Below are 45106 nucleotides of genomic sequence, written 5' to 3' on the forward strand. Positions count from 1 at the left end.
CTGGCGTCCCGACGCCACCTCGGCCTGGGAAAAGGTGGGACACGCGACCACGGACGCCGCGGGCGCCTTCGTCGCGACGGTGCCGGGCAGGACCGGCGGCTACTGGCGCGCCCGCTACCCCGGAACCAGCCACTACGCAACAGACGCCTCGAAATCCCGACAAATCGTGCAATAAGGCATTAAAGCGCACTAACTTAATCGCTACGCTAAACCGGCGTTGCAAAATCGTGATCAACCTATTCGCAACTTTTCCTTACTCTTACGCGTCATTGGCGTTGACGTGCCCCGGTCCCGGGGTGCGTTTGAGACGGGGAAGGAATTCCGATTTTGATGATGCGACGTCTAGCCGCCGGCCTGGCGGCCGCTGCCCTGGGCACCACGCTGGTGGCCACCGCCGCCTCGCCTGCGTTCGCGGACGACCCGAACTGGGACCCGGATGTCGCGGGTGGCCGCACCAGCCTCCAGTTCGACGCGAACCCTGAGCCCGCGTGGAAGGGCCGCCCCATCACCCTTGAGGGCAAGCTCTCCGTCGCGTGCGACGAGGACTACATCAGCGGTTTCGTCTCGGTGCACCACGCCGACTACTGCAAGAAGCAGGAGAACTGGCACCGCCTGGCCTACAAGCGGATCGTGATCCTGTTCCAGCCGGCCCACAGCGGCCGGTGGGAGCACGTGGACACCATCCGCACCAGCGGCAAGGGCTACTTCGGCACCAAGGTCGAGGCTCGCACGTCCGGTACGTGGCGCGCGGTCTTCGAGGGTGCCAGGTGGCTCGGCCCGTCCGAGGGTACGGACTGGGTCAAGGTCATCGGCCGCCGCTGAGCACCATCACGAACGCCCGGTCGTCCAGGCCGGGCGTTCGCCATGTCCGGGGTCAATTTCTCGGGCAGGCTGCCCGCACACATCTGCTGAAATTTCGGGCACAGGGTGAAATCCGGCTCCGAACACTCCAGCGCGTGCCCGATCAGCGTCCTGGACGCCTCCGCCTGCCGGATCCGCCACTCCAGTTCCGCCTGATGCCGCCGCAGCAGCTCCCGCCTGTCATCGCGGGTGCCGGCGTCGAACATCTCCCGCAACTGCTCCAGCCCGAGCCCGGCCGCCTTGCCCCGCACGATCATCGTCACCCGCGACACCTGGTCCTCGGTGTAGCGCCGCCGCCCGCTGCTCCGCCGCGCCGGCCGGATCAGCCCCATGGCCTCCCAATGCCGCAGCACGTGCGTGGCGAGACCGAACCGCGCCGCCAGTTCGCCGATGCTCATCTCCGCGCTTGACTTCATGTTCACATTAACTTGCAGAGTTGATCCCGCTGTCAACGAACCACCTTTGGAGTGAACGGACATGCGGGACGTGATCATCATCGGCGGCGGCCCCGCCGGACTGGCCGCGGCGCTCACACTGGGCCGGGCGCACCGGCGGGTGCTGCTGCTGGACGCGGACGAGGGCCGCAACGCCACGGCGCACGCGGTGCACAACTTCTTCGGGCACGACGGGACACCGCCCGCCGAAGTACGCCGGATCGGCAGATCGCAACTGAAGGCGTACGAGAGCGTCGAACTCCGGGCCGTTCCCGTCACGGAGGCGCGCCGCACCGGGGCGGGCACGTTCGCGGTGGGGGAGGAGGAGTGCCGCAGGCTGCTGCTGGCCACCGGCCTCAAGGACGACCTGCCCGGGATCTCCGGGCTGGCCGGCCTCTGGGGACGCGCGGCGTTCCACTGCCCGTACTGCCACGGTCACGAGATCACCGGCACGCGGGTCTCCGTCATCGGCGCCACCCCCGACCGCGTACGACTGGCGCTCCACCTCACCCGCTTCACCCCCTTTCTCACCCTCTCCACCCACGGCGGCCCGCTCGCCCCGGACACCCGCGCCCTCCTGGCCCGGCACGGCGTCGCCCTCCGCTGCGAGCCGATCACCCGCCTGGAGGGCGAACCCGGCCGCCTCGGCCAGATCGTCTACGAATCCGGCCCTCCGGCGCCCGCCGACGCCGTCTTCGTCAAGTCCGCCCTCACCCAGCGCTCCACCCTGCCCGGCGCCCTCGGCTGCGCCACGTTCCCGGACGCGACCGTGCGGGTGGACGAGTTCGGCCGGACGAGCGTGGCGGGCGTGTACGCGGCGGGGGACATGGCGCGGCGCGCGAGCATGCCGATGCCCTTCACGGCCGTGATCGCCGCGGCCGCCGCCGGCACACTCGCCGCCGGCGCCCTCGACCAGGACCTCCTCAGCGAAGACTTCGCCCTCCCCAACCCCTTCACCACATGACCACCCCCGGCCCCCAGAACCCACCCGGCACCCCGCCCGACGGTGGCCGTCCCCACAGCGGCCCGCCCACCACCCCGTCCGATCGGCGGGCCGGGGCGGCCGGGGTGCGGTCGAACGTGCCTCTCGCCGTCGTAGGTCTCGTACTCGGTGTCCTCATGTCCGTGCTCGACCAGACCATCGTCACCATCGCCCTGCGTGACATCACCACCGACCTCGGCGGCACGGGCTCGGCCGGTTGGGTCGTGACCGCGTACGTGCTCGCCTCCACCGCCACCGCCACCCTCTACGGCCGCCTCAGCGACCGCTACGGCAGGCGCGCCGTCTACCTGGCCGCCGTCGCCGCCTTCACCGCCGCCTCCGCCCTGTGCGGCCTCGCCCAGGACATGCCGCAGCTCGTCACGGCCCGCGCGATCCAGGGCGCCGGGGCGGGCGCGCTGTTCGCGGTGCCGGCCATCGCGCTGGCCGAGCTGTTCCCCGGCCGGCTGCGCGCCAGGGTCCAGGGCGCCGTCGGAGCGGTGTTCGCCCTGGCGGCCGTGGGCGGCCCGCTCGTCGGCGGCGCCCTCACCGAGGCCGCCGGCTGGCGCTGGATCTTCTACGTGAACGTCCCGATCGGCCTGCTGTCCATCCTCCTGGTGGCCACCTCCCTGCGGCTCCCCAGACCCCAGGCCGACCCCCGCCTCGACGTTCCGGGTGCGATCCTGCTGGCCGGGGCCGCCGTGAGCCTGGTGCTGCTGACCGGACGCCCGGACCGCTACGGGCTGATCGCCCTCACGGCGGCCCTGTTCGCCGCGTTCTGGTGGCGCGAACGCCGGGCCGAGAGCCCGATCATCCCGCCCAGGCTGTTCGAGGAGCGGGCGCTGCGGGTGGTGTTCCCGGCCACGGCGCTGCTGGGGGTCCTGCTGTACGGGTCCATCGTGTTCCTGCCCACGTACCTCCAGGTGGCCTTCGGCCTGAACGCGACCGAGGCCGGCCTGGCGGGCAACCCGTAATTCATCCCCTTCATCGCCGCCTCCGCCCTCGCGGGCGGCCTGCGGCCGCGCACGTCCGTCCTGATCGGCGCGCTGCTGATCATCCCCGGCCTGCTCCTGCTCGGCCGGGCCGACCTGACCAGCCCGTACGCCTACGTCGCCGCCGGCATGGCGGTGCTCGGCGCCGGCTTCGGCCTCGTCATGCAGAACCTCGTCACCCTCGCCCAGAACGCCGCCCGCCCCGCCGACCTCGGCGCGGTCACCTCGGCCGTGCTGTCGGTACGCGGCTTCGGCATGGCCGCCGGCGTGGCGCTCACCGGCGGCCTCCTGGGCGACGGACCACCCCGATCGCTCGCCGCGGCGGTCCCCGGAGCCCTCCTGTGGGGCCTCGTCCCGGCGACCGCCCTGCTGGTCCTCCTGGCCACACTCCCCAGAAAGGACTAGTACGACACCGCCACCTGAACCCGGTGGCGCTCAGGATCGACCGCCTCGTCCACGAGCGCCACCGCCAGGTCCGCGTACGAGAACACCGGATCCCCCTCGGCGGCCTCCGGCACCCGCCCGTCGCCGAACCGGTACCGCCCGGTCCGGCCCGCCTCGTCGTCCAGGAACACCGGCGGCGGCGCGACCACCACCCAGTCGAGCGCCGACTTCCCGAGAATCTCCAGCTCCACGGCATGTCCCAGCGAGAACGTCCGGGCGTCCTCAGGGAACCCGGGCGTGTCCACCAGCCGCACCCCGGGGGAGACCTCCAGCAGGCTGCCGATCCCCAGCGCCACCAGCCGGCCGACGCCCGCCCGCGCCAGCCCGTCCACGAGCGCGCGCGACGCCGCCCCGAAGAACTCCGCCGACGCCACGTCCAGCCGCGCCGCCACCTGCACCGCCACGTCCTGTCCCGCCGCGGCCTCCGCCACTCGGCCGGCGTCGGTGACGTCCCCGGCCACGACCCGCTCCCCGGCCAGCACCGCGTACTTCGCCGGATCCCGCACCACGGCCGTCACCTCATGGCCGCGCGCGGCCGCCTCCGCGACGACCCGCCTCCCGGCCCGCCCGCCGGCCCCGAACACCACGATCGCGCTCATTCCGTACCCCCATCTGTCCGAACGGCCGGACGGCCCGGCCGCTCCGCAGACGGTAGAGGGGAGGATGTCGCTTTCCGCAACGATAGTTACCTACGATGGCCAGATGCCCGAGCCTCTCGATCCGGACATGTTCACCCACTGCCCGCCGGTCGCCGCGCCGATCCGCATCGGCGACAAGTGGACCGCCAAGCTCATCCGCTGCCTGGAGCAGGGCCCGCGCCGCTTCACCGAGCTCCAGCGGCCCCTGCGCGGCATCACGCCCAAGGTCCTCACCGCGTCGCTGCGCGCCATGGAACGCGACGGGCTTCTCACGCGCACCGCGTACGACGAGATCCCGCCGCGCGTCGAATACGAGCTCACCGACCTCGGCCGCAGCCTCCTGGAACCGATGAACGCCGGCTGCGAGTGGTCCAGGAGACATCTGCCCGAGCTGATCCACGCCCGCACCACCTGGCACGGCCTCTCCTGACCGGGACAGGAATCGATCTCCCGGGATATGCGTTGTCGTGCGGTGAAGGGGCGATTTTGAGCGTAGCCCGACGGGCGTCGTAGTCTGGCCCTCTGGCGAACGAACAGGAGGTGACGCCGCATGTTGCGAGACTCGTTCGGACGGGTGGCGACGGATCTGCGGGTGTCCCTCACGGACAAATGCAACCTGCGCTGTACGTACTGCATGCCCCCCGAGGGCCTCGACTGGCTGCCGAACGCCCAGCTCCTGACCGCCGACGAGATCGTCCGCCTGGTGACGATCGGCGTCGAGCGGCTGGGCGTCACCGAGGTGCGCTACACCGGGGGTGAGCCCCTGCTCAGGCGTGAGCTCGTCGACATCGTCACCCGCACCACGGCGCTCGACCCCAGGCCGCAGGTGTCGCTGACCACCAACGGCATCGGCCTGGCCCGCCTGGCCGAGTCCCTGGCCGGCGCCGGGCTCGACCGGGTCAACGTCTCCCTCGACACGCTCGACCCGGCCACGTTCAAGCAGCTCGCGCACCGCGACCGGCACGCCGACGTGATCGCCGGCCTCGCCGCCGCCGACCAGGCCGGGCTGCGCCCGGTCAAGGTGAACGCGGTGCTGATGCGCGGGGTCAACGACCACGAGGCCGTGCCACTGCTGCGCTGGTGCCTCGAGCAGGGCTACGAGCTGCGCTTCATCGAGCAGATGCCGCTCGACGCCCAGCACGGCTGGAGCCGCGACGACATGGTCACCGCCGACGAGATCCTCGCGCTGCTGACCGGCTCGTTCGATCTCACGGCCGACGACCTGGAGGAGCGCGGCAGCGCCCCGGCCGAACGGTTCCTGGTGGACGGCGGACCGGCCAGGGTCGGCGTGATCGGCTCGGTGACGCGGCCGTTCTGCGGAGCGTGCGACCGCGTCAGGCTCACGGCCGACGGGCAGGTACGCAACTGCCTGTTCGCCACCGAGGAGTCCGACCTGAAGACGGCGATGCGCGACGGCGCCTCCGACGACGAACTGGCCGCCCGGTGGGTGGCCGCGGTGTCACGCAAGCGCGCGGGCCACGGCATCGACGACCCCTCCTTCCTCCAGCCCTCCCGCCCCATGTCCGCCATCGGCGGCTGACACCCCCACCCGGGCACGCGCGGGGACCTCACGAAGGCCTGCCGGCATGGGCGCCCCGCATCCTGCGGGCGCCCATGGGCCGGCTGCGACACAGCTGCGACACAATGGACGCCCTGAAGGGTGAAGGAGGCTCGCATGAACGTGCTGCACGAGTGGACCATCCTGGCCTGCGAGGAGCTGGGCATCGACCCGGCCCGCGTGGACCGCGACCAGATCCTCGACCTGACGAAGGAGGTCGCCCACGGGGTCGCCAGGCCGGCCGCGCCGCTGACGGCGTACCTGCTGGGGCTGGCCCAGGGAGCGGGCACCGCACCCGAGGACGCGGTGGCAAAACTGACCACACTGGCGAAGAACTGGGGAGATCAGCGCACCCAGACGCTGACAGACGGCTGACACTCGAACGAACTCTTGAAGTCAAGCCCGCTCCCGCCTGAAGATTTCCTGTGAATAACGAGGCGGGAGCGCATGTAAACGATTTCGGGAAAGCAGCCCTATCAGAGTCTGGGGCTGATCAAAAAAGGGCGACGCCGGGTGGTTACGGGGGCAAACCACCCGGCGTCGCTTCATCGGCGTTCCGACGGGGGCCCGGAACGCCGGCACCAGCACTCCGACGGGGGACCGGAGCGCTTGCCTAAAGCGTACACCTACAACCCATGGGATGCGTCAAGACTTAGTCACGACCCGATCTCGCGTCGATGCAGCGGTATCTCGGTTTGGTTAGCCTCAGGGGACTGAAAGGTAGGTGGCGGGCCTGCCTCGCCCCTCTCATTGGCCCCGATTACCGCTATGTACGGCAAAAAGACGGCCGCGGCGATGAACAGCAGCCGGTACGGCCACGGCAGCGGCACCACCACCGCCAGGATCAGGCAGATCGTCCGGATCCCCATCTTGATGAGGTAACTGATCTCCCGCTTGCGGATGTCCGCGGTCAGCGACGGTTTCGCGTCCGTGACCTGGTGAACGTCCGCCTTTCTGCGCCACCCCTTCATAGCTTCCAAGGTAGACCCAGGATGTGCCGGGGGCGACGGCAGCCCGGCCGGGAGCGGGGGGTCATGCGATCATGGCCCTGGAGTAAGGAGGATGTGGAGATGACGGATCGCACCTACCGGGTCACCGAGATCGTCGGCACGTCGGGGGAGAGCGTCGACCAGGCCATCCGCAACGGCATCAGGCGGGCCTCCGAGACGCTCAGGCACCTCGACTGGTTCGAGGTGACGGAGATCCGCGGGCACATCGACGCGGGAGAGGTCGCGCACTTCCAGGTCGGCATGAAGGTGGGCTTCCGCCTCGAGGACGCCTGACCGCGCTTCTGAGACCGCACGGACGGCACTTCCGGCCGTGCGGCGCCTGACCACACGCATGGGTGACGCGCCCCTGAGTGGCCCGGGAAGCGCCTCAGAGGCCGCCTCAGCGCCCCGGGCCCTCGCGGGCACACCCGCGACGGGCCCGCCAGAGCTACGGCCGGCCTGCGCCCGATGAATGCCCCGCGCCCCCTTCCCACGGCGCCCGCCCCAGCACCCCGCCCCCCGAGCCCCCGCCCTCGCTCCCGGGCCTCCGCCCTCGGCCTCGCCCCTCGGGTGGACCCGCGACGGGGTGGTCCGAGCGGCGGCCGGGCTGCGCTGGATGGCGGCCATCGCCTCCCGGCCCGCCGCTCCCGAGTAGGCCCACGACGGCGCCACGCCTCACCTCTGACGCCCCAACGCCCGGTGGAGCGGTGCCCCGTTGGAGGGGCGGAGTGGCCGCGCTCGCGTCCCAAGGAAGCGGTTGTGCTCGTGCGCGTCCCAAGGAAGCGGTTGTGCTCGTGCCCAGGGGAAGCGTCGTGCTCGCGTCCCGGGGGAGTGGCCATGTTCGTGTGCCAGGGGAGTGGGCGTGGTCGGCCTGAGGGGACGGGCGCGCCCGGGGGTGGCCTGGACGAAGGCGTCAACGGGCCCGCGACCGGACAGCCCGGCGCCCGCGACCGGAAAGCCCCGGGTCCCGAGGCCGGAAAGGGCCGGGGCCGGGGCCGTGCAGGGGGCCGGCGCGGTGTCCGTGCGATCCGCCGCACCCAGGCGGTCCCGAGCGGTTAGATTGGCGGGCGTGAGTGGTGAGTTCCGCATCCTCCTGGTGTGCACGGCGAACATCTGCCGTTCCGCCATGGCAGAGGTGATCGCCAAGGCGATGCTCCATTCCGCGGCCTTCCCCGTCACCACGGGAAGCGCGGGAGTGCGCGCGCTGGTCGGCCATCCGATGGCCCCGCACGCGGTCGCCGCACTCGACAAGCTCGGCCTCGACGGCCGCGCGCACCGGGCCAGGCCGCTGGACCCCGTCCTGATCGGCTCGGCCGACCTGCTGCTGACCATGGAGGCCGGGCACCGCGCCGTGGCCGTCGGGCTCGACCCCCGGGCCGAGCACAAGACGTTCACACTGCCCGAGTTCGCCTTCCTGGCCTCGGGCGCGGGCCATCGCCGCTACCGCTCCGACACGGCCGAGCGGGCGCGCGCCATCGTCGCCTCGTCCGCCGAGCGCCGCGACCACCGGCGGGCCCTGGAGGTCTACGACCCCTACGGCGGCCCGCCGGCCGGCTACGAGACGTGCGCCAAGACGCTCGGCGATGCCCTCAGCCACGCCCTGGGAGCCCTCCTGGGCCCCCGCTGAGGTCCGCGCGCTGAGGTCACCGCTGAGGTCCGCGCTGAGGTCACCGCCAAACCAAAGCCGCAGGCCGCGGGTCAGCTCGCCTGGCTCACCGTCGACATGTTGAAGTCCGGCACGCGCACGGCCGGCATGATCGTACGCTGGAAGTAGTCGTTCCACTCGCGCGGCAGCGTGCGCTCGCTGGACCCCACCTCCGTCAGCCGTCCGAGCAGATCCACCGGGCTCTCGTTGAAGCGGAAGTTGTTCACCTCGCCCACAACCTCACCATGCTCGACCAGATAGACGCCGTCCCTGGTCAGCCCGGTCACGAGCAGGGTCTGCGGGTCGACCTCGCGGATGTACCACAGGCAGGTGACGAGCAGGCCGCGCCGCGTCGAGGCGATCATCTCCTCGAGCGACCGCCCACCCTCAGGGCCCGACATGATCAGGTTGTCGATGCCCGGCGTCACCGGCAGCCCGCTCAGCTCCGCCGAGTAGCGGGTCTGCAGCAGCGCCTCCAGCCGCCCGTCCTTGATCCAGTCGGTCGGCCCGAGCGGCAGCCCGTTGTCGAACACCGAGCTCTGCCTGCTGGAGCTGTGCGCCGTCACGAACGGCGCGCACGCGATGCCCGCCACCCCCGGGTCGCTCGACAGCGAGACGGGCAGCGTGGCAAGCTGCTCGCCCACGCGGGTGCCCCCGCCGGGCTTGGCGAACACCGAACGTCCGTCGAGCGCGTCTCTCGCCCCCGCCGACCAGAACATGTAGATCATCAGGTCGGCCACCGCGCTCGGCGGCAGCAGCGTCTCGTAGCGGCCCGCGGGCAGGTCGACCCGGGTCTTGGCCCACTCAAGACGCTGGGCCAGCGAGGCGTCGAGCGCGGCCACGTCGACGTCGGTGAAGTCGGGCGTGGACACGCCGGTCCACGCCGAGCGCTTCAGGTCGGCGGACTTGGCGTTGAGCTCAAGGCGCCCGGTCGGCTGGTCGTGCCGCAGCCGCAGGCCCGTGGACGTGCCCAGGAACGTCGAGGTCAGCGAGTGCTCCGCGAACCCGTACAGTCTCCTGCCGGCCGCCTGCGCCGTCGCGAACGCGTCGCCCAGCGCGGGCGCGAACCGCTCGAACACCTCGATGTCGGTCGGCCGCACCTCCTCGCCCCAGTGCGGCGACTCCGCCACGCCCTCCACGAGCGCCCGCGCGTCCTCGGCGGGCCGCGCGTCCCGCGCCGCGGCGTCGGCCGCCGCCACCACGTCTTCGAGCTGCTCATCGCGTACGGCGGCGCGCGAGACGACCCCCACGCCCTGCCCCGCGATCGAGATCACCGTCAGCCGGGCCGAGCGGGCGACCCCGTTCGTGGTCAGCGTGTTGCCCGCGAACCGCAGGTTGGCCGTGGACTCCTCGTCCACGAGCACCACGCAGCCGTCGTTCCGGGAGAGCCCGAGCGCCCGGTCCACCATCTCCTGGGGAGTCACTTCCCGGCCTCCTGCACCGTGTTGAGGATCCGCACGCCCTTGAACAACGCCGACGGGCACCCGTGGCTGACCGGCGCGATCTGCCCCGGCTGGCCCTTGCCGCAGTTGAACGCGCCACCGAGCACGTACGTCTCCGGCCCGCCCACCGCCTCCATCGACTGCCAGAAGTCCGTCGTCGTCGCCTGGTAGGCGAAGTCTCTGACCTGCCCGTCCAGCTTCCCGTGCGAGATCCGGTACGCCCGCTGCCCGGTGAACTGGAAATTGTAACGCTGCATGTCGATCGACCAGCTCTTGTCGCCGACGATGTAGAGGCCCCGCTCGACCCCCGCGATCAGCTCCGCGGTCGAGGGCCCGCCGGGCGCCGGCACCAGCGACACGTTGGCCATGCGCTGGATCGGCGTGTGGCCGGGCGAGTCGGCGAACGCGCACCCGTTGGACCGGCCGAGCCCTTTCAGCAGCGCCATCCCCCGGTCGAGCTGGTAGCCCACCAGGATGCCGTCCCTGACGATGTCGAAGCTCTGCCCCTGCACGCCCTCGTCGTCGTAGCCGATCGTGGCCAGGCCGTGCGTGACGGTCCTGTCGCCGGTCACGTTCATCAGCGGCGACCCGTACACCAGCTCGCCGAGCTGGTCGAACGTGGCGAAGCTGGTGCCCGCGTAGGCGGCCTCGTAGCCCAGCGCGCGGTCCAGCTCCGTGGCGTGGCCGATCGACTCGTGGATCGTCAGCCACAGGTTGGACGGGTCGACCACCAGGTCGTAGTCGCCCGCCTCGACCGAGGGCGCCGCCAGCTTCTCGGCCAGCAGCTCGGGCAGCCGGGCCAGCTCGCCCTGCCAGTCCCAGCCGGTGCCCGTCAGGTATTCGTACCCGCGCCCGGCCGGCGGCGCGATCGTCGACATGTCGTCGAAGCCGCTTCCGGCCGCCTTCATCGCGTTGAGCTTCGGATGCACCCGCACCCGCTGCTGCGTGGTCACCGTGCCCGCCGTGTCGGCGTAGAACTTCTGCTCCTTGACCTGCAGCAGCCGCGCCGACACGTGGTCGGCGCCCTTCAGCAGCCCGGCCGACCAGTCGGCCAGCAGGCTCACCTTGTCGGCCGTCGCCACCTCGAACGGGTCCACGTCGTACGCCGACACCCACACCGCCCCGGCGTGCACCGGCTCGGGCGCCAGCTCGACGGGCTCCCTGTTGATCGGGGCGCTCACCTCCGCCACCCGGACGGCCTGCTCGGCCACCACGGCGGCGGCCTCGGGCGTCAGGTGGACGCCGGCGGCGAACCCCCACGTGCCGCCCTTGACCACACGCACGGCGTAGCCGAGGTCGTCGGCGTCCATGGAGCCTTCGAGGCGCGCGTCGTAGAGGCTGAGGGTCTCGGCTCTGACGCGCTCCAGCCGGAAGTCGGCATGCTCGGCGCCGAGGTCACGAGCGCGTTGCAAGGCGGCGTCCGCGAGCTGCCGCAGCGGCAGCTCCAGGAAATCGGGATCGATCTGGCGCATGTCCACGATCCTAACCCCGTGATCTTGTCCCACCCGGACAAGGGGATACCGGCGGGTAGGGGATAGCGTCAGGTGCCATGGCACGCTCTGTACTCGTCACCGGGGGCAATCGCGGCATTGGCCTCGCGATCGCCCGTGAACTCGCCGCGGCCGGCGACGCCGTCGCGGTCACCTACCGATCCGGGGAGCCGCCCGAGGGCCTGTTCGGCGTGCGCTGCGACGTCACCAGCATGGCCGACGTCGAGGCCGCCTTCGACAAGGTCGAGGCCGAGCACGGCCCGGTCGAGGTCCTGGTCTCCAACGCGGGCATCACCAAGGACACGCTGCTGGCGATGATGAAGGAAGAGACCTTCACCGACGTCATCGACGCCAACCTGACCGGCGCCTACCGCGTCGCCAAGCGGGCCATCAGGCCCATGATGAAGCTCAAGCGCGGCCGGATCATCCTCATCTCCTCCGTCGTCGGCCTGTCCGGCCAGGCGGGCCAGGCCAACTACGCCGCCTCCAAGGCCGGCCTGGTCGGGTTCGCCCGCTCGATGGCCCGCGAATACGGCTCCCGCAACATCACGGTCAACGTGGTCTCTCCCGGCTTCGTCGCCACCGACATGACGGCCGAGCTCGACACCGCGGCGATCGTGGCCAACATCCCCCTCGGGCGGCAGGCGGCTCCCGAGGAGGTCGCGCGCGTCGTACGGTTCCTGGCCGGCGACGACGCCTCCTACATCACCGGGGCCGTGATCCCCGTCGACGGCGGACTTGGAATGGGGCACTGACGTGGGACTTCTCGAAGGTAAGCGGATCCTCGTGACGGGCGTCCTGACCGACGCCTCGATCGCGTTCTCGGTCGCCAAGCTGGCCCAGGAAGAGGGCGCCACGGTCGTCCTGACCGGGTTCGGCCGACTCAGCCTGGTCGAGCGCATCGCCAAGCGCCTGCCCGCGCCCGCGCCGGTGCTGGAGCTCGACGTCCAGAACACCGAGCACCTCGACTCGCTGGCCGCCCGGGTGGGCGAGCACGTCGACGGCCTCGACGGCGTGGTCCACTCGATCGGCTTCGCCCCGCAGACGGCGCTCGGCGGCAACTTCCTCAACACCTCCTGGGAGGACGTCGCCACCGCCCTGCACGTGTCGACGTACTCGTTCAAGTCCCTGGCGGTGGCCTGCCTGCCGCTCATGAAGGACGGCGGCGCGGTCGTCGGCCTCGACTTCGACGCCTCGAAGGCGTGGCCCGTCTACGACTGGATGGGCGTGGCCAAGGCCGGCCTGGAGTCCGCCAACCGCTACCTGGCCCGCGACCTGGGCAAGCAGAACATCCGCGTCAACCTGGTGGCGGCCGGCCCGCTGCGCACGATGGCGGCCAAGTCGATCCCGGGCTTCAAGGAGTTCGAGGACAGCTGGCCCGAGAAGGCCCCGCTGGGCTGGGATCTTTCGGACACGGTGCCGGCGGCGAAGGCGTGCGTGGCCCTGATGTCCGACTGGTTCCCGGCGACGACGGGCGAGATCGTCCACGTCGACGGCGGCGTCCACGCGATCGGCGCCTGACGGCCAAAGCCTGACCGGCCGCATCGCATCCGACCGGTTGCGTCCGACCGGTCAGGGTCGCCGGGCGGCCGCCACAGCCGGCCGCCCGGCGACCTGATCGGCGCCCCCGTACTTCAAGGCCTGGTCCACGACCCCCCCGTCGTCTGGGCCAGGCCACTGCGTACGAGGCTAGAAAAAGGGTGCGCGCCGTGCCACGGTGCACACTGCCCGATCACGCCGGGAAAGCGTGCACACCGCACCGCTCACAAGCTCACGCGAGCCGGTGCCGCCCATTACCGGCCCTGGCCGGCTCGAACGGGATCGACTCCGTCGGCTCAGTACGGTGGCGGCGCTGCTGCACGATCCGGGTGGCGAGGACCGCCGAGCCCAGGAGCGCGATCGTCAGAACGGTCCCCAGCACGTCGGAGGCCGGCGGGCTGGGCCGGACCACGCGCTGGTCCTGCATCGGGACCGTCAGTTCATGGGCGAACGGGTTGGGCCACAGCAGGTCGACCCGCGGCTCCTCGGCGTCCACCGTCTTCCGCTCGGGGACCGGCCGCCCCGTGTCCACCTGCTGCGGCCGGCTCTCCGGCCGGGAGGTGGTCGGCACAGGCGCCGCCGAGGCCTTCGAGCGGCCCTCGACCAGCCGTCCCTTGCGCGTGCCCGAGGGGCTGGGCGACGGGCCGGGGGTCACCGTGCCGACGCCTTCCTGGTCTTTGCAGGCCAGCACCGGCAGGCACACGTCGTTGAGGGTCTCCGGCACCAGGCCGGTCTTCGAGGGGTCCGGCGTCGTGCCGGGCTTGGCGGTCGATCGGCCGGAGTCGGACTTGGTCGTCGGCACCGCTTCACCGACCCGCCCGAGCACCTCGTCCGTGGTGTCGTCGACCCCGCTCGTCACCCGGTCGGTCGTGCCCCCCGTGAGGGTGTCGACCGTGCCCGTCACCGCCTTCACCACGTCGCACAGGGTGTTGGTCACCCCCGAGAGCAGGCCCCCGTCGTGCGCGCAATCCTGTACGGCCGCCGAGGCGGCAGGGGCCCCCACGGGGACGGCCGCCAGTGCCACCGCGAGAACTCCAGCCGAGATCGCGGTCCTGCTCCCCATCCGTCCCCTCCTGCGTCGCTTCCGGGGGAAATCTTTATGGACATCGCTCGCCAGACGCAGGCGTTTGCCGGGTAAAGTTGCGATTCGGTATCGACTAGTGATACGCGAGAGAGTCTCTCTTTCCGTATCAGTCGAGTGACGACACGTCATCGAGGGCCTCTCGGATCTCTCTGGGCAGCACCACGTCTTCTGCGGGCAGGACGCCCTTGAGCTGCGCGTGTGTACGGGCCCCGACGATGGCCGAGGCGACGCCGGGCTGGTCGCGCACCCAGGATAGGGCGACGGCGAGCGGCGACACACCAAGACCGTCGGCGGCCGTCATGACGGATTCGACGACCCGGCGGCTGCGCTCGTCGAGATAGGGCCGGACGAAGTCGGCGAAGTGGGGCGTCGCGGCGCGCGAGTCGCCCGGGATCCCGGTGCGATATTTGCCGGTCAGCACCCCGCGCCCGAGCGGCGACCAGGCCAGCACGCCCACGCCCAGGTGCGCCGCGGCGGGCAGCAGCTCGCGCTCCGGCTCACGGGCCAGCAGGGAGTATTCGACCTGGGCCGCGGTGACCGGGATGCGGCCGGGCACCATCCGCTGGGTGACGGCGGCCGCGGCCAGTTGCCAGCCGGCGTAGTCGCAGACGCCCGCGTAGACGGCCCGGCCGGAGGAGACGATCGCGTCGAGCGCGGCCAGGGTCTCCTCCAGGGGCACCTCGGCGTCGTAGGTGTGGAGCTGCCACAGGTCGACGTAGTCGAGCCCGAGACGGTTGAGCGAGTCGTCGACCGCGGCGATCAGGTGACGCCTGGAGGCGTCGCGGGGACGGCGGCCCGACGGCGTCACCACGGCCTTGGTCGAGATCACCAGCTCCGAGCGCGGCACCGAGTCGCGCAGCATCCGGCCCAGCAGCCGTTCGGAGTCGCCGCCGGTGTAGACGTCGGCCGTGTCGACGAGATTGCCCCCCGCGTCGAGGAACGTGCGGAGCTGGGCGGCCGCCTCGTCCGCGTCGGTGTCACGCCCCCAGGTCATCGTGCCGAGCCCCAGCCGGGACACCGACAGGCCGCTGTGGCCGACATAGCGCTGCTCCATGATCCCGCCAGGTTACCGTCCACGTCGATGAAACGTTGTGATCGACGCCTGCGACACTTGCTGTGTGACCACGCTTCTTCTGGCCCGGCACGGGCTGACCGACCTCACCGGGCCGGTGCTCGCCGGGCGTACCCCGGGAGTGCATCTGAGCGAGGCGGGCAGGGCGCAGGCCGCCGCGCTCGCCGGGCGCGTCGCGGGCGTCAGGCTCGATGTCATTGTCTCCAGCCCGCTCGAACGCTGCCGGGAAACGGCGCAAGCGGTTGCGGAAGGCCGCGAAACGGACGTCCAGATCGACGATCGCTTCATCGAGTGCGGCTACGGCGCGTGGACCGGCCGGCCGCTCGCCGAACTCGCCAAGGAACCGTTGTGGCAGGTCGTGCAGGCGCACCCGAGCGCGGCGACATTTCCGGAAGGGGAGTCGCTGACCGCGATGCAGCATCGGGCCGTCTCGGCGGTCCGGGAGTGGAATCAACGCCTCGGGGGGAAGGGTGTCTACCTGGTCTGCAGCCACGGCGACGTGATCAAGGCGATCGTCGCCGACGCTCTGGGCCTCCACCTCGATCAGTTTCAGCGCATAACCGCCGATCCGGCGGCTCTCACCGTCATTCGCTATGCCCCCCTGCGTCCCTTTGTTCTCAGGGTTAACGATATGGGGGAATTGAGGCTTCCCGAGGATTCGGAGGAGAAAGACGGGGGAGAAAACATCACCGGGAGCGATGCCGCCGTCGGCGGCGGGCCCGGAACCACGTAAGGTCAGGCTATGCCGGTCTTCGACTACGACCCACCAGAGAGATTCGTCGCCGGTGCCTTGGGGCAGCCGGGCGCACGGGTCTTTTTTCTGCAGGCCAGGGCCGAGGGCAGACTGACCACGGTGGCGCTGGAGAAATTGCAGGTCGCGGCGCTCGCGGGCAGGCTCGACGAGCTGCTCGACGAGGTGCTGCGCCTGAGCGGGGGCGTCGCCCAGGTGCCCGCGCTCGCTCCCGCCGACCTGGCCGACGACGCGCCCCTCGACGTGCCGCTCGCGGAGGACTTCCGCGTCGGCACCATGGCACTGGCCTGGGACGCCGAGAACTCGCAGGTGGTGATCGAGGCGCAGGAGGTCGTCGACGAAGACGATCTCGACAGCCCCGAGCCCGCGGTGCTGCGCGTGCGCATCAGCGCGGGCGCCGCGCGCGCCTTCACCCAGCGGGCCCTCCAGATCGTCTCGGCGGGCCGGCCGCCGTGCCCCCTGTGCGGACAGCCGCTCGACGCCGCCGGACACGTCTGCGTCCGTCTCAACGGCTACCGCGGGGGTGAGCAGGCTTCATGACCGCTCCGGAGAGCGAACCGGCCATCAAGCCCTCCCCAACGCCGTCCATGCATGACGAGGAGGCCCTCGCGCTGCTGCGCGACGGCACCGTGGAGGTCGCCGGCCGCCTCGTCGAGGCGACCAACATGACGCTCTACTGCTCGGTCAAGCTCGGCTCGCGCTCGGCCGCCTGCGTCTACAAGCCCGTACGCGGCGAGCGCCCCCTGTGGGACTTCCCCGACGGCACCCTCGCCGCCCGCGAGGTGGCCGCGTTCGAGGTGTCGCAGGCGACCGGCTGGCGCATCGTGCCGCCCACGGTCTACCGCGACGGGCCCTTCGGCCCCGGCATGTGCCAGCTCTGGATCGACACCGAGCGCGAGATCGACCTCATGCGGCTGGTCAAGAGCCGCAACCCGGTCGTGCGCCGGATGGCGGTGTTCGACGCGGTGGTCAACAACGCCGACCGCAAGGGCGGTCACCTGCTGCCGCTGCCCACCGGGCACGTCTATGGAGTCGATCACGGCGTCTGCTTCTCCGCCGAAGACAAGCTCCGCACGGTCCTGTGGCAGTGGCGCGGCAAGCCGCTGGCCCGCGAGGCGGTGGCGGTGCTGGCCAAGCTGGAGCGCGACCTGGAGTCCGGCTCGCTGGGGCGCCGGTTGCGCGAGCTGCTCACGCAGGCCGAGGTGGAGGCCACCTGGCAGCGGGTCAGGCGGCTGCTGGACACCGGGGTGCATCCGTACCCGTCAGAGGGCTGGCCCGCCATACCCTGGCCCCCCATCTGAAATACCCCAAACCCGTTTAATACCCTTTGCCCATGTGCACGCTCATCGTGAGAACAGGGCGGCCGCTGACCCTCATGGGCGTGCGGGACGAGTTCGAAGACCGGCCCTGGGAAGGGCCGGGGGAGCACTGGCCGGAATATCCGGGCGTGATCGGCGGGCGTGACCTGAAGGCCGGCGGCACCTGGCTGGCCGTCAACCCGGCGGCCCGCCGCGCCGCGGCGCTGCTCAACGGCCACGGCCGGGAGGCCGCGCAGGCGACCAGGATCTCGCGGGGAGACCTGGCGCTGCGGGCGGCGTACACCGGCGAGCTGCCCGCGGGCGACCTGTCCCGCTACGACCCCTTTCACCTCGTGCTCGCCGGCCTGGCCGGGATCCGGCTGCTGAGCTGGGACGGCGACCGCGCTGCCGTCTCCGCTCTGCCCGAGGGCACCAGCATGGTCGTCAACACGGGCCTGGACCCGGAGAGCGAGCGGGTGGTGGCGTACCTGCCCCGGTTCGCGGGCGCCACCGCATGGCGGGAACTGATCAAGGCGGAGCCGTCCTCCGACCGGAGCGCGCTGATCATCCGCCACGAGGCTCCGGACGGCCGGATCTTCGCCTCCCTGTCGGTGATGGAGGTCACGATCGCGCCGGACGATGTGACGTACGACTTCATCGACCTGACCGCTGATCGGGACGGATAGGCTCAAAGACATGAGATCGTGGTCTGCCCAGAACATTCCCCAGCTCCCAGGTGAGAGCATTCCGCTGAGTCTCTACGACACCTCGGCCCGGCAGGTCCGGCAGACCGATCCGGGGCCCACGGCCAGGATGTACGTCTGCGGCATCACCCCCTACGACGCCACCCATCTCGGCCACGCCAACACCTACCACGCCTTCGACCTGGTCGGCCGGATGTGGCGGGACGCGGGCCACGAGGTCCACTACACCCAGAACGCCACCGACGTGGACGACCCGCTCCTGGAGCGCGCGGCCCAGACCGGCGTCGACTGGCAGGACCTGGCCGAGCGCGAGATCGAGCTGTTCCGCGGCGACATGGAGGCCCTGCGGATCCTGCCGCCGCGCGAATACGTCGGCGTCACCGAGGTCGTCGGGCAGGTGGCCGGCCTGATCGCCCGGCTGTCGGCCAAGGGCGTCACCTACGAGCTCGGCGGCGACGTCTACTTCAGCGTGGCCGACGCGCCCAAGTTCGGGCAGGTGTCCGGCTACCCCGAGCAGGAGATGCTGGCCCTGTTCGCCGAGCGCGGCGGCGACCCCGACCGGCCCGGCAAGCGGCACCCGCTCGACTGGCTGCTGTGGCGGGCCGAGCGGCCCGGCGAGCCCGCGTGGGACTCACCGCTGGGCCGCGGCCGTCCCGGCTGGCACATCGAGTGCACCGCGATCGCGCTCGACCACCTGGGCCCCGGCTACGACGTCGCGGGCGGCGGCTCCGACCTGATCTTCCCGCACCACGAGTGCGGCGCCTCCGAAGGGCACGCCGCGACGGGCGAGTGGCCGTTCGCCAAGTTCTACACGCACGCCGGGATGGTGGCGCTCGGCGGCGAGAAGATGTCGAAGTCCAAGGGCAACCTGGTCTTCGTCCACAAGCTGCGCCTGGAGCACGACCCGATGGCGGTCCGGCTGGTGCTGCTGGCCCATCACTACCGGGCCGACTGGGAATACGTCCCCGCCATGATGGCCACGGCCGAGCGCCGCCTGGCCCGCTGGCGTTCCGCCGTGGCGCTCGCCTCGGGCCCGCGCGCCGAGGAGCTGCTGGCCACGGTGCGCGCCCGCCTGGCCGACGACCTCGACTCACCGGCCGCGCTGGCCGCGATCGACGCCTGGGCCGACGAGGCCCTGCCGGACGGTGGCCCCGACTCCTCGTCCCCGGCTCTCGTCCGCGACCTCGCCGACGCCCTCCTGGGCGTGTCCCTGTAGCGAAGCGGCCGCCCGTTCCCAGGCGGCCGCTTTTTTGTTACCCTGATAATCAGTAACACTGACGATCTATGGGACTGACATGATTCTGATCACCGGTGGCCTCGGATTCATCGGCACGCACACCACCCGCGCGCTGCTCGACCTGGGGGAGTCCTGCGTGCTCGTCCAGCGCCGCCAGGGCGCCTCCGCCGACGAGCGCGTCGTCGTCGAACAGGCCGACCTCACCGACGAACGGGCCCTCCTCTCCATCGGGGAACGCCACAAGATCACCGGCATCGTGCACCTCGCCGGTTCGATGCCGTGGCCGCCCGGCGGGCACGAGCCCGCCGAAGGCGCGGAGAGGGCGCTCAAGAGCCTGTTCAACGTGTTCAGGGCCGCCCAGGAGTGGCAGGTGAGCCGGGTCGGGCTGGCCAGTACGATCGGCGTGTACCTCGGTGCCTCCGGTGAGAGCCCTTTCGCCGAGGACGTTCCGCTGCCGATGACCGTCGCCCACCCGATCCCCGGCTTCAAGAAGATCGGCGAGCTGATCACCGACCACCTGGCCGGCGCCATGGGCATCGACGCCGTCACCTACCGCATTGGCGCCATCTGGGGGCCCGGCGGCCACACCCCGTCGCCGTTCTTCGGCGCGCCCCAGCTCGTGCACGCCGCCGCCCACGGCACTGATCACGGCGATCTGCGGGCGGGCGACGGCATGGACCTGCTCTACGCCAGGGACTGCGGCCGGGCCATCGCCCTGCTGCAACTGGCGGAGCGGCTGCGGCACCGTACGTACAACGTGGCCTCCGGGCGGCGGACGACCAACGGAGAGGTCGCCGCCGCGATCGCGAAACTCGTCCCCGGCGCCCGCCCCCACCTGACGGAGAGCCCCGAGACCGGCCTCTGGCTCGACGTCACCCGCCTGCGCGAGGACACCGGCTTCGAGCCGGAGTACGACACCGGGCGCGGGGCCGCCGACTACCTCGCCTGGCTCGGCGCCGGCAACCCCAGGTGAGCCTCAGACTCTCGCCAGTTGCTCGATCAAGCCCAGCTCGGCGGAGAACCACTCGATCGTCCGCCTGAGCCCCTCCTTGGCGGGCACCTCCGATGACCAGCCGAGCCGCTCGGCCGCCAGCGACGTGTCCGGCCTCCTGACCTTGGGATCGTCGGCCGGACGGTCGATGTACCTGATCTCCGACGACGACCCGGCCAGGTCCCTGACCAGGGTGGCCAGCTCGATCATGGTCAGCTCGTCGGGATTGCCGATGTTGACGGGCCCGGCGAAGTCGCTGCGGGCCATGGCCAGGATGCCCGTCACGGTGTCGTCCACGTAGCAGATCGACCGCGTCTGCGAGCCGTCGCCGGTGATCGTGATCGGCTCGCCGGTCAGCGCCTGCCGGATGAACGTCGGGATCGCCCGCCCGTCGAACGGGCGCATGCGCGGGCCATAGGTGTTGAAGATGCGCACGATCCCGGTGTCGGTGGCCCGCGACTGGCGGTAGGCCGTGGTCAGCGACTCGGCGAAGCGTTTGGCCTCGTCGTAGACGCTGCGCGGGCCGACCGGGTTCACGTTCCCCCAGTACGTCTCGCGCTGCGGGTGCTCCAGCGGGTCGCCGTACACCTCGCTGGTCGAGGCCAGGATGAACCGGGCGCCCTTCTCCCTGGCCAGCCCCAGCGCGTGCAGGGTGCCCACGCTGCCCACCCGCAGGGTCTCGATCGGATAGCGCAGGTAGTCGGCCGGCGAGGCGGCCGAGGCGAAGTGCAGCACGAGGTCCAGTCGGTCCGGCACGTGCACGTACCCGGTCAGGTCGCACTCGATGAGCCGGAACTCGGGCCGGACGAGCAGATGCTCGACGTTGCGCGGCCCGCCGGTGAGGAAGCTGTCCATGCAGACGACGTCCGCCCCCTCCTCCAGCAGCCGCTCGCACAGATAGGAGCCGAGGAACCCGGCGCCCCCGGTGACCAGAGCCCTCATGACGTGACCTCCATGACTGCGTCGACGACTTCGGAAACCTCGATCTTCAGCAGGCCGGGGTCGACCCGCTCCCCATGCGGATCCCCGTTGCGCCCGGCCCACAGCGCCACGTGGCGCCAGCCCGGCGGCGGCCCCCACAACGCGGGGGAGACCGGCCCGAACAGCACCACCGACGGCACGCAGAACGCCGTCGCCAGATGCGCCACGCCGGTGTCGCCGCAGATCACCAGCCGCGACCTGCTGACCAGGTCGATCAGGTCGGCCAGGCAGGTCCGCCCGGCCAGCATCCGCCCCGGCGGCAGGCCCGCCAGTTCGGCGACCTCGCGGGCCAGCGGCACCTCCTGCTCGGTGCCCGTGATGACCACGTCGTCGAGCTGGGCGGCCACCTGGGCGAAGCGCTCAGGCGGCCAGCGGCGGGCCGGGTGGGCGGCGCCCGGATGCAGGATCACCGGCCCCGTCCTGTCGGAGGTGCCGAGTGTCAGGTCGGTGGGGTCGGCGGGCACGCCGTGCCATTCCAGCAGGTCGCACCAGCGCCGTACCTCGTGGACGTCGTCCGGCCACGGCGGGCCGGTGCCGAAGCTGATCAGCCGCCCGGGATCGGTACGCCGCAGCGCCTCGATGCTCTGCGGCCCCTTCCCGTGCAGGTTGACCGCGATGTCGGGCCGCTCGAACGGGATGGGCCCCGGCCCCGACACGTCCACGTGGCCGTCCACCGCGCCGGTCAGCGGCAGCAGGGCCTCCAGCGCCCGCGGCGCCGCCAGCGTGATCCGGTGCTTGGGAAAGGCCTGACGCAGCGCTCGCAGCGCGGGCACGGCCGTGAGCAGGTCGCCCAGCCCGAGCCCGCGCAGTACCAGGAGTTCTAGGGCCATGACGTCTCCGTGGACGGGCACACGACGAGCTCTCTCACCTCGCATCCGGCGGGCTGCCGAAGCGCGAAGACGATCGTCTGCGCGACGTCGGCAGGATTGTTCAGGCCCGCTTCCGGACCCGGTTTGTACTGGTCCGGCCGGCCGTCGAAGAAGCCCGTCCGCATGCCGCCGGGGATCAGCAGGGTCACCCCCACCTCCCCGCGCAGCTCGACGGCCAGCCCCCGGGTGAAGCCGACGACGCCGAACTTCGAGGCCGAGTACGCCGACGCGTCGCTGAGCGGCCGCAGCCCCAGCGTCGAGGCGCAGGTGACGACCTTGCCGCGGGTGTGCTTCAGGTACGGCAGCGCCGCCCGTACGACCGAGGCCGTGCCCAGCAGGTTCACCCGGATGACCCGCTCCCAGTCGTCGGCCGGCACGTCCTCCAGCCGCCCGCACGCGTCGATGCCCGCGGCCGTCACCACCCCGTCCAGCCCGCCGGCCCGCTCGGCCAGCTCACGTACCGCCCGCTCGGCCTCCCTCCGTTCGGACAGGTCGGCCGTGACGTGCTCGAAGCGCTGGTCTGGCTCGCGCACGTCGACGACCAGGGCCTTCCAGCCCTCCTTCTCCACCGCCTCGGCGGTGGCCAGACCGAGCCCGGAGGCTCCTCCGGTGATCAAAATGTTCACTGGATCTCCCTGATCAGATTGGTTGTCGAACGGCCCGGCAGGGTGCTCAGTACGACGATCTCCGCGCCGAGCCGGCCGAGGACCTCGGATTCGGGCAACCGCTCACCCTCGTAGTCGCCGCCCTTGACCCACACGTCCGGGCGGAGCAGCTCGATGGCGCCGGCGGGTGTGTCCTCCTCGAAGACCAGCACCGCGTCCACGCAGCCCAGTCCCCGCAGCACCTCGACCCGGTCGAGCGCGTTCACGATGGGCCTGGACGGGCCCTTGAGACGGCGTACCGAGTCGTCGGAGTTGACGCAGACGACCAGCGCGTCGCCCAGCGCCCTGGCCCGCCGCAGCAGGCTCACGTGGCCCGCGTGCAGCAGGTCGAAGCAGCCGCCGGTGGCGATCAGCCGGCCGCCGGACGCCCGGGTGAGCGCGGCCACCTCCAGCGCCGTGCGCGGCCGGTCGCCGAGCCGCTGCTCCCGCACCCTGACGGACGCGGCGCCGCCGCGCTCGACGAAGCGCGAGGCCGCGGCCACGGCGGCGGTGACGGCCTCCTCGGCGCCCGCGCCGTCGCCCAGCGCCAGCGCCGCGGCGCTGGCGAACCGGTCGCCCGCGCCGCACGCGTCCCGGCCGCCGGCCCGCACCGGCGGCGTCACCGTGATGACCGGGCCGCCCTCGACGGCCAGCGCGGCACCGCGCTCGCCGATCGTGACGGCCACCGCCCTGGCCCGCAGAGCCCTGACGAGGCGGCGGGCGGCCTCGTCAGGGCCGTGATATCCCGACGGGCACAGCAGCTTCGCCTCCGCCTCGCTCGGCGTCAGCAGCGCGCAGCCGGGCATCGGCTGCTCGCCCCGGGGATGCGGGTCCCACACCACCGGCACGGTGCTCTCGCGCAGCAGGTCGCGAGCCATCCCGGCGACGCCCCTGCCATAGTCGGACACCAGCACCGCGCCGGCCGACTCGATCTCCGCCGCGAGCTCGGCGACGAGCGTGCCCCCCGCCGTGCGCCCGGCTGTGTGCCCAGCCGTTTTCCCTGCTGTGTGCCCGGCCACGCCGTCGCCGGTGTCCAGCCTGACCAGGCTCTGGCCGCCCGACCTGATCCTGGTCTTGCGGACGGTGCCGCCGCGCAGCGGCAGGCGTACCAGATCGAGCTCGCCCGACAGCAGCCCGCACAGGCGGTGGCCGTCGGGGTCGTCGCCGATCGCCGTGATCAGCACGACCTCGGCGCCGTCCCGCGCGGCCAGCAGCGCCGCCAGGCCCGCCCCGCCGGGGCGGGCCTGCTCGGCGCACACGTCGAGCACCGGCACGGGCGCGTCCGGGCAGAGCCGCTCGGCCTCACCCTCGACGTCCACGTCGAGCGGCGTGTCGCCGATGACGACCAGCCGCCCGGCCTTCACAGCGCGTCCTCCACCGCGTCGCACAACAGGTGGATCAGCGCCAGGTGGACCTCCTGCACGGTGGCGGTCTCCCACGCCGGTACGGCCACCGCGTCGTCGCACAGCCCCGCCAGCGCGTTCGGCGCCGGTCCCGTCATGGCCCAGGCCAGCAACCCGGCCCCCTGCGCCGCCGCGGCCGCGGCCAGCACGTTCGGGCTGGCGCCGCTCGTGGACAGGCACAGCAGCACGTCGCCCGCGCGGCCGTGCGCCCGGACCTGACGGGCGTAGACCTGGTCCGCGCCGAAGTCGTTGGCGATCGCCGTCAGCGACGAGCCGTCGGCGTGCAGCGGGATCGCCGCGTACGGTGGCCTGTCCTCCCTGAACCTGCCGACCAGCTCGGCCGTCAGGTGCTGCGCCTCCGCCGCCGAGCCGCCGTTGCCGCAGGCCAGCAGCCTGCCCCCGGCGGCCAGCACGCCGGCCAGCTTCCCGCCCCAGGCTCGTACGGTGACCGCGTGATCATCCACCTTCTCCAGCGTGTTCCAGAGCTTCTCGAGATGTACGTCCATGATCATCCCCCCATGGCCGCCAGGCGGCAGACCTTTCCATCGATGACCTGCGTGTACACGGCCTCGGTCCGCTCGGCCACGTGCGCCCAGCCGTACCGTTCCCGGCACCGTCTGGCCCCCGCCGCCCCGAGCGTCGCGTGCCGGTCCGGATCCCCGAGCACCTCCTTGAGCGCCCTGGCCAGGGCCCGCGGGCGGCGCGGCGGCACGAGGACGCCGCAGCCCGCGACCGTGTCGAGGTGACCGCCGACCGCCGACGCGATGACGGGCACCCCGCACGCCATCGCCTCGACCGGGACCATGCCGAACGGCTCGTACCAGGGCACCGTCACCACCACGTCGGCCGAGCGCATGAGCGCCGGAACGTGCCGGCGCGGGACGCTGCCGATGACGTGGACGCGCCGGTCGAGCCCGTACGCCGCGGCCAGCTCGCGCAGCCTGGCCGTCTCCTCGTCGTCCGGGCGGCCCCCGGCGATGACCAGGTCGGCGCCGGGAACCTGGCGCATGGCCGCGATCACGGTGTCGACGCCCTTGCGCGGCACCATCCGGCCGATGCTGAGCACCATCTTGGCGCCGGGGCGCGGCGCCACCGGCCCGTCCGGGCAGAACGCCGACAGGTCCACCCCGCACGGGACGACCGCGACGCGCTGCTCGGGGATCCCCATTGCGCACAGCTCGTTCACCTCGTCGCTGCAGGTGGCCAGCACGGCGTCGGCCCGCAGGCCGATCTCGCGCTCGGTGTCGATCCGGTGCGCGGGGCTGGTGTCGGCGTCCCCCTGCCAGCGCCGCTTGACGGTGCCGAGCGCGTGGAAGGTCTGCACCACCGGGATCCCGCCGGCCGCCCGCAGCGCGGCCTGCCCGCTCATCCAGAAGTGCGCGTGCACGACGTCCGGCGGGCGCACGGCCCAGCGGGCGGCGAGCCGCTCGGTGAACTCCGGCATGTACGGAGGCAGGTCGTCCTTCGGAAGAGGAGCCGCGGGACCGGCTCGCACGTACTCGACCGTGACGCCCGGAGCCAGCGGCACCGACTCGGGCTGCGACGCCGAGGAGCGCCGGGTGTGGACGACGACCGTGTGCCCGCGCTCCGCGAGGGCGATGGCCAGCGCGGCGACGTACACGTTCTGCCCGCCGGAGTCCACGCCGCCGACCGCCGCCAGCGGATCCGCGTGCTCGGAGATGAGATCGACCTTCACTGCGTCAGCTCCCTCACTGCCTTGACCACCTGCTCACTTGTCACCTGGGACAGGCACGGGTGTCCGGGGATCGGGCAGACGCGGGCCCTGCTGCCGCCGCAGGGCGCCTGCTGATCTCCGAGCAGCACCGTGGGAACGCCGTACGGGGCCCACCGCGCCGCGGGGACGACGGGGGCGAACAGGCTCACGACCGGGGTACCGACCGCCGCCGCCAGGTGCGCGGGGCCGGTGTTGCCCGCCACGAGCACACCGGCACGATCGATCACGGCGGCCAGTTCCGCGAATGTGGTCACTCCGCCCAGGTCGGCCGCCACGTCGCTGGCCACGAAGGCGGTGAGGTCACGTTCCGTTCCGGTCACGACAACCTGGTGTCCGTCCGCGGCCAGCTCCCGGACGGTCTGCCGATGCCTTTCGGCGGACCAGGTCCGAGCGGGGGCCGAGGTTCCTGGGTGCACCACGACATACGCGCCTTTGTCGGCAACGGCGCCGACGCCACTACAGTGCCCCGTAAATTTGGCTATATCCGGCAATGGCCGCTGAACTGCGAGTTTGCCGTCATCGCCCGGCGGCAGCTCGAATCCGGCCGCCCTGGCGACCGCCAGCATCCGCTCCGCCTCCGGCACGTCGACGCTCTCGTCCACGCGGTGCCGTACGTCGATCAGGGAGCCCGGGTAGTCGTTGCTGATCGCGGTGATCCGGCCCACCCCGGCCAGCCGGAGCAGGAGCGCCAGCGGGAGCGCGGACTGGTGGAACGAGGTCAGGATCACCGCCTCGTCGATCCCGCCCGTCCTTCCGATCAGGTCGGCCACCCGGTCCTTCGTGACGGGTGGCGGGGTGTGGTCGATCCACGGCGCGTGCCACTCCACCACCCGGTCCACCCCGGGCAGCACCTCGGCCGCCGCCCTGCCGTGCGGCCCGGCCAGGAACACCACCTCCCGCGCCCCCGCCCGCACGGCACGGACGGCGGGCCCGGCCAGCAGCACGTCCCCGGCATCGTCCAGCCGCGCCACCAGCACCCGCCCGGCCCTCGACCGCCGGACCGCACCGGCCCCGCCCACTCCGGACCCATCCACTCCGGACCCGTCCAGCCCGGCTTCGCTCGCCCCGGGCTCGCGACCGCCGCTCATCGCCGCGCCCGCCATTCCCCCCGCAGCCGGTGCGCGCAGGCGACCGGCGGGATCAGCACGCTCGTGACGGCCATCCGCAGCACCTCGGCCGGGTCGCGCGGCCCCGGAGCGACCCGCCGCCACACGAACTCGGCGGTCAGCCCCGCCCACACGGCCCCCGCGACCACCGCCAGAGGCCCCGCACCCCGCTTCCGGGCGAGGTGCGCCGCCGTCAGCCCGGCCGCCGTCAGCCCGGCCGCCGTCGTCACCGCGTGCAGCCGCAGCCGCCCCGGCCCGCCGCCGATGGCCGCGCGCCACCCGGAGCCGTGCAGCCGCCGCATCAGCGCGTCGTCCGCGTTGCCCCGCTGGAACCGCACGCTCGCCCAGAACCCGTCCGGCCGCACCGGATGCGCCGTCACCCGCGCACCCTTGACGAGCCGGTGCCCCGCCCGCGAAGCCCGCAGCGCGAAGTCGGCGTCCTCCCGGTACGCCCGCGGGAATCGTTCGTCGAACCCGCCCAGCGCCTCCAGCGCCGACCGCCGGTAGGCCATGTCGGCCGTCACCCACAGCGCCCCTTCGAGCCCGGCGGTGTGCCGCTCACCGTCCGTCGGCCGCCGCCCCGCGGGCAGCGGCACCACGATGCGCCCCTGGCTGCCCGCCACCTCGCCGGGCAGGTCCGCCAGGTCCTTCCGGACCGCCTCGGCCCACCCGGGCCGCGGCATCACGTCGTCGTCCAGGAACACCACCCACGGGGTGTCCGCCGCCCGCCATCCGGCGTTGCGCGCCGCCGCCGGTCCCCGCCCACCCGACCGCACGACACGTACATGCCCGGGAAAGGGCCCCAGCGAGCCCGAAGCGGTGCGATCGTCCACCACGATCACCGGCACCCCCGGCCCCACGGCGGCCAGCGCGCCGCGCAGCGTCGGCCGCCCGATCGTGGGGATCACCACGGTGATCAACGCGGTGGTCACGAGGCGAACACCTCCCCGCGCCGCACCAGGTACGGCCCCAGCGCCAGCACGTCCACCGGCGAGGACCCGAAGCACTCCAGCGCGTCCCGCGGATCGTCCACCATGGGCCGCCCGGCGGTGTTCAGGCTCGTGTTGACCACCACCGGCAGCCCCGTACGCGCCTCGAACTCGCTCAGCACCCGCGCCATCAGCGGCTCCGTCGCCGCCGAGATCGTCTGGATGCGCGCCGTCCCGTCCACGTGCACGACCGCCGGAATGCGCGCCGCCCAGTCGGGCCGCACGTCGTGGACGAACAGCATGTACGGCGACGGCACCGGCCCCCGCCCGAAGATCTCCCCGGCCCGCGACTCCAGCACCATCGGCGCGATGGGCCGGAACTGCTCCCGCCCTTTGACGTCGTTCAGCCGCTCGGTGTTGCGCGCGTGCCCCGGATGCGCCAGCAGCGAGCGCCGCCCGAGCGCCCGCGGCCCGTACTCGGAGCGTCCCTGGAACCAGGCCACGATCCGGTCGGCCGCCAGCTCGGCGGCCACCGCGGCGGCCACGTCGGCGGGGCGGGTGTGCGGCACGCGGGCCACGTCGAGCCACGCGCCCAGCTCCTCGTCGGTGAAGCCGCGCCCGAGCGCCGCGTCCGTCATGGGCGCGGCCGGCTCGCCGTACGCCTGCGCCAGGTGAAGCGCCCCGCCCAGCGCGGTGCCCGAGTCGCCGGCGGCCGGCTGGACCCACACCTCGCCGAACGGGCCCTCGTCCAGCAGCCGGGTGTTGGCCACGCAGTTGAGCGCCACGCCGCCGGCCAGCGCCAGCCGCCGCTCGCCGGTCCGCTCGTGCAGCCAGCGCACCAGCTCCAGCAACACCTCCTCCAGCCGGGCCTGCACGCCGGCGGCCAGGTCGGCGTGGTCGGAGGTCCACGCGGCGCCCTTGGGCAGGGCCTTGGCGTAGCCGTTCCAGTCGACCGGCTCGACCCGGAAGCCGCCGTCGCCGGTCGTGTAGATCACCTCGCGCAGCGCGTCCAGGTGGCGGGGGGTGCCGTAGGAGGCCATCGCCATGACCTTGTACTCGTCGCAGGAGCGCAGGAAGCCGAGGTGTTCGGTGACGTCCTCGTACATGAGGCCGAGCGAGTGCGGCAGCTCCTGCGTGGCCAGCACCTCCAGCTCGCCGCCGCGGTAGACGCCCGCCAGGTGGGAGACGTTCTCGCCGCGGCCGTCGCACACCAGCACCGCGCAGTCGCGCCAGGGTGAGGCCAGGCCCGCCGAGGCGGCGTGCGCGATGTGGTGCGGCACGTAGGTGACCTGGCCGGGGTCGAGGCCGGGCAGCGCCGTGGACAGGAAGGCCGGGGCGCGGACGGCGTACCGGGTGCGCAGGTCCTCCCAGTCGCCCTCCGGCCTCCCGGCCACGAGCGACGGGTCGTAGGAGTAGGCCACCGCGTCGATGTCCTCAGGGGACAGGCCCGCCGTGCTCAGGCACCACGCGGCGGCCTGCTCGGGCAGCTCCCACGCGGAGAACGCCAGCGGCCGCTTGCCGTGCTTACGGCGGCTGAAGCGCTCCTCCTCCGCCGCGGCCACGATCCGGCCGTCGACCACCAGCGCCGCCGCCGGGTCGTGGAAGATCGCGTTGATGCCGAGAAACCTCATGCTGCCTCCTGAGGAATGTGGAGGACCGCTACCGAGAGAAGCGGTCCTCAAACCTTGAGCTGCGGAAACGCGCGGGCCGACGGGCGATTGATGACGCTAAGTAGTTGTTTGTCCCCTCGGCCCCCGGGTAGCTGCCGGGCAGCGACGGAGGTGGAAGGTGTTCGAAAAGCGACGCCCCGGAGCCGTGCTCTTCGACCGGGACGGCACCTTGATCAGGGACGTGCCGTACAACGGCGATCCGAACCTCGTCGAGCCCATGCCCGGCGCCGTGGAGGCGCTGGGCCGTCTCAGACAGGCCGACGTCCCGGTGGCCGTGGTCACCAACCAGTCCGGCGTCGCCAAGGGCCTGCTGTCCCCGGACGAGATGGACCAGGTGAACGCCAAGGTCGAGGAGTTGCTCGGGCCGTTCGACGCGTGGGCGATCTGCGTGCACGACGACGCCGACGGCTGCACCTGCCGCAAGCCCGCGCCCGGGCTCGTGATCAGGGCCGCCGCCGTCCTCGACGTCAGCCCGCGCGACTGCGTGGTGGTGGGCGACATCGGCAGGGACATGGAGGCGGCCAGGGCCGCCGGCGCCCGGGGCATCCTGGTCCCGACGACGCTGACGCTGCAGGAGGAGATCCAGCAGGCCGCCGAGGTCGCCGACGACCTGACCGACGTCGTCGACCGCGTGCTGAGCGACGCGGAAGGGCCGGTGCCGGCCGTCTCGGCGCCCTGGGCCCGCGCGATGGGCTGGAGCCGCTGGTGAGGATCCTCATCTGGCACGTGCACGGTTCGTGGGCCAACGCGTTCGTCCGGGGCGGCCACGAGTACGTGCTCCCGGTTGTCCCCGGTCGTGGTCCCGACGGCCGGGGGCGCGCGGACACCTTCGACTGGCCCGCGCGCGCCCGCGAGGTGCCCTGGGACCGGCTGCGCCACGAATCCGTGGACGTCGCCGTCTACCAGCGCCCGCACGAGATCGACCTGGCCCGCGAGTGGCTGGGGCGCGACGTGCCCGGCGTGTACGTCGAGCACAACACCCCGGTGGGCGACGTGCCCCGCACCCGCCACCCGCTCGCCGGCCGGAGCGACCTCCGCCTCGTGCACGTCACCCACTTCAACGAGCTGTACTGGGACAACGGCCGGGCGCCCACGCGCGTCATCGAGCACGGCGTCCCCGACCCCGGCCACCTGTACACGGGCGAATTGCCCCGCGCGGGCGTGGTGGTCAACGAGCCGGTACGCCGCACCAGGGTCGCCGGGACCGACCTGCTGCCCCGCTTCGCCGAGCGGGTGCCCCTCGACGTGTTCGGGATGAAGGTGCGCGGGCTGCCGTACGGCACCCACGAGGACCTGCCCCAGCACGTCATGCACGCCGAGCTGGCCCGGCGCCGCGTCTACCTGCACCCCTACCGCTGGACCTCGCTGGGCCTGGCCCTCATCGAGGCCATGATGCTCGGCCTGCCCGTGGTCGCGCTGGCGGCCACCGAGGCGATCGAGGCGGTGCCGCCGGAGGCCGGTGTGCTGTCCACGAAGGTGCACGTCCTGGCCGACGCGCTGGACGCGTACGCGAACGATCCCGAGCGCGCCGCGCAGAGCGGAAAGGCGGCCAGGGCCTCCGCGCTGGCCCGCTACGGACTCAGCAGATTCCTCTCCGATTGGGATCGGCTGCTCGGCGAGGTATGACCTGCCGATTATGGGTAGGCGCCAGGAGCATGATGATGATGCTCGACTGGACACGCAGGGCCGCCTGCCTGGAACTGGACCCGGAACTGTTCTTCCCGATCTCGATGGAAGGACCTGGCCAGTCTCAGGTCGAGCAGGCCAAACACGTTTGCGGCGGCTGCCCGGTGCGGGAGCCGTGCCTCGCCTACGCGCTCGACACCCGGCAGGCGTACGGGGTGTGGGGCGGCACCGACCCCGGGCAGCGGCGTGAGCTCAGCCCGCCGTCAGAGCCTCGGCCAGAAACCGTTCCCGTTCGGCCGCTTCGAGGTGGTCGCTGAACAGCACGCCGTCGAGGTGGTCGATCTCGTGCTGCAGCACCCTCGCCAGCACGCCGAGCGCCCGCACGGTCACGGGTTTGCCGAACATGTCGCGGCCCCGTGCCGTGACCATGTAGGACCGTTCCAGCGGCCACCACAATCCGGGCGCCGACAGGCACGCCTCGTCGGCCGTGACGCGCCGCGCCGACAGCTCCAGCCGGGGATTGACCAGATGGCCGGACTTGCCGTCGTAGGAGTAGACCACGACGCGCGCCGCCTCGCCGATCTGCGGAGCCGCCAGACCGGCCCGGCCTGACCCCGCCCGCATGGTGGCGGTCAGGGACTTCACCAGTCGCCGGAGCTCACGGTCGAAATCCTGGACCGGCGCCGCGACCGAGCGGAGCACCGGATCGTCGAACATGCGAATAGGCCGGACCGTCACTCGCAACTCCCCGATAGGCCGCGATCGTCACGGTGAACGTTTCCCCGGACCGCGCCCCGCCAACCGCGAAGCTCCTGCCTTGTAGCACAGCGGTAACAGAGGAGACCCAGAGGCGAAACCCCCCGAAAGCAGTATCGGAGGGTGATCTCACTTGCGTCACACGCGCCTGTGATGCCTGGCCGGGCGCTCGGGGCCCGGCCAGGCATCCATGACCATCAGGAGGTGCACGTATGAGCGCGCTTCCCGACGAGAGCGGCTCCTCCCCGGAGACGGCACCCGACGCCCTGTCGGGCTTCACCGTCGGCGTGACCGCGACGAGACGGCGCGAGGAGTTCGGGGCGCTCCTGGAGCGCCGCGGCGCCCGCGTGGTCAGCGCCCCCGCCATCCGGCTGGTCCCGCTGGCCGAGGACGCCGACCTGCTCGCCGCGACCCGGCTCAGCCTGGCGGACCCGCTCGACGACGTGGTGGTCACCACCGGCGTCGGCTTCCGCGGCTGGATGGCCGCCGCCGAGGGCTGGGGCCTGTCCGGCGACCTGAACGAGCACCTGTCCAGGTCGCGCCTGCTGACCCGCGGCCCCAAGGCCAGGGGAGCGGTACGCGCCGCCGGGCTCAACGACCACTGGACCCCCGCCACCGAATCGTGCGAGGAGGTCAAGCAGTACCTGCTGGCCCAGGACCTGCGCGGGCGGCGCATCGCGGTGCAGCAGCACGGTGAGCCGCTCAGCGACTTCGTGGCCGACCTGCGGCAGGCCGGGGCCGAGGTGATCGAGATCCCGGTCTACCGGTGGCTGCCGTATCGCGACATCTCGCCGCTGCGCCGCCTGATCAGCCAGACGATCTCCGGCTCGGTGGACGCGGTCGCCTTCACCAGCGCGCCCGCCGTGCAGGCCATGCTGGGCGCGGCGCGGGCCGAGGGGCTGGAGGAGGCGCTGCTGGCCGCGTTCAGCGGTCCGGTCGTGGCCGCCTGCGTGGGGCCCGTCACCGCCGACCCGCTGGTCTCGCGCGGCGTGCCGACGCTGCAGCCGGACCGCTCACGGCTCGGCGCGCTGGCCCGCGCCCTGGCCAGGCACCTGCCCGAGCACGGCGTCACCCGGCTCGTGGCCGGCGATCACCGGCTGGAGATCCGCGGCCACGCCGTCGTCGTGGACGGGGAGCTGCGGCCGCTGCCGCCGGCGCCGATGGCGGTGCTCAAGCGGCTGTCCGACAAGCCGGGGCACGTGGTGTCGCGGGCGGAGCTGCGTACCGTGCTGCCCGGCAGCGCCGCGCGCGACTCTGCCGAGCACGCCGTGGAGATGGCCATCACCCGGCTGCGCCGCGCCCTCGGGCCTGGCGGGATCGTCGAGACGGTGGTCAAGCGCGGTTACCGGCTCGCCTGCCGCTACGAGGCCGGCCTGTGACGCCCGCGCTCGTCCTGGCCGCGCACGGCACGCGCAGCGCGGCGGGGGAGCGGACCCTGTCGGCCCTGGCGGAGACGGTCAGAAGGGCGCGGCCCGGGCAGCGGGTGGAGCTGAGCTACCTGGAGATCAGCTCGCCGCTCCTGTCGGACGTCCTGCCCGAGGTCCGCGGCCCGGTGGTGGTCGTCCCGCTGCTGCTGGCCGGCGGCTACCACGCCCACATCGACCTGCCCGAGGTCATCGCCCGGCACCGCCCCGACGCGGTGGTGGCCGGCTGGCTGGGGCCGCACCGGCTGCTGACCGACGCGCTGGCGCGCAAGCTGACGCGCGCCGGGCTGCGCGCCACGGACGCGGTCGTGCTCGGCGCGGCCGGCTCGTCCGACCCGTCGGCGCTGGCCGACGTGCGCGCCGCCGCACACCGCCTCGCCGTGCGCCTGGCCCGCCCGGTGACGGCGGCCTTCGCCTCGGCCGGTACGCCCTCCCTGGAGGAGGCCATGGACCGGCTGGACTCGACCGACTCGACCCCCGCCGCGCGGGTGGCGATCGCCTCGTACGTGCTCGCGCCCGGCTTCTTCCACGACCGGCTGGCCGCGTCAGGGGCGGGGCTGGTGACCGAGCCGCTGGGGGCGGACCCCGACGTGGCGGCGCTCATCTGGCACCGCTACGACGAGTCCCTGCGCCGCCACCTGCCCCAGACCGGGCTTCAGGCGTTCGGCTCCAAGCGCAGCTCGCGCACGATCTCCCGTGCGCTGTCCTCGCGCGAGAGCCCGCCGTCCGCACCGAGGAACATCTCGATGTAGGCCCGGTGGAAGCATCCCGCGACCAGCAGCCGCGCGCTCGCCTCCGGATCCACGTCGGGACGAATCCGGCCCAGATCCCGCTCGGCCGCCAGGTAGGCGGCCAGCGGCGCGATCTCCATGCGCGGCCCGAGCCCGGTGTCGCGGATGGCCTCGCGGAACCGCACGGTCACGGAGGGTGAGGTGAACGCGGGCAGCGCCGCGCCCTGCACTTCGAGGTGATAGTCGATGCCGGCCTGAGCGACGGGCAGAAGATTGTCCGATACGCACCCTTTTCCGATGCGATGGTCGAGGTCATGAAGAATGCTGAGCCAGAGCGGGAGCCGGTCCTGGAGCAGGGCCAGATAGTGGTCCACCGACCCGCCGCCGTTGTCCTCGCGGACCTCGCGGAGGGAGACGGCCATCTCCAGGATGCGCCGCCTGGTGTCCTGGCTCCTCTGATACGGATCTACGTGGGAAGTCGCCATGGCGTGCCTAACGTGCGCGGTCAAGTGACTAGGCATCACGTGCGAAGCCGAGATTTTCGGGGGTGAGGGCTAAATCTGGAGTCCCAACTTGGTGCAATCTTGCACGGTTCCCGATTATTGCCCAAAATCACCAAAAAATGTCGGATCTAACCCCTGAAAATTAGCTGTCAGTGTCGGTGTCGCGGCGCCGCAGATAGCGCTCGAACTCGGCCGCGATCGCGTCTCCGCTGGCCTCGGGCAGCTCGGCGGCGTCCTTGCGCTCCTCGAGCTCCTTGACGTAGTCGGCCACCTCGGAGTCCTGTGAGGCCAGCTCGTCGACGCCGCGCTCCCACGCGCGCGCCTCCTCGTCGAGATCGCCCAGGGGCATGGGGATCTCCAGCACGTCTTCCAGCCGGCGCAGCAGCGCCAGCGTGGCCTTCGGGTTGGGCGGCTGGGCGACGTAGTGGGGCACCGACGCCCACAGCGCGATGGAGTCGAGCCCGGCCTCGCCGAACGCGTGCTGCAGCACCCCCACGATGCCCGTCGGGCCCTCGTAGCGGCTCAGCTCCAGGTTGGTGGAACGCGCCAGCGTCAGATCGGTCGCGCTGCCCAGGATCGGCACGGGACGGGTGTGCGGCGAGTCGTTGAGCAGGGCGCCCAGCATGACGGCCAGGTCGACGCCCAGCTTGCGGCAGATCAGGATGATGTCGGCGCAGAACGAGCGCCAGCGCATGTTGGGCTCGATGCCGCGCAGCAGCACGACGTCGCGCTCGATCCCCGGAGGGCGGGCGCGCAGCAGCCGCGTCGTCGGCCACACGATCGAGCGGGTGAGCCCGTCGGTCATCTCGACCACGGGCCGCGTCACCTGGAAGTCGTAGTAGTCGTCGGGGTCGAGCGCGACGAGCGGCTCGGCCTTCCACGCCGACTCGAGATGGGAGATCACACCGCTGGAGGCCTCGCCCGCGTCGTTCCACCCTTCGAACGCGGCAATGAGCACCGGGTCGACGAGCTCGGGGAGCCCTTCGAGCTCTGTCACGTGTCGCCTCCTCTCTCCATCGTCCCGCTAAGCCTATGCGGTCGGCGGCCGTCGGCGTCACCGATCTCCCCGCGAGCCCCTTCCGGCCGGTACGAGCGCCGCCGGCGCACCACCGGCCGAACCAGCAGGCCGGGCCATCCCCCCGCCCGCCCGCGCCCCGCCCGCCGGCCTGCCCGCCGCGGCGCGTACACGGGCGTGTCGTCCGGCGCGCCACCATCACACCCGGACGCGCGCGTACGCGAGAGCGCGCCTCCGGGGAGTGAAGGTCGTCAGCGGCCGCCGTCCGTGGTGTGCACGATCAGCACGTCGCACGACGCCCGGTGCGTCACCGCGGACGGCACCGAGCCGAGCAGCCGCCCCGCCAGGCTGTTGAGCCCCCGGTTGCCCACCACCAGCAGGTCGGCGCGGTGCCGGGCGGCCAGGGCGATCAGCACGTCCACCGCCTCACCCTGCTCGGCCGACAGCACCACGTCCGTCGCACCCCCCGCCACGGCGTGCTCACGCGCCGCCCGCAGTGCGTCGTCCGCGGGGGTGGAGCCGCTCACCTTGTACGCCAGCTCGCCCAGCCGCTCGGCGGCCGCGGCCCGCTCGTTCCCCCGCATGGGCAGGTACGCGCACGCCAGCACGAGCGTGGCCCCGGTCGCCCCGGCCAGGGACGCCGCCGCCGACACGGCGCGGAAGGAGGAGGCGGACCCGTCGGTGCCGACGAGTACGGTGCGGTAGCCCATGAACCCTCCAATTGGACGCGAAGTTCAATTGCTGCCCGATACCCTAACCCCCCACCCGCCCGCCCCTCGATCCGCACGCGTCCGGGGCACGGCTCGAGGCGGGGCCGGGCCTCGGAACGCACCCGATAAGCTGGACCCCATGAGCACCTCCCCGTCCTTCCGAGAAGTGTTGTCCGAGCGCGTCATCGTGGCCGACGGGGCGATGGGCACGATGCTCCAGGCCCAAGACCCGACGCTCGACGACTTCCACGGTCACGAGGGCTGCAACGAGGTGCTCAACGTCACCCGCCCCGACATCGTGCGCGGCGTCCACGACGCCTACTTCGCGGTCGGCGTCGACTGCGTGGAGACCAACACCTTCGGCGCCAACCTCGCCGCCCTCGGCGAATACGACATCTCCGACCGCGTCTTCGAATACTCCGAGGCCGGCGCCAGGATCGCCCGCGAGGCCGCCGACCACTGGTCCACGCCCGACCGGCCGCGTTTCGTGCTCGGCTCCATGGGCCCCGGCACCAAGCTGCCCACCCTCGGCCACCTGCCCTACGCGACCCTGCGCGACGCCTACCGCGACAACGCCGCGGGCCTGATCGCGGGCGGCGCCGACGCGCTGATCATCGAGACCTGCCAGGACCTGCTCCAGGTCAAGGCGGCCGTCGTCGGCTCCAGGCAGGCCATCGAAGACGCCGGCCGCGACGTGCCGATCATCGCGCAGGTGACGATCGAGACCAACGGCGCGATGCTGCTCGGCTCCGAGATCGGCGCCGCCCTGACCGCGCTGGAGCCGCTCGGCATCGACGTCGTCGGCCTCAACTGCGCGACCGGCCCCGCCGAGATGAGCGAGCACCTGCGCTACCTGGCCCGCCACTCGCGCCTCAAGCTGTCCTGCATGCCCAACGCGGGCCTGCCGGTGCTGACCGCCGACGGCGCGTACTATCCTCTGTCGGCCGAAGAGCTGGCCGGCGCGCACGAGACCTTCACCCGCGACTACGGCCTGTCCCTGGTCGGCGGCTGCTGCGGCACCACGCCCGAGCACCTGCGCCAGGTCGTCGAGCGGGTCCGCGGCAACGAGGTCGCCCGCCGCCGCCCGCACCCGGAGCCCGGCGCCTCCTCGCTCTACCAGACGGTCCCGTTCCGGCAGGACACCTCCTACCTGGCCATCGGCGAGCGCTGCAACACCAACGGCTCCAAGGCCTTCCGCGAGGCGATGCTGGAGGGCCGCTGGGACGACTGCGTCGAGACGGCCCGCGACCAGGCCCGCGACGGCGCCCACATGCTCGACCTGTGCGTCGACTACGTCGGCCGCGACGGCGTGGCCGACATGAAGGAGCTGGCCTTCCGCTTCGCCACCGCCTCCACGCTGCCGATCATGCTCGACTCGACCGAGCCCGCGGTGCTGGCGGCCGGCCTCGAGATGCTGGGCGGGCGCGCCGCGGTCAACTCCGTCAACTACGAGGACGGCGCCGGCCCCGACTCCCGCTTCCAGAAGATCATGCGGCTCGTCCGCGAGCACGGCTCGGCCGTCGTCGCCCTGACCATCGACGAGGAGGGCCAGGCCCGCACCGCCGACTGGAAGGTGCGCGTGGCCACCCGCCTGGTCGAGGACCTGACGGGCAACTGGGGCATGCGGGTCGAGGACATCATCGTCGACTGCCTCACCTTCCCCATCGCCACCGGCCAGGAGGAGACCAGGCGCGACGGCCTGGAGACCATCGAGGCGATCCGCGAGCTCAAGCGGCGCTTCCCCGGCGTGCAGACCACGCTAGGCCTGTCCAACATCAGCTTCGGCCTCAACCCGGCCGCCCGCATGGTGCTCAACTCGGTGTTCCTCAACGAGTGCGTCAACGCGGGGCTCGACTCCGCCATCGTGCACGCCTCCAAGATCCTGCCGATGGCCCGCATCCCCGACGAGCAGCGCCAGGTCGCGCTCGACATGGTCTACGACCGCCGCCGCGAGGGCTACGACCCGCTGCAGAAGTTCATGGACCTGTTCGAGGGCGTCGACGCCGCCGCCATGCGCGCCGGCAAGGCCGAGGAGCTGGCCGCGCTGCCACTGTACGAGCGGCTCAAGCGGCGCATCATCGACGGCGAGAAGAAGGGCCTGGAGGCCGACCTCGACACCGCGCTCGGCCAGCGGCCCGCCCTGGAGATCATCAACGACGTGCTGCTCGACGGCATGAAGACGGTCGGCGAGCTGTTCGGGTCGGGGCAGATGCAGCTGCCGTTCGTGCTGCAGTCGGCCGAGGTCATGAAGTCCGCCGTCGCCTACCTCGAACCGCACATGGACCGCGTCGAGGGCGAGACCAAGGGCCGCATCGTGCTGGCCACGGTCAAGGGCGACGTGCACGACATCGGCAAGAACCTCGTCGACATCATCCTGTCCAACAACGGCTACCAGGTGGTCAACCTCGGCATCAAGCAGCCGGTCTCGGCCATCCTCGAGGCCGCCGACGAGCAGAAGGCCGACGTCATCGGCATGTCCGGGCTGCTGGTGAAGTCGACGGTCATCATGAAGGAAAACCTGGAGGAGATGAACTCCAGGAAGCTCGCCCAGCGCTACCCGGTGCTGCTCGGCGGCGCCGCCCTGACCCGCGCCTACGTCGAGCAGGACCTGGCCGGGCTGTTCGAGGGCGAGGTGCGTTACGCGCGCGACGCGTTCGAGGGGCTGCGGCTCATGGACGCGTTCATGGCCGTCAAGCGCGGCGTCGCGGGCGCGACGCTGCCGCCGCTGCGCGAGCGGCGCGTCAAGGCGGGCGCGGTGCTGGAGCGCACGCCCGTCGAGCGGCTCCCGGCCCGCTCCGACGTGGCCGCCGACAACCGGCTGCCCAAGGCGCCCTTCTCCGGCGACCGAATCGTCAAGGGCATCTCGCTGAACGAATACGCCGCCTTCCTCGACGAGCGGGCCCTGTTCCTCGGCCAGTGGGGGCTCAAGCCCACCAGGGGCGGCGACGGGCCCGGCTACGAGGAGCTGGTCGAGACCGAGGGCCGGCCGCGGCTGCGCATGTGGCTGGAGCGGATGCAGACCGAGGGCCTGCTGGAGGCGGCTGTCGTCTACGGCTACTTCCCGTGCGTCTCCGACGGCGACTCGCTGATCATCCTCGGCGACGACGGCGACGAGCGCACCCGCTTCACCTTCCCGCGCCAGCGCCGCGACCGGCACCTGTGCCTGTCCGACTTCTTCCGCTCCAAAGACTCCGGCGAGGTCGACGTGGTCGGCTTCCAGGTGGCCACCATGGGGTCGAAGATCTCCGACGCCACCGCCGAGCTGTTCGCCAAGGACGCCTACCGCGACTACCTGGAGCTGCACGGCCTGTCGGTGCAGCTCACCGAGGCACTGGCCGAATACTGGCACGCCCGAGTGCGCGCGGAGTGGGGCATCGGCGGCGAGGAGTCCCTCGACGACATGCTCAAGGTCAACATCCAGGGCTGCCGCTACTCCTTCGGCTACCCGGCCTGCCCCAACCTGGAGGACCAGAAGCAGCTGTTCGAGCTGCTCGACCCCGAGCGCATCGGGGTGACGCTGTCGGAGGAGTTCCAGCTCCACCCCGAGCAGGCCACCTCCGCGCTGGTCGCCCACCACCCCGAGGCCAAATACTTCAACGTCTAGAGACGAGCACGACGAATCGGGGGCAGGGCATGCAGGCGGTCTTCTTCGACATGGACGGGCTGCTCGTCGACAGCGAGCGCGTCTGGCTGGAGATCGAGACCGAGGTGATGGCCAGGCTCGGCGCCGCGTGGACGCCCGAGCACCAGGCCCACCTCGTCGGCGGGTCGATGGAGCGCACGGTCGATTACATGCTGGCCGTGTCCGGCGCCGATGTGCCCCCCGAGACCGTGCGGGAGTGGATGACGACCGGCATGGTGGCCCGGCTGTCGGCCGGGGTGCGCGTCCTGCCGGGCGCCTCCGAGCTGCTCGACGCCCTGCGCGACGAGGGTGTGCCCGTGGGCCTGGTCACCTCCTCGCTCAAGGAGATCGCCGACGCGGTGCTCAAGAGCGTCGGCAGAGACCGCTTCGACGTCGTCGTCACCGCCGACGACGTGACCCGCACCAAACCGGACCCTGAGCCCTACCTGACGGCCGCCCGGCTGCTCGGCGTTGAGCCGGTCCGCTGCGTCGTCCTGGAAGACTCCCCGAACGGCGTGGCGGCCGCGACGGCGGCCGGCTGCGCGGTGGTCGCCGTGCCCAGCCTGCTGCCGATCGAGCCGGCGCCCGGCCGCCTGGTGGTCTCGTCCCTGACGGAGGTCGGGGTCGCCGACCTGAGGGCGCTGCCGCCCGCCTGAGGGTTTCTCCCCGGTTCCCCTAAGGGAAAAGTGGTTCTCGCGGAGGAGGCAGGCGCTGGTTCGCGTGCCAGGATGGAGAGAAAGCCACGACGAGGGGAACGGTTGTATGGACGCGTATGGCGCGATCGCTTGGCTGCCGCTGTGCGCCGGAGCGAGCATCGCCGGGCTGGCGCTCGCCTTTCTGGCCTTCAGGCGCAGGGGAGCGGCCTCCGGCATGCGGGTGACGGCGTGGGCGTTGCTGCCGATGGCGGCCTACCTGACCGGCGCGCTGCAGGCCCTGTGGACCATCGGCACCACCGTCGCCGGCTTCGTGACCAGCCTGGTGTTCAATCCCAGTGTGTGGGCGGGCGTGGCCGTGGCGGGGCTGTCGGCAGTACTGTTCGTCGCCTCGGGGGTGATGCGCGGCAGGAGGCTGGCGTTCGGCAGGAAGAAGAAGGCCGCTGCGCCGCAGCAGCCCGCCACGCCCGGTGTTCAGCAGGGTGACAAGCAGGGTGGCAGGCAGACTTCCGGGAAGCCCGCCGCCGCCACGCCCGGGCCGCAGCCCGCGGTGAGTGCGAAGAAGCCCGCCAAGGCCGATGACGACTTCTCCGACATTGAGGACTTGCTGAAGCGCCGGGGCATCAGCTGAATCAGTCCCTTGAGGGGATATGTCACGGTTCTGAGACGGAAACGCGACACGTACCGGACAATCTCTTCAAGATCGATACGAATGAGTTTCGCATCAATCACAGATTAGCCACATAGCGGCCTGAGGGGCTGGTCAGCGCAGCTCAGGCCATAGATTCTGCCTCCTGAGGTCGCGAGTCGCGGTCTAAAGTCAGTACACAGAGACAGCGTCGTCTGGTACCAGGGGGCAATCCGGCATGACCGCACCGCTAGACGTTTCCGGCTCCGCCGCGGAAGCGCATCCGGAGTCCGTGCTCGTGGGAGCGGGCAAGGCCATCCAGGGACGGTCGCTGACCCGGATCGCCTGGATACGGCTCCGGCGCGACAAGATCGCGCTCACCGGCGGCGTCGTCGTGCTCCTGCTGATCCTCATGGCGATCTTCTCCTCGCCCATCATCTCGCTGCTGGGGCACCCGCCGCTGGAATACCACCAGGACCAGATCGACCCCAACACGCTCCTGCCCAAGGGCACCTTCGGCGGAGTGAGCGGCGAATACCTGCTGGGCGTCGAGCCGATCAACGGCCGCGACGTCTTCAGCCGGATCGTCGCCGGCGCCTGGATCTCGCTGCTGATCGGCTTCCTGGCCACGATCGTGTCGGTCGTCATCGGCACCACGCTCGGCGTCGTCGCCGGCTACTTCGGCGGCTGGGTCGACCAGGTCATCGGCCGGCTCATGGACGTCTTCCTGGCCTTCCCGCTGCTCGTCTTCGCGATCGCGCTCGCCGGGGTCATCCCCGACAAGGCGTTCGGCCTGGAGGGCGACAGCCTGCGGATCGCGATGCTGATCTTCATCATCGGCTTCTTCAGCTGGCCCAGCATCGGCCGCATCGTGCGCGGCCAGACGCTCTCGCTGCGCGAGCGCGAGTTCGTCGACGCGGCCAAGAGCCTCGGCGCGCGCCACGGCTACATCCTGTTCCGCGAGGTGCTGCCCAACCTCCTGGCGCCGATCCTGGTGTACGCGACCCTGCTGATCCCGACCAACATCCTGTTCGAGGCCGCGCTCTCGTTCCTGGGCGTCGGCATCAACCCGCCCACTCCCACCTGGGGCGGGATGCTCTCCGAGGCGGTCCGCTTCTACACGCTGCCCCACTTCGTGCTCTTCCCGGGTCTGGCGATCTTCATCACCGTCCTCGCGTTCAACCTGTTCGGCGACGGGCTGAGGGACGCCTTCGACCCGCGCGCGCACTGAACCTCGCCAACGCTTCATCCCCCGCATCTCACTAACAAGGGGTTAGTCAATGAGAAGGAAACACGCACTGGCAGGAGCCGCGACAGCGGCGCTGGCCCTGGTGCTCTCCGCCTGTGGCGGCGGAGGTGGCGGTACACCGCAGCAGCCCGCCCAGACGGCCGGCGGCGGCGCCGCGCAACCCGCGTTCAACACCGCCCTCACCCAGGTGTACAACCCTTCCCAGAAGAAGGGCGGCACGCTCAAGGCGGCCCACTCCTCCGACTGGGACAGCCTCGACCCGGGTGACACCTACTACGGCTACTCGTTCAACTTCGGCCGGTTCTACTGGCGGACGCTGACCATGTACAAGACGGGGCCGGGCCCCGACGGCAACACCGTCGTCCCCGACCTGGCCGAAGGGCTCGGCACGCCGAGCGCGGACGGCAAGACGTGGACGTACAAGCTGAAGAGCGGTCTGAAGTTCGAAGACGGCACCCCGATCACCGCCAAGGACGTGGTGTACGGCGTGGCGCGGAGCTTCGACAAGGAGACCTTCCCGCACGGCCCCTCCTACCTCAACGAGCTGCTCAACTGGCCGAAGGACTTCAAGGGCGTCTACAAGACCCCCGACGTCGACTACAAGTCGGCCGTCGAGGCCACCGACGACACGACGGTCGTGTTCCACCTGAACAAGCCGTTCGCGTCGATGGACTACGTCGTCCAGATGCCGATGTCGGCCCCGGTGCCGAAGGACAAGGACACGGGCGCCAAGTACAAGGAGAAGGTCGTCTCCTCGGGCCCGTACAAGTTCGAGACGAACGAGATCGGCAAGCGCTTCAGCCTGGTCCGCAACGACCAGTGGGACCCGGCGACCGACCCGAACCGTCCCGCGCTGCCGGACAAGATCGAGGTCCAGCTCAACGTCAACGCCGACGACCTCGACAACCAGCTCATCTCGGGCAGCATCCAGCTCGACATCCCCGGCACCGGCATGCAGCCGGCCGCCCTGGGCAAGGTCCTGCCGGACCCGGCGCTGAAGGCCCGCACGGACAACCCGACCATCCCCAGGCTCTGGTACGTCTCGGTGATCCCGGACACGCCGCCGCTGGACAACGTCGAGTGCCGCAAGGCCGTCCTGCTCGCCGCGGACCGCGTCGCCAACCAGACCGCCTTCGGCGGCCCGCTGGCCGGCGGCGACATCGCCACGAACGTCATGCCGCCGCCCATCGTCGGCCAGGAGAAGTTCGACCTGTACGCCACGCCGGAGAACAAGGGTGACGCGACCAAGGCCAAGGCGGCGCTGTCCGCGTGCGGCCAGCCGAACGGCTTCGCGACCACCATGTCCTTCCGCTCGGACCGCCCGCGCGAGAAGGCGCTGGCCGAGGCGATGCAGCAGGCTCTGGACAAGGTCGGCATCAAGCTCACGCTGAAGGGCTTCCCGGCCTCCAGCTACTTCTCCGACTACGCGGGTAACGTCGCCTACGTGAAGAAGAACGGCATCGGCCTGGCCACCCACGGCTGGGGCTCCGACTGGCCCGACGGTTACGGCTTCATGCAGGCCATCGTCGACAGCCGCACCATCCGCCCGGCGGGCAACTACAACCTGAGCGTCAAGAACCCCGAGGTCGACAAGCTGATCGACCAGGCCTCGGCCGAGCTCGACGCCACCGCCCGCGAGAAGCTCTGGGTCGACGTCGACAAGAAGGTCATGGAGGACGCCTCCATCCTTCCGGTGGTGTGGGCCAAGTCGCTGCTCATGCGCGGCCAGGGTGTGACGAACATCGCCTACAACGAGGGCCAGAGCATGTACGACTACGTGCTGCTCGGCGTCCAGTGACCAGGCGAGGTTCGGGGATCTAGCGAAGGCAGGTGAAGGCAGGAGTGGCCCGCCCGCGGCGGGCGGGCCACTCGGCCGGTAGCGGTGGTCACATACATCATCAGGCGTCTGATCGGCGCCTTCGCCATGCTGATCGTGATCAGCATGGTCACCTTCGGCATCTTCTTCGTGGTGCCGCAGTGGGCGGGCGCGACGCCCGAGGCCATGGCCTCGCGCTACGTCGGCCGCGCGGCCACACCGGAGACCGTCCACCTGGTGGCCGAGCGGCTCGGCTTCAACGACCCGGTGGTGGTGCAGTACGGCAGGTTCCTCAAGGGCCTGTTCGCCGGCGCCGAGTACGACTACGGCGCGGGCGTCGAGCAGTGCCCGGCTCCCTGCTTCGGCTACTCCTTCATCAGCGGGCAGCCCGTCTGGCCTAACCTGGTCGACCGCATGCCGGTGACCTTCTCCCTGGCCCTCGGCGCGGCGCTCATCTGGGTCGTGGCCGGCGTCAGCGTGGGCGTGATCTCCGCCCTGCGCAGAGGCAGCTTCTTCGACCGCATCTCCATGGGCACCGCCCTGGCCGGCGTGTCGCTGCCCATCTTCTTCACCGGCATGATCTCCCTGGTCGTCTTCAGTTACGGCCTGGGCTGGACACCGCCGGGCGGCGCGTGGACGGACTTCACCGTGAATCCCGCGCAGTGGGCCTACAACCTGCTGCTGCCCTGGATCACCCTGGCGTTCCTGTTCGCCGCCGGTTACGCCAGGCTCACCCGGGCCGGGATGCTGGAGACCATGGGGGAGGACTACATCCGCACCGCCAGGGCCAAGGGCCTGCGCGAGCGCGAGGTCGTGGTCAGGCACGGCCTGCGCGCCGCGCTCACGCCCATCCTGACCCTCTTCGGCATCGACTTCGGCCTGCTCATC

48 protein-coding genes (1 of these 48 cut by a window edge) are annotated in these 45106 nt (G+C 71.7%); 28 read left to right on the forward strand and 20 right to left on the reverse strand.

The genetic code is table 11. The annotated features are described in order from the left end of the window. Window positions 1-175, forward strand: partial view of a hypothetical protein gene (locus tag C4V41_RS61130; protein ID WP_146104002.1) — the end only. It extends 1229 nt beyond the left edge of the window; only the last 175 of its 1404 coding nucleotides appear in the window; its start codon lies off the left edge, out of view; it ends in the stop codon at window positions 173-175. A gap of 526 nt (window positions 176-701) precedes the next feature. Here C4V41_RS61130 and C4V41_RS43530 read toward each other — a convergent pair. Next, a complete protein-coding gene (locus tag C4V41_RS43530) occupies window positions 702-1277 on the reverse strand; it encodes a helix-turn-helix domain-containing protein (protein ID WP_200824615.1) in 576 nt (191 codons plus the stop codon). A gap of 61 nt (window positions 1278-1338) precedes the next feature. Between C4V41_RS43530 and C4V41_RS43535 the strand changes: the two genes are divergently transcribed. The 3 genes from C4V41_RS43535 to C4V41_RS43545 all read left to right on the forward strand — a co-directional run bounded on the left by C4V41_RS43535 (window position 1339) and on the right by C4V41_RS43545 (window position 3671). Next, the gene (locus tag C4V41_RS43535) at window positions 1339-2259 is read left to right on the forward strand and encodes an NAD(P)/FAD-dependent oxidoreductase (RefSeq protein WP_103961892.1); all 921 of its coding nucleotides are present in this window, start codon (window positions 1339-1341) and stop codon (window positions 2257-2259) included. Then, window positions 2256-3248, forward strand: coding sequence for an MFS transporter (locus tag C4V41_RS43540; RefSeq protein ID WP_103961893.1), 993 nt, complete (start codon window positions 2256-2258; stop codon window positions 3246-3248). Before C4V41_RS43535 ends, C4V41_RS43540 begins: the two co-directional genes overlap by 4 nt. 147 nt (window positions 3249-3395) lie before the next feature. Next, window positions 3396-3671, forward strand: coding sequence for a hypothetical protein (locus C4V41_RS43545; protein ID WP_103961894.1), 276 nt, complete (start codon window positions 3396-3398; stop codon window positions 3669-3671). On the opposite strand, the gene C4V41_RS43550 is transcribed toward C4V41_RS43545, so the two are convergent. Beyond that, window positions 3668-4309 (reverse strand): NAD(P)-dependent oxidoreductase, encoded by a 642-nt coding sequence (locus tag C4V41_RS43550; protein ID WP_200824616.1) that lies wholly within the window; start codon window positions 4307-4309, stop codon window positions 3668-3670. The genes C4V41_RS43545 and C4V41_RS43550 overlap by 4 nt on opposite strands. A gap of 103 nt (window positions 4310-4412) precedes the next feature. On the opposite strand from C4V41_RS43550, the gene C4V41_RS43555 reads away from it, so the two are divergent. From C4V41_RS43555 to C4V41_RS43565, 3 genes are all read left to right on the forward strand, one after another. Continuing rightward, on the forward strand, window positions 4413-4778 hold the full coding sequence (locus C4V41_RS43555; protein WP_103961895.1) for a winged helix-turn-helix transcriptional regulator: 366 nt from the start codon (window positions 4413-4415) through the stop codon (window positions 4776-4778). Between the two features lie 120 nt (window positions 4779-4898). Next, window positions 4899-5888 carry a GTP 3',8-cyclase MoaA gene (gene moaA / locus C4V41_RS43560; protein WP_103961896.1) on the forward strand — a complete coding sequence of 330 codons (990 nt, stop codon included), beginning with the start codon at window positions 4899-4901 and terminating at the stop codon, window positions 5886-5888. A 135-nt stretch (window positions 5889-6023) separates the two neighbouring features. Then, window positions 6024-6281, forward strand: a complete 258-nt coding sequence (locus C4V41_RS43565; protein ID WP_103961897.1) for a DUF6457 domain-containing protein — start codon at window positions 6024-6026, stop codon at window positions 6279-6281. A 281-nt stretch (window positions 6282-6562) separates the two neighbouring features. On the opposite strand, the gene C4V41_RS43570 is transcribed toward C4V41_RS43565, so the two are convergent. Further along, window positions 6563-6877 carry a DUF3099 domain-containing protein gene (locus C4V41_RS43570; protein WP_103961898.1) on the reverse strand — a complete coding sequence of 105 codons (315 nt, stop codon included), beginning with the start codon at window positions 6875-6877 and terminating at the stop codon, window positions 6563-6565. Between the two features lie 99 nt (window positions 6878-6976). On the opposite strand from C4V41_RS43570, the gene C4V41_RS43575 reads away from it, so the two are divergent. After that, on the forward strand, window positions 6977-7189 hold the full coding sequence (locus tag C4V41_RS43575) for a dodecin (protein ID WP_080046529.1): 213 nt from the start codon (window positions 6977-6979) through the stop codon (window positions 7187-7189). A gap of 775 nt (window positions 7190-7964) precedes the next feature. After that, entirely contained in the window at window positions 7965-8522 is a 558-nt protein-coding gene (locus tag C4V41_RS43580; RefSeq protein ID WP_103961899.1) for an arsenate reductase/protein-tyrosine-phosphatase family protein, read from the forward strand. A gap of 71 nt (window positions 8523-8593) precedes the next feature. Here C4V41_RS43580 and C4V41_RS43585 read toward each other — a convergent pair whose 3' ends face one another. Both C4V41_RS43585 and C4V41_RS43590 read right to left on the reverse strand, forming a co-directional pair. Next, window positions 8594-9964: a metallopeptidase TldD-related protein gene (locus tag C4V41_RS43585; protein WP_235030753.1), complete on the reverse strand. Its 1371-nt coding sequence runs from the start codon at window positions 9962-9964 to the stop codon at window positions 8594-8596. Then, window positions 9961-11454 carry a TldD/PmbA family protein gene (locus tag C4V41_RS43590; RefSeq protein WP_103961900.1) on the reverse strand — a complete coding sequence of 498 codons (1494 nt, stop codon included), beginning with the start codon at window positions 11452-11454 and terminating at the stop codon, window positions 9961-9963. Before C4V41_RS43590 ends, C4V41_RS43585 begins: the two co-directional genes overlap by 4 nt. A gap of 77 nt (window positions 11455-11531) precedes the next feature. Between C4V41_RS43590 and fabG the strand changes: the two genes are divergently transcribed. Together fabG and fabI are read left to right on the forward strand one after the other, a co-directional pair. Beyond that, window positions 11532-12227 carry a 3-oxoacyl-ACP reductase FabG gene (gene fabG, locus C4V41_RS43595; RefSeq protein WP_103961901.1) on the forward strand — a complete coding sequence of 232 codons (696 nt, stop codon included), beginning with the start codon at window positions 11532-11534 and terminating at the stop codon, window positions 12225-12227. A gap of 1 nt (window position 12228) precedes the next feature. Further along, entirely contained in the window at window positions 12229-12993 is a 765-nt protein-coding gene (gene fabI, locus C4V41_RS43600) for an enoyl-ACP reductase FabI (RefSeq protein WP_103961902.1), read from the forward strand. Window positions 12994-13243: 250 nt separating this feature from the next. Here fabI and C4V41_RS43605 read toward each other — a convergent pair whose 3' ends face one another. Both C4V41_RS43605 and C4V41_RS43610 read right to left on the reverse strand, forming a co-directional pair. Continuing rightward, window positions 13244-14074 carry a hypothetical protein gene (locus tag C4V41_RS43605; protein WP_146104003.1) on the reverse strand — a complete coding sequence of 277 codons (831 nt, stop codon included), beginning with the start codon at window positions 14072-14074 and terminating at the stop codon, window positions 13244-13246. A gap of 127 nt (window positions 14075-14201) precedes the next feature. Continuing rightward, window positions 14202-15149 (reverse strand): aldo/keto reductase, encoded by a 948-nt coding sequence (locus C4V41_RS43610; RefSeq protein WP_103961904.1) that lies wholly within the window; start codon window positions 15147-15149, stop codon window positions 14202-14204. A gap of 64 nt (window positions 15150-15213) precedes the next feature. Here C4V41_RS43610 and C4V41_RS43615 point away from each other — a divergent pair, with 64 nt between their 5' ends. The 6 genes from C4V41_RS43615 (at window position 15214) to C4V41_RS43640 (ending at window position 20130) form a co-directional block, all read left to right on the forward strand. Next, window positions 15214-15900 (forward strand): MSMEG_4193 family putative phosphomutase, encoded by a 687-nt coding sequence (locus tag C4V41_RS43615; protein ID WP_103961953.1) that lies wholly within the window; start codon window positions 15214-15216, stop codon window positions 15898-15900. 9 nt (window positions 15901-15909) lie between these two features. Continuing rightward, on the forward strand, window positions 15910-16458 hold the full coding sequence (locus C4V41_RS43620) for a DUF3090 domain-containing protein (protein WP_103961905.1): 549 nt from the start codon (window positions 15910-15912) through the stop codon (window positions 16456-16458). After that, window positions 16455-17219, forward strand: a complete 765-nt coding sequence (locus C4V41_RS43625; RefSeq protein WP_103961906.1) for an SCO1664 family protein — start codon at window positions 16455-16457, stop codon at window positions 17217-17219. Before C4V41_RS43620 ends, C4V41_RS43625 begins: the two co-directional genes overlap by 4 nt. A gap of 32 nt (window positions 17220-17251) precedes the next feature. Continuing rightward, on the forward strand, window positions 17252-17902 hold the full coding sequence (locus tag C4V41_RS43630; RefSeq protein WP_103961907.1) for an NRDE family protein: 651 nt from the start codon (window positions 17252-17254) through the stop codon (window positions 17900-17902). A 10-nt stretch (window positions 17903-17912) separates the two neighbouring features. Next, a complete protein-coding gene (gene mshC, locus C4V41_RS43635) occupies window positions 17913-19136 on the forward strand; it encodes a cysteine--1-D-myo-inosityl 2-amino-2-deoxy-alpha-D-glucopyranoside ligase (protein ID WP_103961908.1) in 1224 nt (407 codons plus the stop codon). Between the two features lie 79 nt (window positions 19137-19215). Beyond that, on the forward strand, window positions 19216-20130 hold the full coding sequence (locus C4V41_RS43640) for an NAD-dependent epimerase/dehydratase family protein (RefSeq protein ID WP_103961909.1): 915 nt from the start codon (window positions 19216-19218) through the stop codon (window positions 20128-20130). 3 nt (window positions 20131-20133) lie between these two features. On the opposite strand, the gene C4V41_RS43645 is transcribed toward C4V41_RS43640, so the two are convergent. From C4V41_RS43645 to C4V41_RS43685, 9 genes are read right to left on the reverse strand one after another with little or no spacing between them, the layout of a single operon-like run. Next, complete coding sequence (locus C4V41_RS43645; protein WP_103961910.1) at window positions 20134-21090, reverse strand: UDP-glucuronic acid decarboxylase family protein; 957 nt, start codon at window positions 21088-21090, stop codon at window positions 20134-20136. Beyond that, entirely contained in the window at window positions 21087-21959 is an 873-nt protein-coding gene (locus tag C4V41_RS43650; RefSeq protein WP_103961911.1) for a glycosyltransferase family 9 protein, read from the reverse strand. The genes C4V41_RS43645 and C4V41_RS43650 overlap by 4 nt, the downstream gene beginning before the upstream one ends. Further along, the gene (locus tag C4V41_RS43655) at window positions 21950-22624 is read right to left on the reverse strand and encodes an SDR family oxidoreductase (RefSeq protein ID WP_103961912.1); all 675 of its coding nucleotides are present in this window, start codon (window positions 22622-22624) and stop codon (window positions 21950-21952) included. Before C4V41_RS43655 ends, C4V41_RS43650 begins: the two co-directional genes overlap by 10 nt. Further along, the gene (locus C4V41_RS43660) at window positions 22621-24006 is read right to left on the reverse strand and encodes a PfkB family carbohydrate kinase (RefSeq protein WP_103961913.1); all 1386 of its coding nucleotides are present in this window, start codon (window positions 24004-24006) and stop codon (window positions 22621-22623) included. Before C4V41_RS43660 ends, C4V41_RS43655 begins: the two co-directional genes overlap by 4 nt. Then, complete coding sequence (locus C4V41_RS43665; RefSeq protein ID WP_103961954.1) at window positions 24003-24551, reverse strand: D-sedoheptulose-7-phosphate isomerase; 549 nt, start codon at window positions 24549-24551, stop codon at window positions 24003-24005. Before C4V41_RS43665 ends, C4V41_RS43660 begins: the two co-directional genes overlap by 4 nt. A 2-nt stretch (window positions 24552-24553) precedes the next feature. Next, a complete protein-coding gene (locus C4V41_RS43670) occupies window positions 24554-25741 on the reverse strand; it encodes a glycosyltransferase (protein WP_103961914.1) in 1188 nt (395 codons plus the stop codon). Continuing rightward, on the reverse strand, window positions 25738-26868 hold the full coding sequence (locus C4V41_RS43675) for a glycosyltransferase family 9 protein (RefSeq protein WP_103961955.1): 1131 nt from the start codon (window positions 26866-26868) through the stop codon (window positions 25738-25740). Before C4V41_RS43675 ends, C4V41_RS43670 begins: the two co-directional genes overlap by 4 nt. After that, window positions 26865-27818: a glycosyltransferase family 2 protein gene (locus C4V41_RS43680; protein WP_235030754.1), complete on the reverse strand. Its 954-nt coding sequence runs from the start codon at window positions 27816-27818 to the stop codon at window positions 26865-26867. Before C4V41_RS43680 ends, C4V41_RS43675 begins: the two co-directional genes overlap by 4 nt. Further along, the gene (locus tag C4V41_RS43685) at window positions 27815-29446 is read right to left on the reverse strand and encodes a carbamoyltransferase family protein (protein ID WP_103961915.1); all 1632 of its coding nucleotides are present in this window, start codon (window positions 29444-29446) and stop codon (window positions 27815-27817) included. The genes C4V41_RS43680 and C4V41_RS43685 overlap by 4 nt, the downstream gene beginning before the upstream one ends. Before the next feature lie 157 nt (window positions 29447-29603). Between C4V41_RS43685 and C4V41_RS43690 the strand changes: the two genes are divergently transcribed. The 3 genes from C4V41_RS43690 to C4V41_RS43700 all read left to right on the forward strand — a co-directional run bounded on the left by C4V41_RS43690 (window position 29604) and on the right by C4V41_RS43700 (window position 31428). Beyond that, complete coding sequence (locus C4V41_RS43690; protein ID WP_235030755.1) at window positions 29604-30194, forward strand: D-glycero-alpha-D-manno-heptose-1,7-bisphosphate 7-phosphatase; 591 nt, start codon at window positions 29604-29606, stop codon at window positions 30192-30194. After that, entirely contained in the window at window positions 30191-31111 is a 921-nt protein-coding gene (locus C4V41_RS43695; protein WP_200824617.1) for a glycosyltransferase, read from the forward strand. The genes C4V41_RS43690 and C4V41_RS43695 overlap by 4 nt, the downstream gene beginning before the upstream one ends. A gap of 104 nt (window positions 31112-31215) precedes the next feature. Then, window positions 31216-31428: a WhiB family transcriptional regulator gene (locus tag C4V41_RS43700; RefSeq protein ID WP_235030758.1), complete on the forward strand. Its 213-nt coding sequence runs from the start codon at window positions 31216-31218 to the stop codon at window positions 31426-31428. Here C4V41_RS43700 and def read toward each other — a convergent pair. Continuing rightward, window positions 31364-31849 (reverse strand): peptide deformylase, encoded by a 486-nt coding sequence (def, locus tag C4V41_RS43705; protein ID WP_103961917.1) that lies wholly within the window; start codon window positions 31847-31849, stop codon window positions 31364-31366. The genes C4V41_RS43700 and def overlap by 65 nt on opposite strands. A gap of 230 nt (window positions 31850-32079) precedes the next feature. Here def and C4V41_RS43710 point away from each other — a divergent pair, with 230 nt between their 5' ends. Continuing rightward, window positions 32080-33246 (forward strand): uroporphyrinogen-III synthase, encoded by a 1167-nt coding sequence (locus C4V41_RS43710; protein ID WP_103961918.1) that lies wholly within the window; start codon window positions 32080-32082, stop codon window positions 33244-33246. After that, on the forward strand, window positions 33243-34043 hold the full coding sequence (locus C4V41_RS43715) for a sirohydrochlorin chelatase (protein ID WP_103961919.1): 801 nt from the start codon (window positions 33243-33245) through the stop codon (window positions 34041-34043). Before C4V41_RS43710 ends, C4V41_RS43715 begins: the two co-directional genes overlap by 4 nt. Here the strand turns inward: C4V41_RS43715 and C4V41_RS61135 are convergent. The 3 genes from C4V41_RS61135 to C4V41_RS43725 form a co-directional block, all read right to left on the reverse strand. Further along, the gene (locus C4V41_RS61135) at window positions 33947-34507 is read right to left on the reverse strand and encodes a hypothetical protein (RefSeq protein ID WP_146104004.1); all 561 of its coding nucleotides are present in this window, start codon (window positions 34505-34507) and stop codon (window positions 33947-33949) included. The genes C4V41_RS43715 and C4V41_RS61135 overlap by 97 nt on opposite strands. A 160-nt stretch (window positions 34508-34667) precedes the next feature. Further along, window positions 34668-35522, reverse strand: a complete 855-nt coding sequence (locus tag C4V41_RS43720) for a PAC2 family protein (RefSeq protein ID WP_103961920.1) — start codon at window positions 35520-35522, stop codon at window positions 34668-34670. 269 nt (window positions 35523-35791) lie between these two features. After that, window positions 35792-36250 (reverse strand): universal stress protein, encoded by a 459-nt coding sequence (locus C4V41_RS43725; protein ID WP_103961921.1) that lies wholly within the window; start codon window positions 36248-36250, stop codon window positions 35792-35794. A gap of 139 nt (window positions 36251-36389) precedes the next feature. On the opposite strand from C4V41_RS43725, the gene metH reads away from it, so the two are divergent. The 6 genes from metH to C4V41_RS43755 form a co-directional block, all read left to right on the forward strand. Next, window positions 36390-39854, forward strand: a complete 3465-nt coding sequence (gene metH / locus C4V41_RS43730; protein ID WP_103961922.1) for a methionine synthase — start codon at window positions 36390-36392, stop codon at window positions 39852-39854. Between the two features lie 29 nt (window positions 39855-39883). Next, window positions 39884-40528 (forward strand): HAD family hydrolase, encoded by a 645-nt coding sequence (locus tag C4V41_RS43735; protein WP_103961923.1) that lies wholly within the window; start codon window positions 39884-39886, stop codon window positions 40526-40528. Between the two features lie 106 nt (window positions 40529-40634). Continuing rightward, a complete protein-coding gene (locus C4V41_RS43740; protein ID WP_103961924.1) occupies window positions 40635-41156 on the forward strand; it encodes a single stranded DNA-binding domain-containing protein in 522 nt (173 codons plus the stop codon). Between the two features lie 235 nt (window positions 41157-41391). Continuing rightward, window positions 41392-42384 (forward strand): ABC transporter permease, encoded by a 993-nt coding sequence (locus tag C4V41_RS43745; RefSeq protein ID WP_103961925.1) that lies wholly within the window; start codon window positions 41392-41394, stop codon window positions 42382-42384. Window positions 42385-42433: 49 nt separating this feature from the next. Then, a complete protein-coding gene (locus C4V41_RS43750) occupies window positions 42434-44200 on the forward strand; it encodes an ABC transporter substrate-binding protein (RefSeq protein WP_235030756.1) in 1767 nt (588 codons plus the stop codon). 84 nt (window positions 44201-44284) lie between these two features. After that, window positions 44285-45106: ABC transporter permease (locus tag C4V41_RS43755; RefSeq protein ID WP_103961926.1), on the forward strand; the 822-nt coding region annotated here is incomplete at its 3' end.

It is taken from the genome of Nonomuraea solani (assembly GCF_900108335.1).
In the GTDB taxonomy this organism is placed as follows: domain Bacteria; phylum Actinomycetota; class Actinomycetes; order Streptosporangiales; family Streptosporangiaceae; genus Nonomuraea; species Nonomuraea solani.

What these genes read in the sequence shown, in the direction of transcription:
- C4V41_RS43740 (WP_103961924.1), top strand. Translation starts at nt 40,635, where the DNA reads ATGGACGCGTATGGCGCGATCGCTTGGCTGCCGCTGTGCGCCGGAGCG.
- C4V41_RS43700 (WP_235030758.1), top strand. Translation starts at nt 31,216, where the DNA reads ATGGAAGGACCTGGCCAGTCTCAGGTCGAGCAGGCCAAACACGTTTGC.
- C4V41_RS43620 (WP_103961905.1), top strand. Translation starts at nt 15,910, where the DNA reads ATGCCGGTCTTCGACTACGACCCACCAGAGAGATTCGTCGCCGGTGCC.
- C4V41_RS43750 (WP_235030756.1), top strand. Translation starts at nt 42,434, where the DNA reads ATGAGAAGGAAACACGCACTGGCAGGAGCCGCGACAGCGGCGCTGGCC.
- C4V41_RS43540 (WP_103961893.1), top strand. Translation starts at nt 2,256, where the DNA reads ATGACCACCCCCGGCCCCCAGAACCCACCCGGCACCCCGCCCGACGGT.
- mshC (WP_103961908.1), top strand. Translation starts at nt 17,913, where the DNA reads ATGAGATCGTGGTCTGCCCAGAACATTCCCCAGCTCCCAGGTGAGAGC.
- C4V41_RS43665 (WP_103961954.1), bottom strand. Translation starts at nt 24,551, where the DNA reads ATGGACGTACATCTCGAGAAGCTCTGGAACACGCTGGAGAAGGTGGAT.
- metH (WP_103961922.1), top strand. Translation starts at nt 36,390, where the DNA reads ATGAGCACCTCCCCGTCCTTCCGAGAAGTGTTGTCCGAGCGCGTCATC.
- C4V41_RS43555 (WP_103961895.1), top strand. Translation starts at nt 4,413, where the DNA reads ATGCCCGAGCCTCTCGATCCGGACATGTTCACCCACTGCCCGCCGGTC.
- C4V41_RS43590 (WP_103961900.1), bottom strand. Translation starts at nt 11,454, where the DNA reads ATGCGCCAGATCGATCCCGATTTCCTGGAGCTGCCGCTGCGGCAGCTC.
- C4V41_RS43725 (WP_103961921.1), bottom strand. Translation starts at nt 36,250, where the DNA reads ATGGGCTACCGCACCGTACTCGTCGGCACCGACGGGTCCGCCTCCTCC.
- C4V41_RS43545 (WP_103961894.1), top strand. Translation starts at nt 3,396, where the DNA reads ATGGCGGTGCTCGGCGCCGGCTTCGGCCTCGTCATGCAGAACCTCGTC.
- C4V41_RS43550 (WP_200824616.1), bottom strand. Translation starts at nt 4,309, where the DNA reads ATGAGCGCGATCGTGGTGTTCGGGGCCGGCGGGCGGGCCGGGAGGCGG.
- C4V41_RS43575 (WP_080046529.1), top strand. Translation starts at nt 6,977, where the DNA reads ATGACGGATCGCACCTACCGGGTCACCGAGATCGTCGGCACGTCGGGG.
- C4V41_RS43710 (WP_103961918.1), top strand. Translation starts at nt 32,080, where the DNA reads ATGAGCGCGCTTCCCGACGAGAGCGGCTCCTCCCCGGAGACGGCACCC.
- C4V41_RS43565 (WP_103961897.1), top strand. Translation starts at nt 6,024, where the DNA reads ATGAACGTGCTGCACGAGTGGACCATCCTGGCCTGCGAGGAGCTGGGC.
- C4V41_RS43610 (WP_103961904.1), bottom strand. Translation starts at nt 15,149, where the DNA reads ATGGAGCAGCGCTATGTCGGCCACAGCGGCCTGTCGGTGTCCCGGCTG.
- C4V41_RS43650 (WP_103961911.1), bottom strand. Translation starts at nt 21,959, where the DNA reads ATGGCCCTAGAACTCCTGGTACTGCGCGGGCTCGGGCTGGGCGACCTG.
- C4V41_RS43745 (WP_103961925.1), top strand. Translation starts at nt 41,392, where the DNA reads ATGACCGCACCGCTAGACGTTTCCGGCTCCGCCGCGGAAGCGCATCCG.
- C4V41_RS43625 (WP_103961906.1), top strand. Translation starts at nt 16,455, where the DNA reads ATGACCGCTCCGGAGAGCGAACCGGCCATCAAGCCCTCCCCAACGCCG.
- C4V41_RS43685 (WP_103961915.1), bottom strand. Translation starts at nt 29,446, where the DNA reads ATGAGGTTTCTCGGCATCAACGCGATCTTCCACGACCCGGCGGCGGCG.
- fabG (WP_103961901.1), top strand. Translation starts at nt 11,532, where the DNA reads ATGGCACGCTCTGTACTCGTCACCGGGGGCAATCGCGGCATTGGCCTC.
- C4V41_RS43570 (WP_103961898.1), bottom strand. Translation starts at nt 6,877, where the DNA reads ATGAAGGGGTGGCGCAGAAAGGCGGACGTTCACCAGGTCACGGACGCG.
- C4V41_RS43640 (WP_103961909.1), top strand. Translation starts at nt 19,216, where the DNA reads ATGATTCTGATCACCGGTGGCCTCGGATTCATCGGCACGCACACCACC.
- C4V41_RS43630 (WP_103961907.1), top strand. Translation starts at nt 17,252, where the DNA reads ATGTGCACGCTCATCGTGAGAACAGGGCGGCCGCTGACCCTCATGGGC.
- moaA (WP_103961896.1), top strand. Translation starts at nt 4,899, where the DNA reads ATGTTGCGAGACTCGTTCGGACGGGTGGCGACGGATCTGCGGGTGTCC.
- C4V41_RS43530 (WP_200824615.1), bottom strand. Translation starts at nt 1,277, where the DNA reads ATGAAGTCAAGCGCGGAGATGAGCATCGGCGAACTGGCGGCGCGGTTC.
- C4V41_RS43675 (WP_103961955.1), bottom strand. Translation starts at nt 26,868, where the DNA reads ATGAGCGGCGGTCGCGAGCCCGGGGCGAGCGAAGCCGGGCTGGACGGG.
- C4V41_RS43735 (WP_103961923.1), top strand. Translation starts at nt 39,884, where the DNA reads ATGCAGGCGGTCTTCTTCGACATGGACGGGCTGCTCGTCGACAGCGAG.
- C4V41_RS61135 (WP_146104004.1), bottom strand. Translation starts at nt 34,507, where the DNA reads ATGGCGACTTCCCACGTAGATCCGTATCAGAGGAGCCAGGACACCAGG.
- C4V41_RS43605 (WP_146104003.1), bottom strand. Translation starts at nt 14,074, where the DNA reads ATGGGGAGCAGGACCGCGATCTCGGCTGGAGTTCTCGCGGTGGCACTG.
- C4V41_RS43535 (WP_103961892.1), top strand. Translation starts at nt 1,339, where the DNA reads ATGCGGGACGTGATCATCATCGGCGGCGGCCCCGCCGGACTGGCCGCG.
- C4V41_RS43645 (WP_103961910.1), bottom strand. Translation starts at nt 21,090, where the DNA reads ATGAGGGCTCTGGTCACCGGGGGCGCCGGGTTCCTCGGCTCCTATCTG.